At 40.8% G+C, this 47,954-nt stretch carries 37 protein-coding genes and 1 other RNA gene; 23 read left to right on the top strand and 15 right to left on the bottom strand.

Going from position 1 to position 47,954, the window contains the following annotated elements:
- The 3 genes from C7Y70_RS07000 to C7Y70_RS06985 all read left to right on the top strand — a co-directional run.
- Positions 1-3,478, top strand: a 3,478-nt coding sequence (locus C7Y70_RS07000; protein ID WP_135473961.1) for an Ig-like domain-containing protein, incomplete at its 5' end; no start/stop codon positions are given.
- 146 nt (positions 3,479-3,624) lie between these two features.
- Positions 3,625-4,197 (top strand): elongation factor P-like protein YeiP, encoded by a 573-nt coding sequence (yeiP, locus tag C7Y70_RS06995; protein WP_099297884.1) that lies wholly within the window; start codon positions 3,625-3,627, stop codon positions 4,195-4,197.
- A 407-nt stretch (positions 4,198-4,604) separates the two neighbouring features.
- Complete coding sequence (locus C7Y70_RS06985; RefSeq protein WP_135473957.1) at positions 4,605-4,796, top strand: hypothetical protein; 192 nt, start codon at positions 4,605-4,607, stop codon at positions 4,794-4,796.
- Here C7Y70_RS06985 and C7Y70_RS06980 read toward each other — a convergent pair.
- Both C7Y70_RS06980 and C7Y70_RS06975 read right to left on the bottom strand, forming a co-directional pair.
- Positions 4,793-7,027 carry an EAL domain-containing protein gene (locus C7Y70_RS06980; protein ID WP_099297391.1) on the bottom strand — a complete coding sequence of 745 codons (2,235 nt, stop codon included), beginning with the start codon at positions 7,025-7,027 and terminating at the stop codon, positions 4,793-4,795. The two genes, C7Y70_RS06985 and C7Y70_RS06980, sit on opposite strands and share 4 nt — an antisense overlap.
- A 52-nt stretch (positions 7,028-7,079) precedes the next feature.
- Positions 7,080-9,800 carry an insulinase family protein gene (locus C7Y70_RS06975; protein ID WP_135473955.1) on the bottom strand — a complete coding sequence of 907 codons (2,721 nt, stop codon included), beginning with the start codon at positions 9,798-9,800 and terminating at the stop codon, positions 7,080-7,082.
- A 173-nt stretch (positions 9,801-9,973) separates the two neighbouring features.
- Between C7Y70_RS06975 and sixA the strand changes: the two genes are divergently transcribed.
- The 3 genes from sixA to C7Y70_RS06960 all read left to right on the top strand — a co-directional run bounded on the left by sixA (position 9,974) and on the right by C7Y70_RS06960 (position 11,725).
- On the top strand, positions 9,974-10,450 hold the full coding sequence (gene sixA / locus C7Y70_RS06970; RefSeq protein ID WP_099297387.1) for a phosphohistidine phosphatase SixA: 477 nt from the start codon (positions 9,974-9,976) through the stop codon (positions 10,448-10,450).
- A gap of 92 nt (positions 10,451-10,542) precedes the next feature.
- On the top strand, positions 10,543-10,893 hold the full coding sequence (locus C7Y70_RS06965; RefSeq protein WP_135473953.1) for a RidA family protein: 351 nt from the start codon (positions 10,543-10,545) through the stop codon (positions 10,891-10,893).
- A gap of 94 nt (positions 10,894-10,987) precedes the next feature.
- Positions 10,988-11,725 carry an SDR family oxidoreductase gene (locus C7Y70_RS06960; RefSeq protein WP_135473951.1) on the top strand — a complete coding sequence of 246 codons (738 nt, stop codon included), beginning with the start codon at positions 10,988-10,990 and terminating at the stop codon, positions 11,723-11,725.
- A 2-nt stretch (positions 11,726-11,727) separates the two neighbouring features.
- On the opposite strand, the gene C7Y70_RS06955 is transcribed toward C7Y70_RS06960, so the two are convergent.
- The gene (locus C7Y70_RS06955) at positions 11,728-12,651 is read right to left on the bottom strand and encodes an AEC family transporter (RefSeq protein WP_135473949.1); all 924 of its coding nucleotides are present in this window, start codon (positions 12,649-12,651) and stop codon (positions 11,728-11,730) included.
- A gap of 38 nt (positions 12,652-12,689) precedes the next feature.
- Entirely contained in the window at positions 12,690-13,247 is a 558-nt protein-coding gene (gene smrB, locus C7Y70_RS06950; RefSeq protein ID WP_099297379.1) for an endonuclease SmrB, read from the bottom strand.
- Between the two features lie 126 nt (positions 13,248-13,373).
- Between smrB and prmB the strand changes: the two genes are divergently transcribed.
- The gene (gene prmB / locus C7Y70_RS06945; protein ID WP_099297377.1) at positions 13,374-14,309 is read left to right on the top strand and encodes a 50S ribosomal protein L3 N(5)-glutamine methyltransferase; all 936 of its coding nucleotides are present in this window, start codon (positions 13,374-13,376) and stop codon (positions 14,307-14,309) included.
- 66 nt (positions 14,310-14,375) lie between these two features.
- Positions 14,376-15,473, top strand: a complete 1,098-nt coding sequence (aroC, locus tag C7Y70_RS06940; protein WP_099297375.1) for a chorismate synthase — start codon at positions 14,376-14,378, stop codon at positions 15,471-15,473.
- A 63-nt stretch (positions 15,474-15,536) separates the two neighbouring features.
- On the opposite strand, the gene C7Y70_RS06935 is transcribed toward aroC, so the two are convergent.
- The 3 genes from C7Y70_RS06935 to ccsA form a co-directional block, all read right to left on the bottom strand.
- The gene (locus C7Y70_RS06935) at positions 15,537-16,373 is read right to left on the bottom strand and encodes a mechanosensitive ion channel family protein (protein ID WP_099297373.1); all 837 of its coding nucleotides are present in this window, start codon (positions 16,371-16,373) and stop codon (positions 15,537-15,539) included.
- Positions 16,374-16,505: 132 nt separating this feature from the next.
- The gene (locus tag C7Y70_RS06930) at positions 16,506-17,774 is read right to left on the bottom strand and encodes a CNNM domain-containing protein (protein WP_135473947.1); all 1,269 of its coding nucleotides are present in this window, start codon (positions 17,772-17,774) and stop codon (positions 16,506-16,508) included.
- Between the two features lie 61 nt (positions 17,775-17,835).
- Entirely contained in the window at positions 17,836-18,642 is an 807-nt protein-coding gene (ccsA, locus tag C7Y70_RS06925; protein ID WP_099297371.1) for a cytochrome c biogenesis protein CcsA, read from the bottom strand.
- Between the two features lie 256 nt (positions 18,643-18,898).
- Between ccsA and ffh the strand changes: the two genes are divergently transcribed.
- From ffh to tyrA, 7 genes are all read left to right on the top strand, one after another.
- Positions 18,899-20,278: a signal recognition particle protein gene (gene ffh / locus C7Y70_RS06920; protein WP_099297369.1), complete on the top strand. Its 1,380-nt coding sequence runs from the start codon at positions 18,899-18,901 to the stop codon at positions 20,276-20,278.
- A gap of 259 nt (positions 20,279-20,537) precedes the next feature.
- On the top strand, positions 20,538-20,786 hold the full coding sequence (gene rpsP, locus C7Y70_RS06915; RefSeq protein WP_058561214.1) for a 30S ribosomal protein S16: 249 nt from the start codon (positions 20,538-20,540) through the stop codon (positions 20,784-20,786).
- Positions 20,787-20,803: 17 nt separating this feature from the next.
- On the top strand, positions 20,804-21,340 hold the full coding sequence (gene rimM / locus C7Y70_RS06910; RefSeq protein ID WP_135473944.1) for a ribosome maturation factor RimM: 537 nt from the start codon (positions 20,804-20,806) through the stop codon (positions 21,338-21,340).
- Positions 21,340-22,107 (top strand): tRNA (guanosine(37)-N1)-methyltransferase TrmD, encoded by a 768-nt coding sequence (trmD, locus tag C7Y70_RS06905; RefSeq protein ID WP_087530755.1) that lies wholly within the window; start codon positions 21,340-21,342, stop codon positions 22,105-22,107. Before rimM ends, trmD begins: the two co-directional genes overlap by 1 nt.
- Positions 22,108-22,140: 33 nt before the next feature.
- Positions 22,141-22,500 carry a 50S ribosomal protein L19 gene (gene rplS, locus C7Y70_RS06900; RefSeq protein ID WP_099297365.1) on the top strand — a complete coding sequence of 120 codons (360 nt, stop codon included), beginning with the start codon at positions 22,141-22,143 and terminating at the stop codon, positions 22,498-22,500.
- Positions 22,501-22,702: 202 nt separating this feature from the next.
- A complete protein-coding gene (locus tag C7Y70_RS06895; protein WP_099297363.1) occupies positions 22,703-23,572 on the top strand; it encodes an MYG1 family protein in 870 nt (289 codons plus the stop codon).
- Between the two features lie 375 nt (positions 23,573-23,947).
- Positions 23,948-25,081, top strand: a complete 1,134-nt coding sequence (tyrA, locus tag C7Y70_RS06890; RefSeq protein WP_099297361.1) for a bifunctional chorismate mutase/prephenate dehydrogenase — start codon at positions 23,948-23,950, stop codon at positions 25,079-25,081.
- 37 nt (positions 25,082-25,118) lie between these two features.
- Here tyrA and C7Y70_RS06885 read toward each other — a convergent pair whose 3' ends face one another.
- Complete coding sequence (locus tag C7Y70_RS06885) at positions 25,119-26,276, bottom strand: chorismate mutase (protein ID WP_099297359.1); 1,158 nt, start codon at positions 26,274-26,276, stop codon at positions 25,119-25,121.
- A gap of 368 nt (positions 26,277-26,644) precedes the next feature.
- On the opposite strand from C7Y70_RS06885, the gene C7Y70_RS06880 reads away from it, so the two are divergent.
- Complete coding sequence (locus tag C7Y70_RS06880) at positions 26,645-29,650, top strand: EAL domain-containing protein (RefSeq protein ID WP_099297357.1); 3,006 nt, start codon at positions 26,645-26,647, stop codon at positions 29,648-29,650.
- Between the two features lie 474 nt (positions 29,651-30,124).
- Here C7Y70_RS06880 and C7Y70_RS06875 read toward each other — a convergent pair whose 3' ends face one another.
- The gene (locus C7Y70_RS06875) at positions 30,125-31,324 is read right to left on the bottom strand and encodes an aromatic amino acid transport family protein (RefSeq protein ID WP_135473942.1); all 1,200 of its coding nucleotides are present in this window, start codon (positions 31,322-31,324) and stop codon (positions 30,125-30,127) included.
- A 405-nt stretch (positions 31,325-31,729) separates the two neighbouring features.
- On the opposite strand from C7Y70_RS06875, the gene C7Y70_RS06870 reads away from it, so the two are divergent.
- The gene (locus C7Y70_RS06870) at positions 31,730-32,632 is read left to right on the top strand and encodes a DMT family transporter (RefSeq protein WP_099297353.1); all 903 of its coding nucleotides are present in this window, start codon (positions 31,730-31,732) and stop codon (positions 32,630-32,632) included.
- 10 nt (positions 32,633-32,642) lie between these two features.
- On the opposite strand, the gene C7Y70_RS06865 is transcribed toward C7Y70_RS06870, so the two are convergent.
- Complete coding sequence (locus tag C7Y70_RS06865; RefSeq protein WP_099297395.1) at positions 32,643-33,521, bottom strand: OmpA family protein; 879 nt, start codon at positions 33,519-33,521, stop codon at positions 32,643-32,645.
- A 232-nt stretch (positions 33,522-33,753) separates the two neighbouring features.
- On the opposite strand from C7Y70_RS06865, the gene rnt reads away from it, so the two are divergent.
- The gene (gene rnt / locus C7Y70_RS06860; protein ID WP_135473940.1) at positions 33,754-34,446 is read left to right on the top strand and encodes a ribonuclease T; all 693 of its coding nucleotides are present in this window, start codon (positions 33,754-33,756) and stop codon (positions 34,444-34,446) included.
- Here the strand turns inward: rnt and C7Y70_RS06855 are convergent.
- Complete coding sequence (locus C7Y70_RS06855; RefSeq protein WP_099297349.1) at positions 34,430-36,055, bottom strand: FapA family protein; 1,626 nt, start codon at positions 36,053-36,055, stop codon at positions 34,430-34,432. The genes rnt and C7Y70_RS06855 overlap by 17 nt on opposite strands.
- 586 nt (positions 36,056-36,641) lie before the next feature.
- On the opposite strand from C7Y70_RS06855, the gene ssrA reads away from it, so the two are divergent.
- Positions 36,642-36,998, top strand: a transfer-messenger RNA (tmRNA) gene (gene ssrA, locus C7Y70_RS06850).
- 160 nt (positions 36,999-37,158) lie between these two features.
- On the opposite strand, the gene C7Y70_RS06845 is transcribed toward ssrA, so the two are convergent.
- The 4 genes from C7Y70_RS06845 to mnmC form a co-directional block, all read right to left on the bottom strand.
- On the bottom strand, positions 37,159-38,640 hold the full coding sequence (locus tag C7Y70_RS06845) for a methyl-accepting chemotaxis protein (RefSeq protein ID WP_099297341.1): 1,482 nt from the start codon (positions 38,638-38,640) through the stop codon (positions 37,159-37,161).
- A complete protein-coding gene (locus C7Y70_RS06840) occupies positions 38,637-39,458 on the bottom strand; it encodes a transporter substrate-binding domain-containing protein (RefSeq protein WP_237114060.1) in 822 nt (273 codons plus the stop codon). The genes C7Y70_RS06845 and C7Y70_RS06840 overlap by 4 nt, the downstream gene beginning before the upstream one ends.
- A gap of 141 nt (positions 39,459-39,599) precedes the next feature.
- Entirely contained in the window at positions 39,600-39,926 is a 327-nt protein-coding gene (locus tag C7Y70_RS06835; protein WP_135473938.1) for a hypothetical protein, read from the bottom strand.
- Positions 39,927-39,985: 59 nt separating this feature from the next.
- Positions 39,986-42,010, bottom strand: coding sequence for a bifunctional tRNA (5-methylaminomethyl-2-thiouridine)(34)-methyltransferase MnmD/FAD-dependent 5-carboxymethylaminomethyl-2-thiouridine(34) oxidoreductase MnmC (gene mnmC / locus C7Y70_RS06830; protein WP_135473936.1), 2,025 nt, complete (start codon positions 42,008-42,010; stop codon positions 39,986-39,988).
- A 181-nt stretch (positions 42,011-42,191) separates the two neighbouring features.
- Between mnmC and fabB the strand changes: the two genes are divergently transcribed.
- From fabB to C7Y70_RS06805, 4 genes are all read left to right on the top strand, one after another.
- Positions 42,192-43,406 (top strand): beta-ketoacyl-ACP synthase I, encoded by a 1,215-nt coding sequence (fabB, locus tag C7Y70_RS06825; protein ID WP_099297333.1) that lies wholly within the window; start codon positions 42,192-42,194, stop codon positions 43,404-43,406.
- Positions 43,407-43,515: 109 nt separating this feature from the next.
- Positions 43,516-44,661 (top strand): 4-phosphoerythronate dehydrogenase, encoded by a 1,146-nt coding sequence (locus C7Y70_RS06820; protein WP_135473934.1) that lies wholly within the window; start codon positions 43,516-43,518, stop codon positions 44,659-44,661.
- Positions 44,662-44,671: 10 nt separating this feature from the next.
- Positions 44,672-45,688 (top strand): aspartate-semialdehyde dehydrogenase, encoded by a 1,017-nt coding sequence (locus C7Y70_RS06815; RefSeq protein WP_099297329.1) that lies wholly within the window; start codon positions 44,672-44,674, stop codon positions 45,686-45,688.
- A 325-nt stretch (positions 45,689-46,013) separates the two neighbouring features.
- Positions 46,014-47,954: FimV/HubP family polar landmark protein (locus C7Y70_RS06805; RefSeq protein ID WP_280953824.1), on the top strand; the 1,941-nt coding region annotated here is incomplete at its 3' end.

The following is a 47,954-nucleotide window of genomic DNA, read 5'->3' as shown; positions in this document are numbered from 1 at the left end:
GTACAGCTTTACACCAAGCGCACAAGACATGGACGGTGATACATTAAGCTTTAGCATCACGAATAAGCCAAGTTGGGCGAGCTTTGATACCACAACAGGGCAATTGAGTGGCACACCAACAAATGAGGATGTGGGCACCCAAGCAGGCATTGTGATCAGTGTTAGTGATGGCAGTATGACTGCAAGTTTATCGACATTCTCAATTACAGTGAATGACACCAATGCAGCACCTGTTGCACAAGGTAGTACACAGATCTTACTTGAGGATAATGCCACTACGTTCTCACCGATAGTCACGGATGCAGATGGAGATGCAATTACTTTAGTTATCAACTCACAGCCACAGTTTGGTACATTGAGCCTTCAAGGAACGTCATTTACGTACACGCCAAACCTAAATTACTTTGGACCTGATAGCTTTACGTTTATAGCAAGTGATGGCATAGAGCAATCAGCACTGACGACTGTTAATTTAGATGTATCTTCGGTGAACGATCTGCCAGTTGCAAACCCTGATATTTTCGAGTTTGATGAAAATGATCAGAACACTTATACACTTGATGTGTTGGTAAATGACACAGATGCAGATGAGCAGCAATTAAGCATAATAGGTGCAAGCGCAAGTGTAGGATCGGTTACTATTGAAAATGGGCTAATAGTTTACACCGCTAAAGCAAGTACACAGGGTACGATTCAAATTAATTACTTGATTGAAGACCCTGATAAAGCACGAAACAAATCAACAGCTAAGGTAACCATAAACCAATTAGATGATGATTCACCAACTATAGAAACCCCCGCTGATGTTGATATTGACGCAGAAGGTTTATTCACTAAAGTAGACTTAGGTGTTCCGCTTGCTTCTGACAGTCAAGGAAATCGCATTGGCGTGTCTTTGGTAGATTCAAATCTACTCTTTGCTCCAGGGAGTCAGTTAGTATATTGGAGCGCTGTTGACAGCAACGGTCTTGAGGCCATTGCTACACAGACTATTAATGTTCATCCACTCATATCTTTAAATAAAGATAGTCAAATAGCTGAGGATCAATCGCATAGATTTAGTGTGTTCTTAAATGGTGAATCGCCAGTGTATCCTATTGTTATACCATATACAGTCGCAGGTACATCTGACAGCTCCGATCATGATTTAACATCGGGTGAACTAATCATTGAAAGTGGTGTGCAAGGAATTGTGGGCTTCACTGTATTTGCTGACTCTGAATCTGAGGGTAATGAAACAATCACCATTACATTAGCTGACACACTTAATTTAGGTGCTAGATCTACCGCTACTATAACGATTGTAGAAGAGAACGTGGCGCCAACAATTACCACGTCTGTTAAGCAAGGTGAGCAAACGAGGTCATTGGTTACCATTGGTGAAGAGTTAGTTACTATTGAAGCGTTAACAGAAGATGTAAATCCAAATGATAGTATTATCTTAAATTGGGTTTCGCAGGACAATGAACTCACTAATACCAGCTCCAATGAAAATGAATTTACCTTCTCAACACAGTCTCTGGCTGCTGGTATTTACAAGGTGTCTGTAACCGCAGAGGATGATGGTGATCCGAGCTTATCATCAACGAAAGAAGTGTATGTTGAAGTGATTGGCGCACTTGAAACACTCACCGAACAAGATACAGATGGAGATTTAATTCCAGATGATCAAGAAGGTTACAGTGACAGTGATAATGATGGAATACCAGATTACCTTGATGCTATTAGCGACTGTAATGTTATGCAGGAGCAAGTTAAAGACAGCAATAAGTTCTTGGTGGAGGGTGAGCCCGGTGTCTGTGTTAGAAAAGGAGTAACAGTCTCACAAAATGAAACTGGTGGTGTGCAACTACTTGACAGTGAGTTACCCGCAGATGATGACGCTGTAAATATTGGGGGGTTATTTGATTTTATTGCAACGGGCCTACCAAATGCAGGGGATACTTATAGTATTGTGCTCCCGCAAAGAAACCCTATCTCAGCAAACTCCGTTTATAGAAAGCTTAAGGAAGGCGAGTGGGTAGACTTTGTAACTACGGGTGAAAATCAAATACTTTCAGCAGCCGGTGAGCCAGGGTATTGCCCTCCGCCAGGCAGCAATGAGTGGACAACAGGGCTAGTTGAAGGGGCGTGGTGTGTACAACTACAAATAGTGGATGGCGGGCCAAACGATGATGATGGAATAGCAAACCGCTCTATTGTTGACCCTGGTGGTGTAGCCATTGTTCGTACTACAAATCAACTACCACAAGCACTACCTGATGAAGTCACTATTGGTGCGGGAGAATCTATCACGATTGATGTTTTAAATAATGATACAGATCTAGATGGAGATTTACTGGTATTAACAGGCGCAACCGTTGATTTTGGACAAGTCAGTATTGTTGAGAATCAGTTGCTTTATTCTCCACCAACATTGTTTGTTGGGGTTGCAACTATTGAATATAGCGTAAGTGATGGGAAAGGCGGTACATCTAACAGCACGGCTAAAGTAAACCTTGTAACGAACAACGCACCAACAGCGGTGTTTGATGCAGCTTCAACAACAGATCAAGCATCAATAGAAATAGATGTACTGCGTAATGATACTGATGCAGATGGCGATGAGTTATTTGTAGTTGATGCACAAGCTGGGCAAGGAACCGCTACAATTAATATAAATGGAACATTACAGTACACGCCAAAAGTTGGCTTTGAAGGAGTTGATACAATTGATTACACCATCAGAGATAGCAAAGGTGCAATATCTTCAGCGCAGGTTGAGGTAACAATAAAAGCTGTTAAATCAGTTGCTATTAGTAACAAGTCATCAGGAGGAAGTATGGGAGGATTAGGGTTATTGTTAATTTCAGTGCTTGTTATTAGTCGCAGAAAATCACTACTTCCAGGTTTTGCAATTATCACTACAAGTTGTTTGATGAGCACAAATGCAGTGGCTGATGCATGGTCGATAGAGGGGACTTTAGGGCAAGCTAAAGCAAAAAGTTCATTAGCTAAACTTGAAAATGATGTAAATGTGATATCCGTAGATGATACAGATACAAGCTGGTCATTGGGTGTTTACTATGATCTGACTAAAAATTGGCAGGTTGGTTTAAGATATATTGACTTGGGGCAAGGACGGGTTGAGCTAACAGCAGAAACAACTAACCCAAGTACAGTCCATACAGATTATTCTCGTTATGTGCCGATTCTTCCTCAAGGGGTTGCATCAGAAATAGGTTATCGCTTTACGCCATCAGAGTCATTAAGTGCAAAGTTATTTCTAGGGGCATATCGTCATCAGTATAAAATACAAAGTCGTATTACTGGGGGCGCAATACTGGAGCATAAAGAGCATGACACTAAACCCTACGCAGGTGCTGAATTAGGATATTCGGTATACAAAAATACCGAGGTACTGCTCAAATATACCTACTATAAAATATCAGAAAACGATGTTGGTGAGTTATCTGTAGGGGTTAAAGTTGGCTTTTAGGTTAAGTAAAGAGTAACTAACGCCAGTACTCTCTGGCGTTAGTTACTTGGTTGTATAAAAACTTCTGCGAAGTTACTTGGTTTTTATTGAACAATACTGATTTCGTGGTATGTTTCTGTGGATTAATAAATTATAGGAATACACCAATGCCTAAGGCAAGTGAAGTTAAAAAGGGTACTGCTATTGAGTTCAATAACCGCGTATTAGTGGTTAAAGATATTGTTCGTTCAGTGCCTCAGGGGCGTGCTGGCGGGAGCTTGTATCGTATGCGTTTATACGATGTAGTAACAGGCGGTAAAGTTGACGAAACATTCAAAGATAGCGATATGCTTAAATTGGCTGATTTAATTCGTCGTGAATCAATGTTTTCTTACATTGATGGTGACGAGTATGTGTTCATGGATAACGAGGACTATACACCGTACAACTTAAATAAAGACGCAATCAGCGAAGAGATTTTATTCGTAAACGAAGAAACTCAAGGTGTTCACGTTATTGTTATTGATGGTGCACCGGTAGGTTTAGATTTACCATCAAGCGTTGAATTAGTTGTGGAAGAAACAGACCCTTCAATTAAAGGCGCATCTGCGAGTGCTCGCTCAAAGCCTGCAAAATTATCAACAGGTTTGATTATTCAAGTACCAGAACATATTTCTACGGGCGATCGCATTCGTATTAATACTGCAGAGCAAAAGTTTATGGGTCGTGCTGATAAATAAATTAGCCTTTCGATAAATGTTTAAAAAGCCGACTAAATGTCGGTTTTTTAGTTTTATACCTAAGCGACCTCAAGATGCAGAATTCAGCGTTTCAGAGGGGCTTAATATCAAGGCGTTATTTTGCAACAATGGCAATCCCTTTTAAGAAGTAACAACGATGAGAGTAAGCGCCTGTGAAACGCCCAAGGGGTTGGTTGCGTTATTGATTTTAACAATAGAACCACTATTCCTTGCAATCAATGCCTTGCCTAAATCACTTTTAACTCCCACTGGAACTCGCATCTTGAGGCGGCTTGGGTATACAATCATTGCAAAAAATAGCGGCTATTCATATCCAGTACTTTTAATCAGCCAAGGGATTGGGTAAACTGCGCGCTCATTTATTAACCATCATTAAGAGGCCGGCTTTGTATATTGTGATCAGCATCGTGTTTATCGCCATTATGTATTTAGACGTGAATAAAAAGGGCATGCCTGTTAAACGTTGGGTTGTACTGGCAGGGTTACTCGGGCCTGTAGCATGGTATCTATTTAACGTTCACTATCGTAGAGCCTTGCTTCGCACTGTTGGCGCTAATGCGTGCGTATGGCGCCCTTAAGCTTGGTGAATTAAACTCGGTTGTGAGTTGCTGTACTGCTTTTTCAAAAACTCAGTAAATTCAGTTTTTGATAGTGGTTTTGAGTAATAATACCCTTGCATAGTTTCGCAATTAAGCTGCTCTAAAATCGTTATTTGTTTGGCTTGTTCTACCCCTTCAGCAACGACATGCAAATCAAGGTTGTGAGCGATTGTGACGATTGAATCAACCATATTGCGACCACGCTCTGTTTCCATATCATCAATAAACGCTTTATCTACTTTTAACGTGTTAAGAGGGAATTGCTTTAAGTACGCCAGTGATGAATACCCAGTACCAAAGTCATCCATAGCTAAATGAATGCCACGGGCGCTGAGTGAGCGCATAATCGATATGGCATCTTGTGGGTCATCCATTACCGTACCTTCCGTTATTTCCAGTTCTAAGAAATACGAAGGGAGTTCATTTTTTTGCAAAATGATATCAATACGTGTGGTTAAATCAGGTAAGCTAAACTGTTTTGCAGAGAGGTTAACCGCAACTCGGCCATTAAATAAGCCAGCATCGAGCCACTCTTTTACATCTCTACAGGCTTTGTTTAGTACAACTTCACCAATTTCAATTATTTGCCCTGTTTCTTCTGCTATTGGGATGAACACCCCAGGACTGATAATGCCTTTTTTAGGTGTAATAAAGCGAACAAGTGCTTCCATACCGGTAAATTTACCAGTGCGAATATTCATTTTAGGTTGGTAGTACACTTCAAAGTGATCTTCTTTTAAACCAAAACGCATCAGGTTTTCAATTTGTAAGCGTTTTACGGCTTGACGATTCATGGTGTCATTGAAGAATAAGTAGCTATTGCCTTTCTTTTTAGCATGATACATTGCGGTATCAGCATTTTTGAGAAGCAGTTCAGGGGTGTTACCGTCTTCAGGATAAAGCACGATGCCTAAGCTTGATGTGATAACTAATTCGTGTCCTGCCATTTTAAAAGGGGTCGCAATGGCTGCCAAAAATTGTTTAGCCATGCGTGTGATGGTGTGAATATCGTTAGTACCTGACATCACCAATGCAAACTCATCACCACCTAATCGGTAAAATACATCCTTCTCACGGGTAAGTTTGTTCAATCGCATCGCGAGCTTGGCGAGTAGACTGTCGCCTAACTGGTGCCCAAGTGAATCATTTATTTTCTTAAAGTTGTCTAAGTCAAAGACTAGCAAAGCATGATGGTCATCTTTTTTAGCTAACTTTTTAAGGTCGGTAAAAAACAAATTTCGATTGGGCAGGCCCGTTGTACGGTCTCTATTTGATAAATTGTGCAGTTGAGACTCTGCTTTTTTGCGTTCAGTTAGATCAGAATACACAACAACGTAGTTGCACACCTGATTATATTCATTTTTAATTTCGTCAATAGAAATTTCAAAAGGCAACATTTTGCGCTCACTGTTACGCAACTTTACTTCTTGTTGCCAGTGCTCAGTGCGTCTTACTGTATCTTTTATTTCTTCTATATAGCTATCTTCATAGCCCACAAGAGAAAATGATTTATTCAAATAATGCTCTCGAGTGCCGCCAAATTGGCTTAAAAAACTGGGGTTTAGATCTACAAGATTAAAATTTCTATCATAGATTGCGAGCGCATCAGTGAGTGATTCTACGCATTTTGCGAATAAATTAAGGCGTGCTTCTGTCGACTTTAAACGAGTAATATCGCGAACTGTTCCCGTCATTCTCAAGGGTTTTAAGTTGGCGTCTTTTTCAATAATTTTTCCGCGGTCGAGCACCCAACGCCATCGGTCAAAGCTATCTTTTATACGATAACTGGCTTCAAAAAAAGCGCTTTGTTCGGCAAAATGTTGCTTTAAATGTAGCTCTACACTGGGTAAGTCATTTGGGTGGATGAGTGATTTATTGGGAGGGAAACTTTTTTGAGTGTCACTGTTCATCATATATTTGTCGTTGATTCGCAGCATTTCTCCCGTTTTAACGTTCCAATCCCAAAGCGTATCACCACTGCCTTCAACAGTACTTTTTAAACGGTGTTCTGAAAGTCGTAACTGTTTTCGTGAGCGGCGTAGTCTGTGTATTGTAAATAACAGGTACGGCAAAACCAGTGCAACAAATGCACTGGGTATATAAAGTTGTAAGGTTTTTTGATCAAACATTTGATCATTATTAGCTAGAGCACTAAAGCTTAAAGCAAAGCTTACAAGTAATGTTAGATTGAGCGTTATTTTTATTATCATTATGCACTTCTTCTATTTGCACCTGATAATCTAATTGAACGCCTTGGTTGTGTCAAAGGGAATGCGAGGAAACTGAATCTTTTGCAAGTTTCTTCGCTTTAGGATGACTTAGTAGTTCATATCTTGCGCGATCGTCGTTGAAGGTTTCACGGATATACGCTTTAATTTCATCTATTGTGAGTGCTTCAAGAGCGCTTAGCAGTTTTTTCTGCATATTAAATGTATGATCTTGATTCCCTATTGCCAGCCACAAACGCTGAGAACGCAGCCGTAAATTTTTGTCTTTTTCAGCAATATGCGTTTTGAGGCCTTGTTTCTGAATCTGCCATTGTTCTGCTTCCAGCTGGTTTAGACTTTCAACAGCACGAGTTATAAATTCTTCATGGCGCTCAAGCAGAGTATATGGGCTATACTCTGGCGATTGCACATAAAATGCAATGCCTGCTCGTGTATTAAAAGGAGCGTACCCAGCGCCAACGAGATAGCCCAACTGCTGCTTCGTACGTAACTCATTGAAGTAATCTTGATTGATAAGGTGATTAAGCGCCATCATTTTTATTTTTTCGTCTACATCATCACTCATTGCTTGATAATAAATGACCATTGCATTGTCGTTGCAGTTTAATTCAAGTTCTATACGAGTCACTTTATCTAGTAAGCACAATGGGCGGGTTAAATCTTCAATAGTTGCTGATTTAGCAAGGTGGTTAGCAACTTCTTTTTGAAACTCAAGCGCATCGTTTTCTTGCCAGTTTCCGTGTAAAAATGATTCTACGTGTAGCGCATTAAAAAACTCTTTTCTAAAACGGTTGAATTGATGAAAGCTAGTATCTTTTAGTGCATTGGCAAGCTGATCTGGTTGCGGATTCCACGGCATAACTTTAGCCCCAAGAACACTAAAGAGCTCACCCACCGGTTTATTATGATTGCTATTACGCCAATGGCGAACTAACTGCTTTTTATACTCCGCAAAGCGCTTAGCGCATATCTCAACATTAAATAATGCGTTTAGCAATTCATCAACTAAGGCTAGTTGGCTTGAGGATAAGCCAGCGGTATGGAGGGTCAAACCACCTTGGTGTGACGTCAAATGATAGCTCAGTCCAGCTAATTCTGCTGGGTAAAACTGCTCAGCGACGCTATCCATGAATAAGTCAGCGAATAAGCGTGTAAGTGCCATGTGTTTTATATCTTTTACTGCAAAATGAGAGTCCATGGCTAAGTAAAAATGACCTTTGGCAACCCGAAATGTATTGTCTTGCTTAAACCAAAAATCAAACCCTGGCTCTTTGACCAATAAAGTGGGTTGCGTTTTAGGGTGCTCAACATCGAGCAAGGTTACGTCTTTTGTTAAATACGGATTTGCTATGGGCAATAGCATCTGTGGTAGAGGCGTATTTATTTCAGTTAGTGCATCAAGCCATGAGTTCGAGAGCGCTTCAACACGATAGGGCGTATGATACCACTTTGTTTTATGCTCAGGCTCTACATCAGGGTGAATGAGTACTAAACGCATATTACGCGGAGTGAGCCATTGCATCGCCATATCATGCGCATGCTGGTTGAATCCCTCCATCAAATAATCACCTTGCACGTAATTAGCTTCATCGTAGTGCTGCATATTAATACTTAGGTTACTAACCCAATCTATTAATCGCGCTTTTTCTTGATTATCAAATGCAATGCTGAGTAAATTTTTCTTATCCTGATAAAGTCGAGGAAGCTTGTCAGTATTTTGAGTAATAAGGCAAATATATTCGAACACCATTTCAACAATGTCTTCATAATATTCAATGCCCTCATCGGTCAGGGCCATACTGATATTAAAGTCTTTAAAGTTGCTGCCATTAATACCGCCACCGGCAGATAAGGCATTGATCCAGCCTTGTTCTTTTAAAATAGAGTACAGCGATCCTTCCCCTTCATAGCCAAGTAAGTGGGCAATAAAGCTCACAGTTTTATGGCGATAAAACGCATCTATGTTCGGCATAGCAAAACTCACAATCAATTTTTGCATATGCTTATGTGGCTCAATGTGCAGTACTTTACAAAGATCTTGTTGACGATAGAGGTCAGCTTCAATAGCGGGCTTTTCTTTGCCAGTGCCTTTTATATCGCAAAATAAGTCAGTAACCCAACGCTCCATGGTGGTGATATCCGCATCTGAGCAAAGCACTAAGCTCATCCATTGTGCTTGATAATAGGTATTAAAAAACTGACGTAATTCATCGCTAATACATGTTTCACGATCAGCTAATGTTTGTTGGCTACCAACAGAAAATTTAGCGAATGGATGATCAGGATTAACCGTTTCTTTGTGGGCTTGGTAAATCCGACGGCTATCATCTTTTATTTTTAATTTAAACTCCGCATCTATCGCGTTGCGCTCTTTTTCTGTTTCAGTGGGGCTTAATAAAGGCGCAATAAAAAAACGGCTAAACTGTTCAAGCGCATGTTCAAATTTTTGGTTGTTTATATCAAAAAAATAGCAGGTATGTTCAGTTCCAGTCCATGCATTGGTGTTACCGCCTGCTTGAGAAACAAAATTACTAAAACCATTGGATTCTGGATATTGGTCAGTGCCTAAAAAAAGCATGTGCTCTAAAAAGTGGGCAAGGCCTTGTCTATCAAGTGGATCATCGAAATGACCGGCATTGATAGCCATGGATGCAGCAGCCTTCGTTGAATCTTTATCTTGCACCAACAATACTTTTAGACCATTGTCCAGTGTTAGGGCGTGGTATGTTCTGTTATCATTGCGGCTGATATTCAAATGATGCTCCTAAAACGTCGCGTTACCTATTTTCAATATGTGATATCTTCAGACACTTTTTACAATGCTTTTAATTCTGAATATCAAGCGAGATAGATGTTACTTTGTTTTAATATAGCGGACAAATTGGCAAACTGGCTACTGTTTTATATTCTTTAATCGGTTGATTTTTTATGAAAACAATTCTAATAATGCGCCACGGCGAAGCTACACCGATGCAAGCTGACGACGCAAGCAGAAACCTGACGTTAGTTGGCCAGCAACAAGCCGAAAAAATGGGTATATGGCTGCACGCAACTCATAAACCAACAGCCTTGTTAGTTAGCCCTTATGTTCGTGCTCAACAAACTGCGCAAGGTGTTAAGAAGAACAACGTGTTTACGTTTGAAGAAACATGCAGCGACATAACCCCTGATGGAAATCCTCAAATTGCCGCAGATTACCTCGAAACATTAATTGCTATGCACCCTGAATGTGACACATGGTTGATTGTCGCCCATATGCCTATAGTGAGTTATTTAGTCGATCAGCTAAGCCCTGGCAATATGCCAATTTTTAACACCGGTGGGGTTGCTGTGATTAGCTATGATGATATGACTCAAAAAAGCCACTACCTTAGTATAAACGCACCAGCTAACGTCGTTATTTAGGTGAATACTTCTGCCTAAAAATGTATTAAAAAATTCAATTTAAAAAATGACCTATCAGGCCTATTTTTACTAAATATAAGTAGAGATTAATAATGACTATTGAACGTCTTCAAACCGGTGCGCGTATGAGCCGCATTGTTAAACATAACGGCACAGTATACTTATGCGGACAAGTTTGCGCAGATGCCGAACAAGGTATTAAAGAGCAAACACAAACAATGCTGGATAAAGTAGAAGCGCTGCTAGACGAAGCAGGAAGCTCTAAAGAACATATGCTTAGTGCAACAATTTATGTAAAAAGCATGGATTACTTTGCTGATATGAATGCAGTATGGGATGCATGGGTACCCGAGGGACATGCGCCAGCACGCGCGTGTGTTGAAGCTAAAATGGCTCGCGATGTATTGTTAGTAGAAGTATCAGTCGTCGCAGCTGTAAAATAATAGCCTTTAGCGGCTTATTTGATAAATACTCCCCAGTAAGTCGCTTATTCAGATCCACAAATACATTTAACTCCACAAAGCTTCAGGATAGACAATGAGTGCAAATCCAGTTGTATTAATAACCGGTGCTAGTCGTGGTATTGGGGCTAGCACTGCAATCCATTTTGCCCGCCACGGCTACGATATTTGCCTAAATTTTAAATCAAATGTTGTGCAAGCTAAACAAGTAGCGCAGCAGGTTCAGAGCCTTGGGGTGAAGGTTGCAATGCTGCAAGCTGATGTATCTAAAGAAACTGACGTAGTTGCTATGTTTTATAAGATAGATGAGCTATTTGGTAAAATAGATGTTCTTATCAATAACGCGGGTATTTTAAAGCCTCAAATGCGCTTGCTTGATATGGATGCTGCACGAATTAACGAAGTATTAAGCACAAACGTAACCAGTGCTTTTTTATGCTCTCGCGAGGCAATTAAGCGTATGAAAGCAGGCGGCAGCATTGTTAATGTTTCATCGGCTGCATCACGCACTGGCTCTCCAAATGAATACATTGATTATGCTGCATCAAAAGGCGCTATGGATAGTTTGACGCTTGGTTTGGCAAAAGAAGTTGCCAGACAGGGGATTCGTGTTAACGCGGTCAGGCCAGGGCTTATTTATACTGACATGCATGGTGATGGTGGTGAGGCTGAGCGTGTCGAACGCCTAAAACATGGCTTGCCACTAGGCAGAGGTGGCAATCCTGAAGAAGTGGCCGCTGCAATTTATTTTTTAGCCTCAGCACACGCTTCATTTACAACAGGCGGATTTATTGATGTAAGTGGTGGATTGTGAAGTTACAACAACACTGAAAGCCAAAACGTAAAACTTATCACACTTAAAACGGTTGACAGAACGACCGTGCTGGCAAGTGTTGCTTGATGTTGTTTTATTTGGCAGGCGATGAGGTACGCGTTTACACCCAAAGGCGATGCACTCAATAAAACCAGTACGTTTAATAATTGTGTATCGAGTTCAAATACATTATAGCCCATTAAAAGTACTAAACAGGGTAATAAAAATAGCTTGACCAAGGTAGCTACTAACGCAGCTTGCCAATTATCTGAGACTTTATAAAAAGCTAAGTTTGCCCCCAGTACAAATAACGCACACGGCAGGGCGGGTTGTCCGAGTAATAATAGCCCAGATTTAAGATCGGCAAATAAAGGGAGGCCACTTAAGTTCACCGCGATTCCACAACTGATACTCAATACGACCGGGTTCAATAACATGTTTTTACTGAATTGGGGCCATGAAAACGCCGTATTATTGCCTTTAGCGCTAATTAAAAATGTTAATGTGAAAAGTAACGCGCTGTGAAAGGTAATTATCATAAACACAATCCCCATCATTTGCTCGCCAAGTGCTGCAATTATAATAGGTAAGCCAACCAACACCGTATTTGAGTAACTACTGCCTAAAGCAAACACACTATGACGCTCATAGCTTTTATTTTTAGATAAGTAAAAACGATCAATCGCTAAGGCAAGTGAAAAGGTGAATAAAACGGGTAGATAAAAACTTAGAAACCCATCTAAACTGACGCTACCCTGCAAATTAGCATTCGACATGTTGAGAAATAAAAATGCTGGGATACTAATGTAAAAAGTAAACTTACTAAGCCCAGCGACATGCAGTTGTGATAAAAACGCACTGCGGCTGGATAGGTAACCACATAAAACAATGAAGACCAATGGAAAAATAATTGAAAAGATATGCACTTTATTTTGGCCTTTATCAGCAAGTTTTCGCTAAGGAGTTAACGCCTAAACTCATCGCTTTGTGGTAGATTAATCAGGATTAATACCGCGCCTTTACCACCGTATTCAAGCGGTGCTTGGTGCATTGCAATAACATCAGGGTGCTGAACTAAATATTGCGGTACTTTATGTCTAAGTATATGCCCACCAATGCCATGCACCACACAAGCGCAGTAATAATGCTTTTTTTTGCATTCATGGATTAAGCCTGCTAACTCGTCTTTAGCAATTTCTTTATTTAAACCGTGTAGATCCAACGTTAAGTCAGGTATAAAGTCGCCACGGCGTAGCTGCTTTGCCAAGAAACGGTCTTGGCCATCTTGCACATAATTTACCGTACCATTTGTGTCTATATCTGGAACATATTCGTCTGAGAAGAAAAATTCTGACTGTTGTTGCTTTTTTTGCTGGGCAAACTGCTTCGCTTGTGACACTTTAGGCTTATTAGCAAAGCGGTGTGTGTCTTGTTTAAAAATACGCGCACCAGAAATGCTTTGACGAAATAAGTCTATATCGTCAGTGCTGATTGGGCTGTTTGAGTGAGGATCTTTTTTCATTGCCGCAGTCTAAACAAAAAAATGCTAAAAATCGAGTAAATAGCGTTACAATAGGGCAATCATGGGGCCTTAATTGTGCCTCGATTGAGTTAATATTTTGAAAGTATAAGCAGGCAGATAACACACATGAGCGAATTACTAATAGAAGAAGCAACCTTAGATGAAGCTGTTGCAGAACTTTCAACATTGCATGATTGGTTACGTTGGACAACAAGCCAGTTTGCCAGCAGTGGTATTTTCTTTGGTCATGGGACTGATAACGCATGGGATGAAGCGGTTAGCTTATTACTTCCTGCACTTAGTTTACCTATCGATGCACCAAAAGAGTTAATGCATGCAAGGTTAACCAGCACCGAAAAAAATCGGTTGGCAGGATTAATCTCAGAGCGAATTAACGATTTCACACCCGTTCCTTATTTAACCAATATAGCCTGGTTTGCTAACTTGCCATTTTATGTAGATGAGCGTGTATTAATTCCTCGTTCGCCATTTGCAGAACTAATTAATAATCGTTTTACGCCATGGTTAGAGCAGCCAGAATCAGTAGGCCGAATCTTAGATTTATGTACCGGCTCTGGTTGTATTGCAATTGCACTGGCGCAAGCGTTTGAAACTGCGCAAGTTGATGCGGTTGATATTTCGTATGAAGCACTTGAAGTGGCTGATATTAATATTACCGATTACCAACTAAGCGATCGGGTTCTACCAATCCAATCTGATGTATTCAGTGGTGTGCCAGGTCAAAAATATGACCTTATCGTTGCAAACCCACCGTATGTTGATGCAGAGGATATGGCTGACTTACCACGTGAATTTCATCATGAGCCAGAACTTGGCCTTGCATCAGGCCATGATGGTTTAGACGTTACTCGTACAATTTTAAGTGAAGCAGCTGAACATCTAACTGATAACGGTTTGTTATTTGTCGAAGTAGGTAACTCTATGGTACACATGGATGCACTTTACCCAGGCGCGCCGTTTGAATGGATTGAGTTTGAACAAGGCGGCCTAGGTGTGTTTGTGATCAGCAAAAAACAATTGGTTGATTACTTTGTTGACTGAACAGGCAAAATTTAAAGCCGAGCCTTAGGCTCGGTACTCAGTAGTCATTAGGAATGAGGAAAGTTAATGGCAGGTAATAGCATAGGACAACTGTTTAAAGTGTCCACCTTTGGTGAAAGCCATGGCGTTGCGTTAGGCGGCGTTGTGGACGGTACACCCGCAGGTCTTGAAATCACAGAGGCCGATTTACAAATAGATTTAGATCGTCGTAAACCGGGGCAAAGTCGTTATACCACACAGCGCCGAGAAGATGATCAAATTAAGATTCTATCAGGTGTATTTGAAGGTAAAACCACAGGTACTAGCATTGGTTTACTGATTGAAAACACCGATCAGCGCTCAAAAGATTACGGTAAAATTAAAGACGTTTTTCGCCCTGGTCACGGTGATTACACTTATTGGCACAAATATGGTTTGCGCGATTATCGCGGTGGTGGCCGTTCATCGGCACGTGAAACTGCGATTCGTGTTGCTGCTGGCAGTATTGCCAAAAAATACCTAAAGCAATTTCACGGTATTGAAGTACGCGCATGTCTAAGTCAGCTTGGTCCAATTAAAGCTGAGAACTATGATTGGGATGAAGTAGAAAACAACCTGTTTTTCTTTCCTGACGTCAGTAAAATTGAAGCATTAGACGAGTATATGCGTGACCTTAAAAAACAAGGTGATTCAGTAGGCGCTAAAGTCAAAGTAGTCGCTAAAAACGTTCCTGTAGGCTTAGGCGAGCCGGTTTTTGATAGACTAGATGCAGAGCTTGCACACTCACTCATGAGCATCAATGCCGTTAAGGGGGTTGAGATTGGTGATGGCTTTGATGTGGTTGAGCAAAAAGGGTCAGAGCACCGTGATGAACTAACACCAGAGGGTTTCACGTCAAACCACGCAGGTGGTGTATTGGCGGGTATATCTACTGGGCAAGACATTATTGCTTCAATAGCACTTAAACCAACCTCAAGTATTACGATACCTGGCAACAGTATTAATACTGAAAACGAAGCCGTTGAGATGATCACAAAAGGTCGTCACGACCCTTGTGTTGGTATTCGAGCAATTCCGATAGCAGAAGCTATGATGGCCATCACCCTAATGGATCACTTACTGCGCCAACGTGGCCAAAACCCACATGTTAAACATGAACATGGGCCTATTAACGGCGCTGTTTAATAAGCATTAATATGTAAAAACCACCCTCAGATGGGTGGTTTTTTTGTGCTACCTGATATCGTTTTATTTACCAGGAAATTGATGTATATGAACATCGCGTTGCGGGAAAGGAATTGTGATATTTTCTTTATCAAACGCAATTTTAACACGTTCGAATAAACCAAAATAAACAGGCCAATAGTTTTCAGAGTCAACCCATGCCCAAACAAGCATTCCTATGTGACTATCACCGTGTTGGCTAACATGTACCACGGGTTTTTTTGCATCGTCTTGTAGCACAAGCTCGTACTCATTTAACACGCCCATTAATACTTCTCTTGCCCTAAGTACGTCATCCTCATAGCTAATACCAAATTCTATGTCGATGCGTCGTGTTGGCTCTGAAAACTTATTTTTAACACAGCCGTTAGAAAGCGTACCATTTGGAATAATAATCTTCTCATTATCGTATGTAAGCAGTACCGTGACGAATATTTGGATTTCAGTGACTTTACCCATGTAGCCCTGTGCCTCAATGACGTCGCCTACTTTAAACGGTTTAAAGAATAGAATAAGTACACCACCTGCAAAGTTAGCAAGGCTGCCTTGCAAAGCCATACCAATAGCTAACCCTGCGGCACCCAGCATGGCAATAAATGATGTGGTTTCTATGCCTATCATTGATGCTACCGAGATCAATAACAGCACCTTTAAAATAACGGAAATAAATGACACTAAAAAGTGGGTTAGTCCGGCTTCCAATTTTACACGATTCATTGAGGTTTCGGTCATAGTTGAAACTCGGCCAATAAACCACCAACCTATTATTAAGACAAATATAGCCAGAAGAAACTTAGGCCCATAAAGCATTATCATCTCTATGGCTTGGGTGTAGATCCTTTCAATCGAAATATCTTCCATTGTACTCTCCGTTAAGTATGCATTAGCGTTTAAATGATAGCTTAGTATTGATAACTTAAAGGGTAAATAACAGCAGAAAATTCAGAAATGTAAGTATAAAAGTGAGCAGCGAGTGCTGCTCACGGAGGTTGTTTAGGTTTTTCGCTTGTTTGTTTGAATACGTACTAGCTTGATCATGTTTTCTTTTACTTCAACCACTTCAATAGGGTAGCCAGAAATACGTAAGCTTAGGTTAGCATCAGGAATATCTTCTAGGTATTCAATTATTAAACCGCTGAGTGTTTTAGGGCCATCTAAAGGAAATTCCCATTCCATTTCTTTATTTAGATCGCGCACATTGGCACCACCGTCAACTAAAAATGAGCCATCTTCCTGAGGCATGACTTCTTCACTTGGCGTGCGTGTTTGGGTTGTTGTAAAGTCACCAACAACTTCTTCAAGAATATCTTCAAGTGTGACTAAACCTTGTATATCGCCATACTCATCAACAACTAAGCCAATACGTTCTTTTGATTGCTGGAACTTAAACAATTGAGTATTAAGCGATGTGCCTTCAGGGATAAAATATATCTCACGCACTGCACGTAACAGTGATGGCTTGTCGAATTGTTCTTTGGTTAATAGGCGTAATGCATCACGTGAATGTATAAAGCCGACAGCGTCATCTATTTGGTCGCGATAAAGGAGAACACGCGTATGCTGAGCATGGGTAAGTTGCTTGCTTATTAGTTTCCAGTCATCGTTGATATCAATCGCGACTATTTCGTTGCGCGGAATCATAATATCTTCAACAGTGACTTGTTCTAAATCTAAAATGGAAGTCAACATACTTTGGTGGCGAGCGGGGATCAACGCACCAGATTCATTCAGCACAGATTTTAGTTCTTCTTTACTCATGCTGTGCTCATCTATTTGTGCAGCACTAATACCAAATAAACGTAACATACCGTTGGTCATCCAGTTAACTATGACAACAAACGGGAACAAAATTTTAAGTAACCCTTTTAATACCACCGAACTTGGAAAAGCAACTTTTTCAGGGTAAAGGGCGGCAAGGGTTTTAGGCGTCACTTCGGCAAAAATAAGTACGACAAGGGTGAGTACGCCTGTAGCAATAGCGATACCTAAATCACCGTACAAACGGATACCAATGATAGTTGCAACCTGAGCGGCAGCAATATTAACCAGGTTATTACCAATTAGGATCAAGCCGATGAGTCTGTCAGGACGGCTCAAGAGCTTATTAACGCGTTTGGCAGCGCGATGGTTTTCTTTAGCGAGGTGGCGCAGACGAATTCTGTTTATTGACATGATGCCCGTTTCAGAGCCAGAAAAGTATGCAGAACATAAAATTAGAATACCGAGTATTATAAATAAAACACTCGTCGATATGCTGTCCAAAGAAGGATCCTTTTATTATAAATCAATGCGTATTAAGCGGTAGTGAGCAGCCTGAGTCAAGTTAAAACTTATTCAGAATAACTTCTTGTATAAAACGGCTACCAAAATAGGCGAGCGTTAAGGTAAATGCCGCGACCATTATTGCCAATACAATTGGTTTGCCACGCCAGCCTTTAACTATATGCCCTACAGTCACAATAGCAAATATGGCCCATGCGACTAATGATAAAATAGTCTTATGAATAAATTCACTATCAAACATACCATCTAAAAATACAAAGCCAGATAGCAAGGCGGCTGTCAGTAAACTAGTTCCAAGCGTAAGTAGATGATAAAGCTGGCGTTCAACCACCATCAAAGGAGGTAAATGGCTATGGACAATAGCAAGATCTTTGCGTTTTAATCGTTTATCAATAAAGTAAAATTGGACGCCATATAAAGTGGCGATTATCAGAACGCAGTAAGCAAGCAATGACAACGAGATATGCGTAACTAGGGCAATGTCTACATCAATACTTTGCAACAAAATATGGTGCGGAATAAATAAGCTAGAAAACGTTAAAATAGCGGCAAAGCCATATACAACAGGCAGTAAAAGTGTAGCGGGGAATTTAAGCGACACAGTTGTAACCGACACAACAATGACCCAGCACGTCAGCAATGCAACATTTACAATACTGAGGTCTTGACCATCAGCCCGAAATACTGAATTAACTAACAATAACATATGGGCTAATATTGCAACTGTACTCAGTACGATAGTGAGTTTTTGGCTTGGACCTTGTTGATGGAACAAACGAGACAACACATGCGAAGTCGCTAATACGTAAAATAAACTGGCAATAATAGTTAAACTAATAATCAGCATAGTGCTTTGGCCACTCAATTTGAGTCAAATAATCCTTGTTAAGTTAGCCCCATTGTATTTTATAGTAAGGAAAAAACCTAGGCTTTGTAAAAAGAAACTCAAACTGCATACTTGAATACTGTATTGTGCGCCTAGATTTACGGTATACTGTTTTTAATTAAAATTTAAATTAATACTGATAAGTATAAATTTTGGCTCAGAATTTGGGCTGAATGATTCAAATGCTATCGGTATCATGTTTTATCGGACCCTTTATATGTTTGAGAATCTCCAAGAACGATTAGGTAAAACCTTAAAAAATATTAGCGGCCGCGGACGCCTAACAGAAGACAATATAAAAGATACGCTGCGTGAAGTGCGCATGGCTTTTTTAGAAGCAGACGTTGCGTTGCCTGTTGTTCGTGAGTTTGTAAAACAAGTAAAAGAACGTGCTGTTGGTGTTGAAGTCACCAAAAGCTTAAGCCCAGGCCAAGTTTTCGTAAAAATAGTACGCGAAGAACTTGAAAAAGCCATGGGTGAAGCAAACGAAGAATTAAGTTTAAATGCGCAGCCCCCAGCGGTTGTAATGATGGCAGGCTTACAAGGTGCGGGTAAAACTACCAGTGTGGGTAAACTTGCAAAGTTTTTAAAAGAGCGCAAAAAGAAATCAGTACTTGTCGTCAGTGCCGATGTGTATCGTCCTGCGGCGATTAAACAGCTTGAAACATTAGCGAGCGAAGTTGATGTAGATTTCTTCCCAAGTGATATTTCTCAAAAACCAGTCGATATTGCCAATGCGGCAATCTCTCACGCGAAGAAGAAATTCATTGATGTGGTATTAGTCGATACCGCGGGTCGTTTGCATGTTGATAATGACATGATGGATGAAATAAAAGCGCTGCATAGTGCGATTAACCCAATCGAGACTTTATTTGTTGTCGATGCGATGACGGGTCAAGATGCGGCTAATACGGCTAAAGCATTTGATGAAGCACTCCCGCTGACAGGTGTGATCTTAACCAAAACAGATGGTGATGCACGTGGTGGTGCAGCTTTATCTATTCGTCACATTACCGGTAAGCCAATTAAGTTTATGGGTGTGGGTGAGCGCACCGATGCACTTGAACCTTTCCACCCTGACCGTATCGCGTCGCGTATATTAGGTATGGGTGACGTACTTTCATTAATCGAAGAAGTCGAAATGAAAGTCGATAAGGAAAAAGCAGCCAAGGTTGCTGAAAAAGTATTTAAGGGCAACGGCTTCACCTTGGATGATTTTGCAGAGCAATTAAAGCAGATGAAAAACATGGGTGGCATGATGTCGATGCTTGATAAGCTACCGGGTATGTCAAACTTACCAGACGCTGTAAAAGGCCAAATGGGTGACAAAACCTTTATTCAAATGGAAGCAATCATCAGCTCAATGACCAAACAAGAGCGTGCACGTCCAGAAATCATCAAAGGTTCGCGTAAAAAACGTATTGCAGCGGGTTCTGGTACGCAAGTGCAAGAAATAAATAAACTACTAAAGCAGTTTACCCAAATGCAAAAAATGATGAAAAAGATGAAAGGTAAAGGCGGCATGCAAAAAATGATGCGCGGAATGAAAGGCATGATGCCACCGGGTATGATGGGCGGCGGCGGACCTAAATTTTAATATAGCACTGACTTTTGCATATTAAATAGTCAAATTAATTTTAAAAAGAGGCGAAATGCCTCTTTTTTTGTGGATAATTTATGCATTCAATTGCTTACGCTACCTTATTTGACGCACAGATCAGTGTTTAATCTACTAAACTGGGATTTTAGATCACTTCTTACTTGCATTGTTGCTAAAAACTCGTACAATTCCCCAGCTCCCCATACTGGGGAGTAAATCTTATTAATGAAAACAGTCAATCTATTTAGAGGACGGTATGGTAACTATTCGTTTGCAACGTGGTGGCGCTAAAAAACGCCCTTTCTATCAAATTGTGGTTGCGGATAGCCGTTTCTCGCGTGACGGTCGCTTCATCGAGAAAGTAGGTTTCTTTAACCCAATTGCTTCAGGTCAGGAAGAAAAAGTTCGTTTAGATTTATCTCGTGTTGATCACTGGGTAGGTCAAGGCGCAGGTCTTTCAGATCGTGTAGCTAAGTTAGTTAAAGACGCTCGTAAAGCGGCTTAATAGGCGTAAGTGTAACCATGAGTCAAGAGAACACCTCATCAATAATTGTCGTAGGAAAGCTCGGTGCCCCGTATGGTATAAAGGGCTGGCTTAAGGTACATTCATTTACTGATGATCCCCAAGGGATCTTCGATTTCAGCCCGTGGTTGATAGGGCAGCAAGGTAAATGGCAATCCTTAGAAGTGGTCGACTGGCGTCGCCACAACAAAGGCTTTATCGCTAAGTTTGCGCAAGTAAACGACAGAGACCAAGCAATGGCTTATACCAATGTTGAAATCTCTGTGGATTCAGCGCAGCTACCAGAATTACCGCAAGGTGAATTCTATTGGCGAGATCTCATTGGCATGTCGGTTGTAACTGATAAAGGTTATAACTTAGGCACTGTTGATGACCTGATGGAGACAGGCTCAAATGACGTATTAGTTGTGAAAGCAAATAATAAAGATGCATTTGGCCAAGCTGAGCGTTTAATTCCATTTTTAACTGATTCAGTTATTAAAGAAGTTAAACACGAAGCGAGAGAAATTACCGTAGACTGGGATCCTGGCTTTTAATGAGTCAAACGAGTTCGTTGTGGGTAGGGGTTATCAGCCTTTTCCCGGACATGTTTGATGCCATTACACAGCAAGGTGTAACAGGTCGCGCAGTAAAAAGTGGTTTAATCGACTTTAACTGCTGGAATCCACGAGACTATGCAACTGATAAGCATAGAACCGTAGATGACCGTCCTTACGGGGGCGGACCCGGTATGTTAATGATGGTTGAACCATTGAAACAAGCCATTCTTGACGCAAAAAAAGCGGCAGGTGATGGTGCAAAAGTAATTTATATGTCCCCGCAAGGGCGCAAATTGGATCAGCAAGGGGCGAGCGAACTCGCAAACTCTGAAAAGCTGATTTTGATTGCCGGTCGCTATGAAGGTATAGACGAGAGAATAATAGAGTCATACGTTGACGAAGAATGGTCAATTGGTGATTTTATTTTGAGTGGTGGTGAACTACCTGCCATGACATTAATTGACGCAGTAGCGCGATTAGTGCCAGGTGTGTTAGGACATAACCAATCAGCAGAGCAAGATTCATTTTCGGATGGCTTGCTAGATTGTCCTCACTATACACGGCCAGAAACATTGGACGACAAACAGGTTCCTGCTGTATTACTCAGTGGAAACCACCAAGAGATAGCTAAATGGCGGCAAATGCAGTCACTAGGCAGAACTTGGTTACGACGTCCTGACTTGTTGCATAACCTAGCTCTGACTGAGGAGCAAGCGGTATTACTCGCAAAATTTCAGCAAGAGTACCAAAAAGCTTGTGGCTAGAAGACAGTTACACCTAGGAAAGTGAGAAACATAATGGCAAAAGTAAACCAAAATATTATTAAAGCGCTTGAAAATGAGCAGCTTAAAACAGACGTACCAGCATTCGGCCCTGGTGATACAGTAGTTGTACAGGTACGTGTAAAAGAAGGTGCTAAAGAGCGTCTACAGGCCTTTGAAGGTGTTGTAATCGCTAAGCGTAATCGTGGTCTTCACTCAGCATTCACAGTTCGTAAAATCTCGAGCGGTGAAGGTGTTGAGCGTGTATTCCAAACGCACAGCCCTCTTATCGATAGCGTAACAGTTAAGCGTCGCGGTGCAGTTCGCCGTGCTAAGCTTTACTATCTACGTGAGCGTTCTGGTAAATCTGCACGTATTAGAGAAAAACTTAACTAATACGCGCTGTTTATCAACGCAGATAAAACAGGTTGTAGCCTTCGGGTTACAACCTGTTTTGGTTTTTAAAAGCGCTAATTTTCAATAGTGGCTTTCACACACCTCTCCCTTACTGCAATTAACGGCGAGCTTCGTTATACTCGAACTGCAACTTTATTTGCTCAAGTAAATTCTTTTTCCTCTTTTTAAAAATGATGGCCCAATGACCGATATGACAGTGGTTACCCACGATGGTAATTTTCATGCTGATGATGTATTCAGTATTGCAGTACTTAAAACTATTTTCCCGACGCTGACGCTAATTAGGACAAGAGATAAACACGTTATTAGCCAGGCCGATATCGTAATTGATGTGGGTAACGAGTATGACCCTGAGACAGGGCGTTTTGATCACCACCAACGGGGTGGTGCAGGTGCACGAGAAAATGGGATTCCTTTTTCATCGTTTGGTCTAGTGTGGAAAAAGTATGGCCTCGATCTTTGTGCAGGCAATCAAGTAGTAGCAGATTCTGTTGACGCAGGGTTAGTATCTACAATTGACGCAATAGATTGCGGCTATGTTGAAGGGGTTGAGCAAGGTATAAGCTTGAGTCAGACAATCTCGATGTTTAATCCAACATGGCAAGAAGACGGAAATTTTGACGAATGCTTTAATGAAGCTGTGGAATTTGCACAGCGATTATTAAAGCGCTTTATTTCTTCTGCAAGTGGCAGTGCAGCGGCTAAAAAAATAGTCGCGAAAGCAATTACTGACGCAGACGACCCTCGTGTAATTATTCTTAAGCAATACACTCCATGGAAAAAAACGGTTCACAGTTTGTCAGATCAAGCTTTATATATGATTTACCCATCTCACTCGGGTAAGTGGATTATACAAACTGTGCCAGTAGAGCCGGGCTCATTTGAGGACAGAAAATCGTTACCTAAAGAGTGGGCTGGTTTATCAGGCGAAGAACTTCAAACTGTCACAGGCATTGAGGATGCTAATTTTTGCCACAATGGGTTATTCATCGCAGGTGCTGACTCATTTACAAGCGTAATGAATATGGCATCTCTTGCACTGCAAAATTAAATAACCTGAACTTGGATAATAAATCTATCTTTAGCGGATACTTTCAACGCTAACTGCGTTGAATGTACTTGCAATAGCCTAGCTATTGACGTGTAATTTCGCTTTGCTATCGCGAAAAGTCTCCGGCTACAGACGAATAAATATCCTTGTGATTTAACATCTATACATTAAAGTTTAGGTTAATTACATTCATAGGGCCGCGCTAAGTGATTTGCGCGGCTTAATTCATATTGCTTATTCAAACATTTATGCCGCACTCTTTCTTTGTTTTCGCTTTTAACGATTCCCCAATCCTGTTAGTATTTGTCGTATTGATAAGTTTACTTTAATGTAATCTTAAGTTTACATTTTGGCGTTTTATAGGTGGTAGGGTACGTGGCAGAGAGAGAAGAATTAAATCAGCTTAGAACAGAAATTGATGAGTGCGATACGCAATTAGTTGCTCTACTTGCTCGACGCAATAAAATTACTGGCCGCATCGGCGCCATCAAACAGCAAACCGGTGCACCTCTACATGCCCCAGAACGTGAAGCAACTCTCCTTGCCGCGCGACGCCAAGAAGCAATAAACCAAGGCGTAAACCCTGAACTCGTTGAAGATATTCTCAGACGCATGATGCGTGAAGCTTATCAAAACCAGCAAGCCAAATTAGCATGTGCAGCACCTGAATTATCACCCATTGTTATTGTCGGGGGAGAAGGCGCCATGGGCCAACTCTTTGCAAATCAGTTTAGACGCTCTGGCTATGAAGTTAAAATACTTGATAAGTCACAACAGCACCAAGCGAAAGAGATATTAACAGGCGCAAAGTTGGTGATGGTGAGTGTGCCTATTAATGCACTCGAGTCCGTAGTCAATTCGCTACCTAAGTTGGATGATGATTGTTTGCTGGTTGATATAACATCAGTTAAGCAATCACCTATAACGGTATTAAAAAAAGCACACAGTGGACCTGTAGTTGGTTTGCACCCGATGTTTGGACCAGATATATCACACTGGGTAAAACAAACCGTTGTGGTATGTGAAGGTCGTCATCATGATGTTGCTCAAGGGCTTTTATCTCAGTTGCAAGTATGGGGTTGTCAGCTTGTTGAGCTCGACGCAAAAAAACACGATGAAGCAATGCAAATTATCCAGGTAATGCGTCACTTAACTACGTTTGTTTATGGTCAGTTTTTAGCGAAGCAAGGGCATACTTTAGAGGAACTTAGGAGTTGCTCATCACCAATTTATCAATTGGAGCTGATGATGGTAGGGCGTTTATTTGCGCAATCTCCTGAGTTGTATTCAGATATTATGCTGGCTCAGTTTGATAACGTTGAAGAGTTGCTCGCGCAATATCAAGATACTTTTGCCAACACACTTGATAAGTTAAGAGCGGGAAATAAAGCTGCACTTATTGAGGCATTTGGCGAAGCAAAGGCGTATTTCTCAGATTCTACAGCTCACTTTTTAACGCAAAGTCGAAGTTTATTAAATAAAGCAAATGATGCAAAAGTGCTTGATTAAATAACGTTCAATAAAAAAGGGCCTAATGGCCCTTTTTTTAACCGTCAACACTCACGGCTTGAAGTGATTCACTTTGGTAGCAACCTAAAACACGAACATATTGCGTGTGTTGTTTAAGTTGTTCTAAGGCACTTTGTACATGACTATCTACTAGGTTTGCTTCTAAATCGACATAGAATACTTCTTCCCATGGATTACCTGGCACAGGGCGTGATTCTAACTTCACTAGATTAATGTTGTGCTCTTTGAAAATCATCAGCGCGTCGGCAAGTGAACCAGCTTGTTGCTTGGTTGCCATAATTAAACTGGTTTTAGTTGGGATTTGTTTTGAGACTTGCAACGGTTGGCGCGCAACAACAATAAAGCGACTGTGGTTTTCTTGTTGATTAGCAAGGCCGGATTTCAGTACCTCTAAACCAACGTGTTTCCCTGCTTGTGCTGAACCGATGGCTGCACTATTTGGCGTTTCAAGCGCAGATTGAAGTGCGCTCGATGTTGAGTCACACGTTTCATGCTGTATCTCACCTAGCCCTTGTAAAAAGCGGCTACACTGTGCAAAAGGTTGAGGGTGGGCAAAAATTTTACTTAATTGACTCAGTTCGGTATCAGGTGAAGCCAATAAGCAATGCTCTACACTGTGAGTAACTTCACCAACAATAGAGACTTGCGCGTGCTGGAGTAAATCAAAAACTTCATTGATACTACCAGAACTCGTATTTTCAATAGGAAGCAAACCGAAATCTGCTTGGCCGCTTTCAACTTTTCCTGTTATTTGTTCGAAACTAATACACCCTAATTCCACCAACTTTCCAGGGCGGCGACTAAAGTACTTATGGCATGCCAACTGGCTATACGTTCCTTGACCTCCTAAATATGCAACACGGTGAGTTTCACTCATTGCACCAGGGTTTAGGTTTTTTTGTAGCATTGCCTGCTGATTTAACACAGAATCTTCTAATATAGTTTGAAAAACATTATTAACATAATAAGCATCTAATCCGAGCGATTTTCCATAGCCTATCAACTTCTCGAGCAAAGCTTGCTCTCTTGCTTCGTCACGGATTGGTTTATTGTTTGCTATTTTATATTCGACAACGCCATGGCTAATACGACGACGTTTAGCAAGTAATACAAGCAGGTCAGAATCAATTTCATTGATGTCATGTCTGAGTGTGTTTAATACATCATTTGTCATTTGGGTTCCTCATTCCAAAAGCTACCAATAGGGTAGTAAAAACAAAAAAGCCTCCCAGTTGGGAGGCTTTTGCTATTCGGTTGATTAAATCTCGCAAACAGGTAAGCCTCTTTCATCTGATAAAGAAAAAGAAGCTAATAAACGTAAATGTGAAACGCGAGAAATGTATATTCATATCTTAAATGTATGTAGACTGATCATTAAAGTCAACACTCTATTGTGTTTAATAGCGCATTCGTACTGCTTTAATCTCATATTTAAGTTTTTTTGTGAATATTTACAAAAAATTTATAAATCTAAATAGGGATCTGGTATATTTCTGAGTGTAGATTCAAATAATAACAATTATTAATAAATAAGGTTGGATTGTGGTGTATAGACGCCCACCATCACGTTTTGGTGTTAACTCATTAAGTATGAAGCTTTCGCTGCTTATATCAGCGATTTGTTTAATTGCAGGTATTTGTGCAGCTGCATTGATGCTCAAGTCTGAAGAAAAACAGCTGGTATTTGAAGAGCATGAAGTATTAAAGCTTTCAAGCAATCGGTTAAATCAGCAATTTAATAATTTAGTGAAAACTAAAATTAATATCGCAGAGCAAGCAAACAGAGTGGTAACAAACCAATTGTTTTATAGCTCTTCGCAGCTGGCTGATAACCAAGATGCGGTATTAAGTTTTGAGGCTGACGGCAGCATTCGTAGTTCTTCTAACGATGGTTTTTCCGCCGCGTTTTTACCCCAAAAAAATTACTCCCCATTTTATAAAAAGTTACTACATGACTCTGAGTCGCTGTGGAAAATACTATCTCCTACTCTTATTGAAGATTTCTCAAACTTTTATTTAATCACCAAAGATAACTTTATCCGTATTGCACCATCAAATTGGGCATTGAGTGTTGCCGGTGATCATCAATTCACTAAAGACAGTAATTTTAACTACGCACAAGAGGAGCAAAACCCTACACGCGAAGCGGTCTGGTCTAATGTATATTACGATGAAATTTCGCATAAATGGGTCATCAGCATTCTTGTGCCTATTTATATTAATAATGAATTCCTCGGTGTAACTGGGAGTGATTTAGTTTTAGATACGTTAATCTCTCAACTCCCGATTGGTGACAATGATCAACACCTCTTTGTGTTTGACGGCCAAGGCCAATTACTTTCACACCCTAATTTGACTAAAAATAAGTATGAAGATTATGGGCAACGCGGCAAGCGTCTAAATAGTAACGATTTTGTCAATGCAGATTTGCAAGAGCTTATTAGCCAAACAATTAAAATGAAGTTACCAAAAAATGCGGACTCTTTTATTCAAGATGGTGAAACACACATCATAAATATCCGTAAAGTTGAACATTTGGATTGGTACATCGGAATTTATAAAAAACGCTCCTCGGCATTATCTGCGCTACAAGAGCTAAAGGTGAAGTTTTTTGGGCTGTTTATTTTATATGCCATTCTTGTTGCTTTATTGCTTCATCAAGCACTGTATCAGCTAGTACTAAGGCGTATACATTCATTAGTTCATGCAGTAACCAGCTTTGGTAAAGGTCATTTGCAAATTGAATTTCCTAAAGAAAATAAAGATGAAATAGGCACGCTTAACGGATCTTTTCGTGACATGGCCGTTGAGATCCGCAAGTTGATTGATGGCCTAAATCAGCGCATTACGGAAAAAGAAATTGCTGAAAAAGCCGCAAATCGACTTTCAAAAGCGGTATCTTTTTCTGGTACTGGGGTTGTGATCACAGATCACAATTTTGTAATTGAATACGTTAACCCGAAGATGCTGGAAATGTCCGGTTTTGAGGAAAGCCACTTTTTGAACTCAGCCTTATTAAGTATTGTGGCTGAAGAAATGGCTATATTAGTCGATGATATCGATATTGATTTACGCAGTCGTAACTATTGGCGCGGAGATACCTTGATTCAAGGACTGAACAAACCACCAATTTGGGTATCTTTGAGTATTTCACCTATACGTGAAGACAGTGGAGAGATCAGCAGTTACGTAGCATCCGCTCAAGATATTTCGTTTGTTAAAGAAAGCCAAAGAAAAATGGAACAACTGGCTTACTTCGATACCTTAACAGGGCTGGCGAACCGTACATTTTTTAGAATGCAATTACGTAAATCGATGGCGCTTGCTGAGCGGGGCCATTATGCGTTTGCATTGTTCTATTTTGATTTAGATGAATTTAAACGTATTAATGACACATTAGGGCATGATGCGGGTGACCAGCTTTTGGTAGAAGTGGCAAATAGGTTGAAGAAACGCCTGCGTGCAGAAGATACCATATCACGATTGGGTGGTGATGAGTTTGCCGTATTACTCAGTGGCATAGAACACCAAGATCATGCCACTGAAGTGGCTAACACGATTCAAAAAACCCTCAACGAACCTATTATGTTGGGTAATAATGAAGTGATCATCAGTGCCAGTATAGGTATCACTATGGCGCCGTATGATAGCCAAGAAGAAGACCAGTTACTGAAGCATGCAGATTTAGCGATGTATGAAGCTAAAGCAAAAGGCCGCAACACATACCACTTTTATAGCCAAGAGTTAGATGCAGCTGCAAATGAACGGTTATTTATTGAAAATGAATTGCGCAGTGCTATTAAAGAGCGTCAGTTTGTATTGTATTACCAGCCACAAGTTGATTGCAGAACAAATCAAGTGGTTGGCTATGAAGCTTTGATACGCTGGTTCCATCCAAAAGAAGGTATGATCCCACCTACTAAGTTTATTCCTATTGCAGAGGCAACTGGCTTAATTGTTGAGCTTGGTGCTTGGGTACTTGAAGAGTCGTTTGAATTTGCAGCAAGGCTTGCAGCACAGGGTCGTGAAAATAATATTTCGATTAATTTATCAGCTCGTCAGTTTAAAGACTCTAAACTAGTGCCTTTGTTGGCATCGATGATTCAAAAAACGAATGTAGCTGCAAAAAGCTTACACCTAGAATTGACAGAAAGCATGTTAATGGGGAACGTAGAGGCCGCAATAGCTCAGTTACACCAGTTAAAGGATCTTGGCGTGTCTATTTCTATTGATGACTTTGGGACGGGTTACTCGTCGTTAAGCTATTTAAAACGTTTCCCTGTTGATATTCTTAAGGTTGATCGCTCGTTTGTACAAGATATACCAGAAGACTCTAACGATATGGAAATCACCGCGGCGATTATAGCCATGGCACAAAAGCTCAAACTTGATGTAGTCGCAGAAGGGGTTGAAACCATTGAGCAGGTTGAGTTTTTACAAAATAATAACTGCTTTATTGTGCAAGGCTATTTCTACAGTCCACCTATCCCAGAACGAGAGCTACCAGAGTTATTTGACAAGCTCAGTGACTTGGCTGAAAGGCCATAGTTTAATTTCGTAGGTTAACTGTGCTAATACACTTGTTGAACTGAGCGCGCGCTAACAGTTTAAAGTGAGTCAGGTTTTTTGCACTACATGACACACGTACAATAAATAAAAACGGCACCTAGGTGCCGTTTTTATTTAACTGCTAACCTAGGGTCTGTTGATCTTTTAAGGTTGAATTTTCAGCAGCCTGTTTGGTATTTAGGCAAGGCAGCGCCTATGTGGTGTGGTTATTTCCCATAAATAGGCGATAACGCAGCATCAATGCCAAACAGGCGCAGCCCTTCGGGTTCAGCCTAGGGGTAATTTCCTCTTTGTTGCCTACATGGATGGTGGTAAGGGGCGTGAGCAGGAGGTGCAAGCTTTGCTCGGTTTTGACTTAGCCCACGAGGTTACACACCTCGCGCCGCGATTTAACCGCCCCTAATTTGAACGAATTTTAATCCGCAAAGGTCAACAGACTTTAACTGATTACAGCTAACCAATTGCAGGGATAAGTCCTGCCATTTGCATACCTTGTGCGCTGATAATGAGTATTCCACACAGTGCAGCAAGTATTAGCCCAACATTTCCACCAATCACAGTGTAACCAGTATGGGCTTGTTGGCGTTGTTTATACACCATAGCAACAGGTAAAAATACCGCTAATACAACCAGCGCAATTGCCGCGTAGCCTAATGCCATAATAAAACCCTGAGGATAGAAAAGTGCAAACCCTAGAGGAGGAATAAACGTTATAAGAGCCGTTTTAAAGCGATCTTTACTTTTATCACCTTTTTTAAATGCATCAGCAAAAAAATCAAACAATCCTAAGCTCACACCCAAAAATGAAGTGGCCAATGCTAAATCAGCAAATAAATTAACGGCGGAAGCGACGGCTGAATTGTTCGCAATATTAGCCATGCTAGCAACAAAACCCGGAAGCCCAGTACTTGTTAGTAGCTCACTTTGGCTCATGATCCCTTGGCTAATAAGTTGCCAAAAGATATAAATGACGAGCGGCAGTGAAGCACCTGCGATCATCACACGGCGCAGTGTTTTTATATCAAGCCCTACATACTTCACAATAGAAGGAATAGAGCCATGAAAACCGAATGAGGTAAATACAACAGGAATAGCGGAGAGAATGAGTCCCTGCTCAATGGGCATTTCAAGTAAATGCTGGCCATGTACATAAGGCGTAAGCATATAAAATAAACTGGCAAGAACAACAATTTTAACGGTAAATAAAACCCTATTAAGTTTGTCTACTTTACTTGTTCCAAGTGTAACAACAGTACCAATGATTAATGCAATAATGACAGAGCCGACTTGTGGCGCAATATTAAGGTTGAGGCCAGCATTAATTTTTTCCTGTAATTGTGCGCCGCCACCTGCGATATACGCAGCACAGAGTGCATAAAACAAGAACATCACCGAAAAGTTAGCAAGATACTGTCCGCGCTTGCCAAGCCACGATTTAGCTAACGTATTTAACGTGGCTTCACGTTCTGCATGCTGATGTAATTCAAGCATAAGCAGGGCGGTGTAGGTCATTAACACCCATGTTGCTATAATTAATATAAGCGCAGTACTAAACCCAAGTCCTGCACTTGCTATTGGCAGCGCGAGCATTCCTGCGCCTATCGTGGTACCTGCAACAATTAACATGCTGCCTATTGTATTATTTTTATGCACTCTTTTGCCCCTGAAACATCGTGAGAGGCAAGCAAGATATAACTAGTTGGCGCAAACTTAAATAGTTTTGTCATAAATCAAAGAAAATAAATGTAACCTATGATTTACATGGAGTAATACAGGTTAAAAAATTTAACCAAGTATTAAATACAAAGTGTTGACTAATTAACCAGATCTGGTACTAATGGTGTTGCTTTTGCAATTTTATTAATTCAACAAATAAAGAAATTTAATGCAACTAACTAACCGAGTCCTAACACCGCTTTGCTCATGGCTGACCTGTTCAGTGATGCGCTCGTGCATGGATTGCGGTAAAGTATAATTCTTATATTTAACCGCGGTATAACGCGGTTAGAATCCTTTTTTCCTCCTGTCGTTTTACCGCCTCCTTAAAGGAATAGCCGGGTGAACGTCAAAATCTCTTATTTATTTATGGTGTTGGTGTGGTCAACAACACCGCTGGGTATCGTATTTAGTAGCGCTACGGTAGAGCCAACTCTTGCTGTATTATTACGCATGCTGATAGGACTCGTGTTGGCTGCATTTGTGGTCGCAATAGCTAATATAAGAATCCCATGGCATAGGCGCGCATGTTTTTTATATGGGTACTCAAGTATAGGGATTTATGGTGGAATGTTATTAAGCTATATGGCTGCTAAAACTGTCCCTTCAGGTTTGATTTCACTTATTTTTGGCTTAGCGCCAATTCTATCTGGGTTGCTTGCGCAGCGTTTACTGAATGAGCCTAAGTTTAGCCTAATAAAGTGCACAGCGCTTATTTGCGCCTTAGGTGGATTATATTTGGTAAGTGAAGAACATATTCAAGGCTCTATGTTACAAATCCAAGGCTTTATCTATGTCGCTTTAGCAGTATGCTTTTTTAGCCTTAGCGGTGTAATGATAAAGCGGATTCGTATCGCAATACACCCAATGGCAACAACATTTGGCTCTTTAATATTTGTGACGCCGTTATTCTTTATTACTTGGTGGTTTTTTGGTGGCCAATTGGACAGTCAAGCGTGGTCAGCCAAATCTATTTGGTCAATTGTTTATTTGGGCGTTTTCGGCTCTTTAGTGGGAGCATTGGCGTATTTTCATGTACTACAAAAATTAACAGCAAGTACCGTTGCATTGACTACTTTAATCACTCCTAGTTTTGCGATTGCCTTGGGGGCGTGGTTAAACGATGAGCCTATCAGCATGCAACTTGGTGTTGGTGCGGGAATTATATTAATCAGCTTAGCAATTTTTCAATTTGGTGAAGGGTGGTTGAATAAAAAAGGTAAGCTAAAAAAGCTTACCTCTTAATGAGTTAAAATCACATTTTTGCTATTTGAATAACGAGGCGACGGTTTTTATCACGGCCTAAAATATTGTCATTGGTTGCGACATGGCGCTTTTCACCAAAGCCTTGTGTTTCAACCTTTGATTCATCAACACCAAGGCTTACCATGTAATCTTTTATTGCTTTAGCGCGCTTTTTAGAAAGTTCTAAGTTATTCCAGCGACCACCGTAACTGTCAGTATATGAATCAATTGAAATAGATGAAATACTTGTATCGTGTTTTAGGTACTCAGCAATTTTATCTAAACGTTTTTGTGACGATTTAGTAAGCTTGCTGGTATTGGGTTGATAATTCATTATCGTGAATGAAATATCCTCAAAATTATAAGGTAATAACTCGTCGCGGCATTGCAAAAAAGCCCAGTAAGCCTGTTTAAAATTGATACTCGATAAGCCAACGGCAATTTTATCGGCACTATTTTGCCAGTCTTGATAATAAAAAGTTGGGTGGTAGCCTTTTTCAAGCTCCGTGAGCATTTCCCAAGCGGTTTGATTTCCCAATTCGCCGTCAAATTTACGTAGCAGCTTCATATTTGCAAGATCACGCGCAGGGCGGCCCGCTCGCCAAGTCGGAGGCACAGCCTTGAGGCCCGCAACACTGTAATTATCTGGCCTCACAACCATATCTAAATTAAAGAGCACATCTTTATTTTTACTTGCATTTGCACTAAATATAGCTTCCCCATAATAAGGAACCTCATGATTTAATTGACATTGTAGTCGTGTTGTTTTTACGACATGCCATTGCGATGTATCAGCGTTGGCGCTGTACTGTCGCATTGCAGCTGATGTTACGCAGCTTGAAAATAGGGCAATTGTTGTAATACCAACAGAGAGTAATGATAATTTCACAGTAGTGGACTCCAACAATAAATTACTTTGTAAAAACATCTGTCAATACTTTGGCTAGTCAGCAGGCATAACAGTTACCCAAAGCCTTGTATTAAGTATGAACATGAATACCAAAGTATCAAGCAATTTATATGCCCACTATTTAATCCTTTAATTAATACTTAAACCCTCTAGCCGAGTGGGCATCAACTTTGTCATAATAGGAGGCTTACATTCATAAACCAAGAAGACTATGGCAAATACTGAACAAACACTTTTCGCAAAACGTTTCCGTGGCTTTTTCCCTGTTGTTATAGATGTTGAAACGGCGGGTTTTAACAAAGAAACTGATGCGCTACTAGAAATTGCAGTCTCTATTTTAAAAATGGATGACGAAGGGTTGTTAAGTATTGATCATACTGTGCATTTTCATGTTGAGCCTTTCGAAGGGGCTAATATTGAGCAAGCCGCCATTGAATTTAATGGCATTGATCCACATTCACCTCTTCGTGGTGCGGTGCCAGAAGATGAAGCAATAAAAGAGGTGTGTAAGGCGGTACGTAAAGCCCAAAAAGCGGCTGGATGTCAGCGTTCAGTTGTTGTTGCCCATAACGCTGCGTTTGACCATGGCTTTTTAAATGCAGCTATTGAGCGAAATAATATTAAGCGCACGCCGTTTCATCCGTTTGTAAGCTTTGATACTACCTCGCTTGCAGGCTTAGCACTGGGACAAACTGTTTTAGCAAAAGCATGTCGTGCAGCAGGAATCGAGTTTGATAACAAACAAGCACACTCAGCATTGTACGACACTGAACGCACCGCGGAGCTCTATTGCTTAATCGTTAATCGTTGGCAGCAGCTCGGTGGATGGCCGCTCGCTGAAGAGGTGCTAGAAGACAGTGAACAAACTACAATAGAAGACTCAGCCGTTAAAACGACTGAGTAATTTTTCCTTCGCTCATTTTTACTAAATGAGGAGGGTAAATACGTGAAAAGTTTTTCGAATCTTTAGCTATTTTGAGCTCTACGCCAGGGTGCATGAGCTCATTAACCTTAACCCTACTAATAGACAAAAGCTGTGTGATTTTTTGCTTAATTAGATGTTTTTTACGTTTAGTGTTAGCAACCTTAATGTTTATTTGCTCTTCACTTGCCGTAATTTTATCAAGCAGTAATTGTCTTTTTTCAGGGAATGGGATTTTAATGGCTTTCTTTCGGGCTTGTTTTAAAGCTGCAGACTTTGTAGTTAACAGCTTTTCAAAGTCACTAACCTGAACTTGCTTTTGACGTAAATCATGCCAATTTTGCGCAAGGTATATCCGTGTTTTGGTCCCTGATGGCGCACCTAATTCACCGGTTTCAATTCGCATCGCATTTAAAACGCTTCCGCCTATTATTTTACCCCGAGGGTTACTTGCTTTGCCAACTCTGATCAAACGGCGTGCGCTTAAGTCACAATGTAATGCTTGGCGCTCAATAAATAAATCCTGTTCACCTTCGACCGAGCAATATTGTGCGTATCCAATTGAAATCGTTCTAGCTGCCTTGATTTTACAACTAAATGCTTCGTTATCTTCGCGTTTTCGACCAATTGCACCCTGCATTATGGTCACAGCGCTTGCACTTTCAATAATGCCTGATTCAACAAAGCCTAGTACTGTGACATCACCGCTTGCACGGACTTGCATGCCATCTTTAATATCACCACTAATAATAACACTGCCGTCAAAATCAACGTGACCCGTACCAATATCTACGTTGTCAAAGCACAATACATCATCAACACGCATACCTCGCGGTAGTGCAACAGGCACACCTTTACAGTCTGCAATAAGTATATTTGGGTTATCAGGGTCTAACTTAGTGCCCTCAAAAGGCTGCAATGGCAAATCTTTACCTGGGCAAGCGGGGATCATATCGCCAAATACAGTATAGCCATCTTCACCATTTGTAGCAGCAATGCGTTGCATTAAAGGCGTGCCAGGCTTAACGGTAATGATTGCACCTAGATCACGCATATCGACTTTACCGCCTTCTTTGGCTTGTGGGCTTAGCACTCTATCTTGGGCTGTTGAGCATAAACGCACAAACTTAGCATCTGCGCCTTCTTTAGGGCGACGACCATGAGCAACAATTGCCGAATACGACATACCGGGCGATTTTTCGAATTGCTGACCTAAAAACGAATCGAGAGCGCGAGCACTCACACCTTGAACTACGCCTGCCTCGAGTAAAACCTCTCGGGCTTTGTCGATTGACATTAACTCACCGCCACGAGCGGTAGTTAGCGTAGCTTCTGCAACCATGTTCTTTTCATCAATTTTAACAGTGATTGAAGCGTCTACAGCCTTTGCTATATTAAGGGAGTCATTACCTAAGTTGTTACTGGGTGTAAAAAGTTTGCCAATATTTGCTGTAATAACTTCAAAGTCAGCAAATTGAGACTGTTCGAATAGTTCGATCAACTGTGAGCCAGTGACAGGATAGCCACTCTTTTTAGGATGCTCGGAAATAGACACAAAACCAGATTGTGTATCATGGATAAACAGCGACATTTATGACTTCCTATAAAACTATGCCTGTTTTTATTATCATTCACCAAGGTATAATACTAAATGGCGATTATGTATGCTATTTGAGCACAACTGTGACCTTATGTTAAGTAAATGTTCTAATTATTTTTCCTAAAATGCAGGCTTGTTTACAAATTTACCTGTAATTAATTATAAATAAAGCACTTTTACTAGGGTCTGTTGACCTTTGCGGATTAAAATTTGTTCAAACTAGGAGCGGTTTAATCGCGGCGTGAGGTTTGTAACCTAGCGGGCTAAGTCAAAACCGAACAAAGCTACCGCGTCCTGCTAACGCCCCTTACCTACATCCATGTAGGTAACAAAGAGTAAATCGCTCTTGGGCAGAACCCGAAGGGCAGCGCCTGTTTGGCATTTATGCTGCGTTATCACCTATTTATGGGGAACAACCACACCACATAGGTTCTGCCTTGCCTAAATACCAAACAGATTGCTGCAAATTTAACCGTGAAAGGTCAACAGACCCTAAAATAAAGTTGTTTAGAGTCTTGAGTATCGCCGCCTTAGTCAGTTATACTGCCCGCACACTCTGAATGAGTTTACTAATTCAGGGGCTGATTAGGATTCGACGGAATTCAAGAAGCCCGAGGTGCATGTCGAGGTGCGGTTTGCCTCGTAAAAAAGCCGCAATTTAAAGTAATCGCAAACGACGATAACTACTCTCTAGCAGCTTAGGCTGGCTAGCGCTCCTTCCATGTATTCTTGTGGACTGGATTCTGGAGTGTCACCCTAACACCTGATCGCGATGGAAACCCTGGCCGGGGTTGAAGCGTTAAAACTAAGCGGCCTCGCCTTTATCTACCGTGTTTGTCCGGGATTTAAAGGTTAATTAAATGACAATACTAAACATGTAGTACCGACGGTCGAGGCTTTTCGGACGGGGGTTCAAATCCCCCCAGCTCCACCAATATAGGTTTTTAAATTCGTTGATTTAAAAACCCTAAAAAACCCCACCAATTTGAGCAATCAGGTTGGTGGGTTTTTTTATGGCTTTTGAGGGCTAGGGTGCAGTTATAGTAAATCAAAAAGCGACGTTTCAATGCCGCATATTGTGTTTAACTAAAGCTTTAATACTTAAACAGTCCTAATTTTTCGACAATGCCTTTTTCAAGTTCGTTTAACTGTTTTATGGTCTCATCGAGTTGTTCAGCTTCTTGGGCTAATGATTTTGCACCGTGATTGATTTTTTCCATTGTAGATAAAATACCTTCGGTGGTGCATGTTTGCTGTTCTGAGCTTGCGGCAATTCGCTCGTTCATTAAATTTATTTCATCGACTTGCTCTGCAATATTATGAAAAACATGCTGGCTTTGTTCATTGGCTTGAATTACTTGGCTGCTAACGTGTTTACTTTTTTGTGATGCTTGTACGCATTCACTGGCGTTGGTTTGCAGTGCGCTTATGATGCTCTCAATTTCAGAGGTTGAATGATACGTTTTACTTGCCAGTGCGCGTACTTCGTCTGCAACCACTGCAAATCCACGGCCAGATTCACCCGCTCTTGCGGCCTCTATCGCGGCGTTGAGGGCTAGTAAATTGGTTTGTTCGGCTATACTTTTTATTACATCAAGGACTTGGCTTATTTCACTGCTTCTGCTGTCGAGTTGTTCAACCACACTCGATGTATGGTCTAACTGATTTTCAAGCTCGTGGATCAGTGTGCTGTTGTTACTCATGCTTAATTGCCCTTCTTGACACAGGGTTTGTACTTTTGTGGTCTGATCGGCTGTTTGTGTTGCGCCAAATGCAATTTCTTTTGTAGCTTCACTTAGTTGGCTCAAGGACGAAGTTGCAGCATCAGTCAATGCATATTCTTGCTCAGCTTCGTATTTAGATCTCACTGTGGCCTCGTTCACAGAGCCTGCAATGATCTCTAATTCAGTGGCTGTTTTGCCAAGGCTTGCAATAATTTGCTGCACTTCGTTAATGAAGCGATTAAACCCTGCAACTAAATATCCAATTTCATCACTCGATTGATAGTTAATGCGCTGAGTTAAATCACCACCGCCACGTACCAATTCATCAACCAGTTGGTTCACACCAACAATAGGTTTAATAATGATAAAGCGGCAGAGGTAGATAATTGTGACACCAAGTAGTAAAAATGAAATAGCTAAAGTAATTACCATGGTTCGAACAGCATTGAAAATACCTTTGTTGAGCTCATCTTGACTGTATTTTATATTTATTGTGCCAATTTTTTGTTCTGAAACAGACAGGGGTAATTGATGAGCGATCACGTTTTGTGCACCAGTATGTTGACCTACATTACCTAAAAGTTTATTTCGATGATCAACTACTTCAATATGCTGAATATTATGATTTTTAGCAAAAGCATTAATAATTTGTGCAATCAGTGGCTTATCGTAAGAGAAGACAGGCTCAGCCAGAATGACAGTTAATTGTTGATCCAATGCTGTGATATTTTCTTGCCATTGTGCAGTTTCACTATTTTTTAGTAAGTAGTAGTTAACACTCACAACAAAGCCAAATATGATGACGAGGCAAATGCTTAGCGCGACAGTTATTTTGTATTGTAATGATTTCATTGTGTTGTTGTTCTCTCATTAAGTGGGTCGAACCAAAGCTCTGTGCGAGACAGGGGAGTGATTGAACTTAAATTAGGATTGCTTAGGGGAATAATAAGACGCTGTTTTAAATTGGCTTTTTGTAAAACCATTTGTACTTGGCTGTCGTCAAAAAACATGCGATTAAAGCTGCCATCTTTGATCATTTTATTTAGCGATTGCGTCAATTTTTGTGCAAGTTGCGTGTTTTCTTTTGCAACAAAAAAATACAATGGCGCGGTGTACTTTAATAGGATATAGGGATCTACAGTTAGATTCAGATCGTGATAATTGGCTATTTCATCCCAAGGCTCATTTACACCACGAGGGAAGTAATCGAAACGACCACCTTCAAGCATAGGGAATAGGTTAGGGTACTTTAATGTGGTGACTACATTTAGACCGTTTTCTTTTAAAATGGTGGTATCAGGCCACGTTTTTCCTTGACCAGCACGAAACCTTTTCAAATCAGCAATGCTACTTACGTGCTTAAATAGCTCTTTATTTTTTTGGGTGACGATTGCTAAGCGCATACCTAGCAAACCTCTAAAAAGTGGAATGTATACCGCTTGGTAATCTTGCTCAAGTGACTGTGAAGTCATGCTCCACATTACATCGAGCTGGCCTATTTTTACATCATTTAAAATTCGGGCATTTGATATGTCTTTATCGCTTTCATATGGGTGAATGTAGTCTAAGTTTGCTTTGTTAAGCGCCTCGATAAGTAATTTGTGCGGCAAAGAGGTATCGCCAGAATAGCTTTGCAACTTAATGGGTTCTGCAAAGCTTAAAAAGCTCATGCAGAGCAAAAAGGTTGAGAGTGAATAATACATAAAAACCGTGTTGTTATAATTGTGTGAATTACAAACTACGGTTGTTTTAATGACAGCTCAACTGTTTGTTTTATGCATACGTATTCAGTATTTTGGCAAGCTAAAAAGCTACTGGGTAATCATTATTGCGATATCTGTTTTGTAATCATGTTGCAGTAGACTAATACGAACTGTTTTACCTTGGATAGAGTAGAATAAGGTTAAATTACTTGCATAACGGCGGTTTAAATCAGGTTCGCCAAGTTGATGCTTATAAAACCTGACAATATCAGGCATAGGCTGTGCCGAGTAGCCTGTTTGTACTAGCGGGTATTTATCGTCAACGTGCATTATTAATTTGTAGTCTGCTGGAACGGGCACTAAGCTTAAGTTTGCGGCACTTGGCCATACTGTGCATGCCAGGGCGGCACACATGAAGGCTGTTGTTTTTCTCACAATTCTTCCTCATAAATTAAATAGATTTTCACTCGCCATTGAGTGATGGGTACATCTGATTAAATTTTATTACGTATTAAATCACGAATAATAAAACGCCCAGGGTGAATTGCTTGACTTACTCGCTCACTAACAGGACTGGGAGCGCCACTTAAATGGCTGACTAAATGTTCTGCGGCTAAGGGAGCGCTACATAAACCGCGGGCACCAAACCCCGTTAATATGTGTAAGCCCTGTTGAGTCTTTTGTAGTGGCTGATATTGATATCGCTTACCTTGGCGCAGGTTTGCAAATGCTTTAGTGTAGTCTGCTTGCTCTACCCATTCACCCGCCATCGGTAGGTGATCAATAAAACTGCACCTTACTGCCGCTTTGGCATCACTAATATTACCTAGGCTTGTTGCAAATTCGCAATGACTATAAAAATTAAGCAGTTGTTCTCGGTTCGTTTTATTATCTTGTTCGGTGACGTCGCGGCTTTTTGAGTTTTTTTCAAAGGTAGCGCCCATACAATGGTGCCCTAAATAGGCGGGAGTAAAGTAGCCTTTGTGGCACAAAACAGTTTTAAGCTCATGAGAGGCTGGGCTCGCTTGTACATGGGATACTTGACCGCGTACGCCAACAATCGGCAATTCTGTTGTTTGAGCAAAGCGATCACTGTGTTCGCCCGCACAGATAATCACATCCGAAAAAGGACCGTATTGTTTATCACCATTTTTTAGTAACCACCCATTGGGTGTTTTTTCAAGTGCATCAATATCACAGTTAAAGTGGCTATTAATGCTTGCTAATGCCATAGCTTGGTCATAAAGCGCTTTTACAAGTTGCGGTGGATTAACCCAACCAGCTAGGGGGAAATGTACTCCAGCATACCCCGCCTTTATTCCCGCAATATCATCTGCTTGTTCGGCCGTTACAGTATGCATTAACTCTTTTGGCCACAACTGTTTAGTTTCAATATTTTGATGCCGCTCGGCTAATGGTTGCTTAACGGCATGTTGCAATACACCACACCATTGATGGTCGTAACTAAAGCCATTATTAGTTAATTGTTGATACAAACGCTTTGCATATAAAAAACTGTGTGCGAAAAACTCACTGTGGGGTGAATTTTTTGCTTGTAAATGCGGGTAAACGGCACCTTGCACATTGTGTGATGCTCCCATTGCGAGCTGTTCATCTTGGCAAAATAGCTGACTGTTTACGCCCCGTTTGGCTAAACTATAAAGTACTGCACTGCTAGCAATGCCCCCGCCGATGATGGCAACGTTGGTCAATGAACTGGTATCACTTGCATAGAATGGGGGAGCTGAACGCGTTTTGTTTGACTGAGCCAGTGCGCCAATTAGCATCTCACGCTTTCGGCCAAAACCTTTGGCTTTTTGCATGCTAAAGCCTGCTTCGTTAAGCCCTCTGCGCACAAAGCCCGCAGCGGTAAATGTTGCCAAAGTGGCGTTTGAACGTGAAATATCGACCATTAATTCAAATAGTTTTTGTTGCCACATATCAGGGTTTTTACTGGGTGCAAAGCCATCTAAGTACCAAGCATCGACGACTCCTGAATGTGAGTAACTCATGTTATTTATAGAGTCTTGTACATCACCAAAGTATAAATCAAGAATTATGCGGCCATGATCAAACTCTAGCCGGTGGCATCCAGCTAAATTAATCGGGTAATGCGTGAGTAACTGGTTACTATATTGGGCTAATTCAGGCCATGCTTGCAGTGCTTTTGCAAGGTCGGCATGTTTTAAAGGGTATTTTTCAAATGAGATAAAATGTAAGCGTTCAACCGTTTTACTTTGTTTTGTGGGAACTTTATTTTGCTTAAGTTGCCTATTAGCCAAATGAGCGTTAAATTGCAGCCACGTATTAAGAAAATTAAGCCCAGTGCCAAAACCTGTTTCAGCAATAACAAAATGTGGGCGGTCATGGTTTTGTAATCGGGCTGGGATATTGTTTTGTTGGTAAAACACGTAATCGGATTCAGCTAATCCATTGTCGTTAGAGAAATAGACGTCGTCGAAGTTATCCGCAACAGGAGTACCTTGGCAATTAAAGTGAATATCAGCGTGTTTTATCATGGTCTGCAATTAATTAATGTGTACTTTTTTTAATTATTTTACGTGTTTTCTTTGAAATAGTCTGGCGTTATTTATAAGCTATGCATTCAGAGTACATGTGTAAGCTAGAAAGCTGACCACTTAGTTATAAAATTCAGCGTAAAATAGATCACAATTTAGTATCAAGCTAAGGTAATTACCCATGAGAAGAGCCGTTATTACGGGCATCGGTGTTGTATCAAGCATCGGCAACAACAAAGAAGAAGTATTAGAATCGTTAAAAACTGGTAAAAGCGGTATTGCTTTTAACCAAGAGTTTGCAGATTACAAGTTACGCAGTAACGTATCTGGTAAAATTGATATTGACGTCAAAGAGTTTGTTGATCGTAAAGCTATGCGCTTTATGGGCGATGCTGCTGCTTATTCATATATCTCAATGGCACAAGCAATTGAAGATGCTGGCCTAAATGAAGAGCAAGTTTCAAATGAGCGCACAGGCCTTTTAGTGGGTTCAGGTGGTGGTTCATCAAAATGGCAAGTAGAAGCCGCTGACATTTTACGTGAGAGAGGCGTTAAACGTGTTGGTCCATACATGGTACCGCGTACCATGGCAAGCACGACTTCTGCCTGTTTAGCAACACCGTTTAAAATTAAAGGCGTGAACTATTCAATCAGTTCTGCTTGTGCAACTTCGGCGCATTGTATTGGCCATGCTGTTGAGCAAATTCAGCTTGGTAAACAAGATGTTATTTTTGCCGGTGGTGGTGAAGAGTTGCATTGGACCCTAGCGATGGAATTTGATGCTATGGGCGCACTTTCTACGAAATATAACGAAACACCAGAGCAAGCATCTCGTACATATGACGCTAACCGTGATGGTTTTGTTATCTCTGGCGGCGGCGGTATTGTTGTTGTTGAAGAGCTAGAGCATGCACTTGCTCGTGGCGCGCACATTTATGCTGAAATCACAGGTTACGGTGCGACGTCTGACGGTTATGACATGGTTGCTCCATCAGGCGAAGGCGCGGTACGTTGTATGCGTCAGGCAATGCAAGATGTTGACGGCGGTATTGATTACTTAAATACTCACGGTACGTCTACGCCAGTTGGTGATGTAAAAGAGTTAGGCGCTATTCAAGAAGTATTTGGCGGCAATTCACCAATGATCAGCGCAACGAAAGCAATGACGGGCCACGCACTAGGCGCAGCGGGTGTGCATGAAGCCATCTTCTCACTATTAATGCTTGAGCACGGTTTTGTTGCTCCATCGATCAACATTGATGAATTAGATGAGCAAGCACAAGGCCTCAATATTGTCACTGAGCGTAAAGACGTTGAGTTAAACACGGTTATGTCTAATAGCTTTGGTTTTGGTGGAACAAACGCCACATTAGTAATGAGTAAATACAAAGGTTAAATTAACCTGAACTATTTTTGAAGCCGAGCAAAATGCTCGGCTTTTTCGTTTGTGTAACGAGGCAGTTGTTCGTTACAATATTACTTCATACTGGTAACCGAGCTCATTAATGAAAATACTTGCTGATCAAAATATGCCTTTAGTTGAACAATATTTCGCTGAGCTAGGAAGTGTAGAGCGTTTTGATGGCCGTTCATTGAAAAGTGAACAGCTAATTGATGTTGATGTGCTATTGACTCGCTCTGTTACGCAAGTGAATGAAGCGTTATTAAGTGATGCAAATAAGCTCAAATTTGTTGGTACTGCCACAATAGGTGTTGATCATATTGACACCGACTTACTTAATCAACGAGACATTACGTTTACCAGTGCCCCAGGTTGTAATGCGATAGCAGTTGCTGAATACGTATTAAGCAGTATTTTTGCTTTGATGCAAGAAAATGCATGCACACTCGAAGGCAAAACGATTGGTATTGTTGGTGTAGGCAGTATTGGTAGTTGTTTACGTGAAAAGCTTTCTGCATTAAATGTCACTGTATTACTGTGCGATCCACCTAAGCATGATGCTGGTCTATTAGATGAACACTGTGATTTGGATACACTTCTTACACAATCAGATATTGTGACTTTTCATGTGCCATTAGTAAAAGCCGGTGTGCATAGTACGCTTCATTTAATGAATAAAGCGCGTTTGAAGGCCCTAAAAAGCGGTGTGATTTTAATTAATGCCAGCCGTGGCGATGTTATTGATAATCATGCATTACTTGAGGTGATGCAAAATGGGGCAAATCTGGATTTAGTTTTAGATGTTTGGGAAAACGAACCCACCATTTTAACTGAACTACTTGAATATGTGCGCTTTGCGAGTGTACACATAGCAGGCCATACACTAGAGGGCAAAGCACGTGGTACACAAATGCTGTATCAAGCATTGTGTAACTTAGAAGGACTTACAGCAAATAAGTCTTTGGCTGATTTTTTACCTGAACCAAGTTTTACAGATGTTTTATTGCAAGACACATTCAGTATTGATGATCTTGGTCAGTTAATACACCTAGTTTATGACGTGCGTCGTGACGATGGTATTTTACGTCGTCATTTAGCACAACAAGGTTTTGATAGCTTACGAAAAAACTACCCAATTAGACGTGAATTTAACACTGTAAATATTCGTGGAGCAGGGGTAAATACATCAATGCTCTCAGCGCTTGGGTTTAACATTTTAAACAGTGGCCATGACGGCGGCTGTTCTTAGAGGAATAAACATGTCACAGAAATATAATGTTGCCGTATTAGGCGCTACAGGCCTAGTGGGTCGTCAGATAATTGAAACACTTGAAGATCGCAAATTTCCAGTCGATCAGTTATTTTTATTGGCAAGCAGCCGCAGTGCAGGCGAAGATATTAAGTTTCGTGGTGAAAACATTGAAGTACAAGATGTAGAAGGCTTTGATTTTAGCCAAGCTCACATAGGCTTATTCTCAGCTGGTGGCAGTGTATCTGAAAAATATGCGCCAATTGCAGCAGATGCAGGTTGTGTGGTCATTGATAACACATCGCATTTTAGAAATGACTTTGAAGTGCCATTAGTTGTGCCAGAAGTAAACGCAGCGAGCCTAGCTGATTTTAGAAACCGCAATATCATCGCCAACCCAAATTGTTCTACAATTCAAATGATGGTCGCGTTAAAGCCAATTTATGATGCTTATGGTATTGATCGAATCAATGTATCTACTTATCAAGCGGTATCGGGTGCAGGCAAAGAAGCGGTTGATGAGTTAGCTAAACAAACGGCGAACTTAATGAATGCACGTCCAATGGAAAATGAACTATTCCCTAAGCAAATTGCGTTTAATGTTATCCCACAAATTGATACCTTCGAAGAAAATGGGTATACACGCGAAGAAATGAAAATGGTAAACGAAACCCATAAAATTTTAGGTGACACTACGGTTGCGGTTAACCCAACATGTGTAAGAGTGCCCGTGTTTTTTGGACACTCAGAGGCGATTAGTCTTGAAACACGCATGCCATATGATTTTGAGCATATCAAACAATTGCTCAATGAAGCGCCTGGTCTTGAATTAATCGAAGATGCGGGGGATTATCCAACACCTGTTTCAGATGCAAGTGGTAACGATACGGTTTATGTGGGTAGATTACGCCAAGATATTTCACATCCACATGGACTGAATATGTGGGTTGTTAGTGACAATACGCGCAAAGGCGCCGCAACAAACAGCGTACAAATTGCTGAAGAACTGATAGCAAACTACCTTTAGTCACAACTTTTAAAGCGGCACATTTGCCGCTTTTTAGTTTTAAACTGCCAAATAATTGCCGCAACGTAACTAAAAGCGTATAAACTTAACCATAATAATAAAAAACGCTTTCTATAGATTAAGTTTAAGCTATTACGTTTCAAAGTCTTGCAATGGATATTACAACCTAACTGGTTTATAGTTTGTAACTGGAATAGAGCTTGCAAGAAAATTTAATTAACTATTAATTTATGTAAGTTATTTCTGTATGAAATAACCAATGTTTAAGCGCTCATACTCGCTTAGTAGCAGCGCTGCGTTAACATTTAAACATTAAAGGATCAGCATGCGCGGTTTAGCAACACTTCTTTTATTAGCGTCTGCATTGGTGGTTACACCAGTTTTCAGCCAAGATGGTGCCCAACTTAAAGGCCCCAAAGGCGTTGACTATGGCGTTCAAGGTCGCTCAATAGGCCCAATTAGGCCAACAGATACGCTATGGCGTATTGCTGCAAAAGTGCGCCAAGATAACTCTGTTAGTATTTATCAAGTCATGCAGGCTTTGTATGAAAAAAACCCAAATTCATTTCTAGATCAAAACCTCAACCATATGCGTGATGGCGCATACTTAAAAATCCCTACGCTTGCTGAAATTCGTAGCGTAAACCCTGAGCTTGCAAAACAACGTTCAGAGCAAGATGACGAACTGTGGGAAAAGAAAAAGAACGGTACATTAACGAACAGTGAAATCGTTGCGTCGCAAAAAAAAGTAACACAAGCACGCAAGGTTGATGTTGATGAGGCAAAGCAAGAGTTAAAAAATGAAATAAACTCGATAAAAACAGAACAAGGCACACAACTAGTTGAACTACAGGACCAATTTAAATCCTCAGTTAAAAATGTTGAAGAGATTTTAGTTGAAAATAATAAGCTCAAAGCACAGCTAACAGGTATTTCAAAAGAACTAGAAAATGTTCGAAACCAGTTAGGCCAAGACAGTGAAATTCAACAACAGCTTAAAGAACTTATAGATAAACAAAATGAGATCATAGAGCAGCAAAAAGCAAAAAAGCTAGAGGAGGAGAGTGAGTTTGATTTTGGCGCATTGCTAGAAAACCCATTTGTCCTCATTCTACTGATGACAATACCCGCATTGTTAATCATTTTTGCCGTGGTTATGTTTTTGCGTAAACGCGCAAACCAAAAAGAAGAAACAAGTGATGATGAAGAATTTTTGCCACAAAGCCCCGTGCAAAGCGATGAACCTGATTTAGGCCCTTCACTTGACCCAATTATTCCAGATCCAGTAGAAGATGACTTAAATGATTTGAGTGTGCGGCTTGATGACGATCTTGATGACGACATGCTACCGGAAAACGACGATATTATATTTGATGATAATATTGACGATTCATTCGAAGAGAGCGATAGCTTATTAGGACAAGATGAGCTTGATGGTTTACTCGGTGACGACATCGTTTTTGATGATGAACAAACCGCAGGGGAAGATGATGAAGTTGATGTATTTTTACAACAAGACTTCGATCAAACAGATGACAGCTTATCTGATGACATTGACTCAGCTGATGACGATGGCGATATATTAAGTGCAAGTGACTTAGACGACTTATTTGCAAATGATGAAGATTCACCAACCGATGAAGCACAGTTGGCAAACACTGAAAAAGAATCTGCCGAACTAAGCGAAGAAGACGATGACTTTGATATCGACTCGCTCATTGATGATGCAGCGCAAAGCAACGCACAGCCCGAGCAGTCTGCTGAATTGGCTGAAGAAGACGACGAATTTGATTTAGACGATATCGACTCACTCATTGATGATGCAGCGCAAAGCAATGCACAGCCCGAGCAGCCTGCTGAATTGGCTGAAGAAGAGGACGAATTTGATTTAGACGATATCGACTCGCTCATTGATGATGCTGCGCAAAGCAATGCAGAGCCCGAGCAGCCTGCTGAATTGGCTGAAGAGGAAGACGAATTTGATTTAGACGATATTGACTCGCTCATTGATGATGCTGCGCAAACCGATGCAGAACCCGAGCAGCCAGCTGAATTGGTTGAAGAAGACGACGAATTTGATTTAGACGATATCGACTCGCTCATTGATGATGCTGCGCAAAGCAATGCAGAGCCCGAGCAGCCTGCTGAATTGGCTGAAGAGGAAGACGAATTTGATTTAGACGATATCGACTCGCTCATTGATGATGCTGCGCAAACAGATGCTGAACCCGAGCAGCCAGCTGAATTGGTTGAAGAAGACGACGAA

It is taken from the genome of Pseudoalteromonas sp. KS88 (assembly GCF_004766475.1).
Lineage (GTDB): Bacteria > Pseudomonadota > Gammaproteobacteria > Enterobacterales > Alteromonadaceae > Pseudoalteromonas.
Note: the sequence above shows the minus strand (reverse complement) of the source record. Positions and strands in the feature narration are given on the sequence as shown.

Bases quoted from the DNA above. Each gene is read 5' to 3' on its own strand.
- trmD (WP_087530755.1), top strand. From the start codon at position 21,340: ATGAGTCAAACGAGTTCGTTGTGGGTAGGGGTTATCAGCCTTTTCCCG.
- mnmC (WP_135473936.1), bottom strand. From the start codon at position 42,010: ATGATAAAACACGCTGATATTCACTTTAATTGCCAAGGTACTCCTGTT.
- C7Y70_RS06820 (WP_135473934.1), top strand. From the start codon at position 43,516: ATGAAAATACTTGCTGATCAAAATATGCCTTTAGTTGAACAATATTTC.
- rimM (WP_135473944.1), top strand. From the start codon at position 20,804: ATGAGTCAAGAGAACACCTCATCAATAATTGTCGTAGGAAAGCTCGGT.
- C7Y70_RS06840 (WP_237114060.1), bottom strand. From the start codon at position 39,458: ATGAGCTTTTTAAGCTTTGCAGAACCCATTAAGTTGCAAAGCTATTCT.
- rplS (WP_099297365.1), top strand. From the start codon at position 22,141: ATGGCAAAAGTAAACCAAAATATTATTAAAGCGCTTGAAAATGAGCAG.
- fabB (WP_099297333.1), top strand. From the start codon at position 42,192: ATGAGAAGAGCCGTTATTACGGGCATCGGTGTTGTATCAAGCATCGGC.
- C7Y70_RS06965 (WP_135473953.1), top strand. From the start codon at position 10,543: ATGACTATTGAACGTCTTCAAACCGGTGCGCGTATGAGCCGCATTGTT.
- C7Y70_RS06855 (WP_099297349.1), bottom strand. From the start codon at position 36,055: ATGTCGCTGTTTATCCATGATACACAATCTGGTTTTGTGTCTATTTCC.
- ffh (WP_099297369.1), top strand. From the start codon at position 18,899: ATGTTTGAGAATCTCCAAGAACGATTAGGTAAAACCTTAAAAAATATT.
- rpsP (WP_058561214.1), top strand. From the start codon at position 20,538: ATGGTAACTATTCGTTTGCAACGTGGTGGCGCTAAAAAACGCCCTTTC.
- C7Y70_RS06980 (WP_099297391.1), bottom strand. From the start codon at position 7,027: ATGATAATAAAAATAACGCTCAATCTAACATTACTTGTAAGCTTTGCT.
- rnt (WP_135473940.1), top strand. From the start codon at position 33,754: ATGGCAAATACTGAACAAACACTTTTCGCAAAACGTTTCCGTGGCTTT.
- sixA (WP_099297387.1), top strand. From the start codon at position 9,974: ATGAAAACAATTCTAATAATGCGCCACGGCGAAGCTACACCGATGCAA.
- C7Y70_RS06935 (WP_099297373.1), bottom strand. From the start codon at position 16,373: ATGGAAGATATTTCGATTGAAAGGATCTACACCCAAGCCATAGAGATG.
- aroC (WP_099297375.1), top strand. From the start codon at position 14,376: ATGGCAGGTAATAGCATAGGACAACTGTTTAAAGTGTCCACCTTTGGT.
- ccsA (WP_099297371.1), bottom strand. From the start codon at position 18,642: ATGCTGATTATTAGTTTAACTATTATTGCCAGTTTATTTTACGTATTA.
- C7Y70_RS06895 (WP_099297363.1), top strand. From the start codon at position 22,703: ATGACCGATATGACAGTGGTTACCCACGATGGTAATTTTCATGCTGAT.
- C7Y70_RS06815 (WP_099297329.1), top strand. From the start codon at position 44,672: ATGTCACAGAAATATAATGTTGCCGTATTAGGCGCTACAGGCCTAGTG.
- C7Y70_RS06885 (WP_099297359.1), bottom strand. From the start codon at position 26,276: ATGACAAATGATGTATTAAACACACTCAGACATGACATCAATGAAATT.
- C7Y70_RS06845 (WP_099297341.1), bottom strand. From the start codon at position 38,640: ATGAAATCATTACAATACAAAATAACTGTCGCGCTAAGCATTTGCCTC.
- C7Y70_RS06960 (WP_135473951.1), top strand. From the start codon at position 10,988: ATGAGTGCAAATCCAGTTGTATTAATAACCGGTGCTAGTCGTGGTATT.
- yeiP (WP_099297884.1), top strand. From the start codon at position 3,625: ATGCCTAAGGCAAGTGAAGTTAAAAAGGGTACTGCTATTGAGTTCAAT.
- prmB (WP_099297377.1), top strand. From the start codon at position 13,374: ATGAGCGAATTACTAATAGAAGAAGCAACCTTAGATGAAGCTGTTGCA.
- smrB (WP_099297379.1), bottom strand. From the start codon at position 13,247: ATGAAAAAAGATCCTCACTCAAACAGCCCAATCAGCACTGACGATATA.